Origin of the sequence: Stappia sp. MMSF_3263 (genome assembly GCF_030733745.1) — a bacterium.
Classification (GTDB): Bacteria; Pseudomonadota; Alphaproteobacteria; order Rhizobiales; family Stappiaceae; genus Stappia.
This window is the reverse complement of record NZ_JASHIK010000001.1, coordinates 338250-394043: the sequence shown is the minus strand read 5'-3', so window position 1 is coordinate 394043 and position 55794 is coordinate 338250. Positions and strand designations below refer to the sequence as shown.

General features: G+C 66.0%; 55 protein-coding genes and 1 riboswitch (2 of these 56 running past the window's edge). Of the genes, 19 read left to right on the top strand and 36 right to left on the bottom strand.

All coding sequences use genetic code 11. From position 1 onward, the window contains the following. From RBB46_RS01880 to RBB46_RS01870, 3 genes are all read right to left on the bottom strand, one after another. Positions 1-379 carry the 5' portion of a LemA family protein gene (locus tag RBB46_RS01880; protein WP_306027137.1) on the bottom strand. The gene continues 179 nt to the left of window position 1, outside the view, so 379 of the gene's 558 nt are visible here — the first part of the coding sequence; it begins with the start codon at positions 377-379; its stop codon lies off the left edge, out of view. A 129-nt stretch (positions 380-508) separates the two neighbouring features. After that, on the bottom strand, positions 509-994 hold the full coding sequence (locus tag RBB46_RS01875; RefSeq protein WP_306027136.1) for a hypothetical protein: 486 nt from the start codon (positions 992-994) through the stop codon (positions 509-511). A 331-nt stretch (positions 995-1325) separates the two neighbouring features. Beyond that, positions 1326-2282, bottom strand: a complete 957-nt coding sequence (locus RBB46_RS01870) for a glycine--tRNA ligase subunit alpha (protein ID WP_306027135.1) — start codon at positions 2280-2282, stop codon at positions 1326-1328. 276 nt (positions 2283-2558) lie between these two features. Here RBB46_RS01870 and RBB46_RS01865 point away from each other — a divergent pair, with 276 nt between their 5' ends. Further along, positions 2559-2975 carry a hypothetical protein gene (locus tag RBB46_RS01865; protein WP_306027134.1) on the top strand — a complete coding sequence of 139 codons (417 nt, stop codon included), beginning with the start codon at positions 2559-2561 and terminating at the stop codon, positions 2973-2975. A 225-nt stretch (positions 2976-3200) separates the two neighbouring features. Beyond that, the gene (locus RBB46_RS01860; protein ID WP_306027133.1) at positions 3201-3614 is read left to right on the top strand and encodes a helix-turn-helix domain-containing protein; all 414 of its coding nucleotides are present in this window, start codon (positions 3201-3203) and stop codon (positions 3612-3614) included. A 42-nt stretch (positions 3615-3656) separates the two neighbouring features. Here RBB46_RS01860 and RBB46_RS01855 read toward each other — a convergent pair whose 3' ends face one another. From RBB46_RS01855 to RBB46_RS01845, 3 genes are all read right to left on the bottom strand, one after another. After that, a complete protein-coding gene (locus RBB46_RS01855; RefSeq protein ID WP_306027132.1) occupies positions 3657-3842 on the bottom strand; it encodes a hypothetical protein in 186 nt (61 codons plus the stop codon). A gap of 31 nt (positions 3843-3873) precedes the next feature. Further along, a complete protein-coding gene (locus RBB46_RS01850; protein WP_306027131.1) occupies positions 3874-4740 on the bottom strand; it encodes a S49 family peptidase in 867 nt (288 codons plus the stop codon). Between the two features lie 113 nt (positions 4741-4853). Continuing rightward, on the bottom strand, positions 4854-5855 hold the full coding sequence (locus RBB46_RS01845) for a uracil-DNA glycosylase (protein ID WP_336623124.1): 1002 nt from the start codon (positions 5853-5855) through the stop codon (positions 4854-4856). A gap of 191 nt (positions 5856-6046) precedes the next feature. On the opposite strand from RBB46_RS01845, the gene RBB46_RS01840 reads away from it, so the two are divergent. Then, entirely contained in the window at positions 6047-7726 is a 1680-nt protein-coding gene (locus RBB46_RS01840; RefSeq protein ID WP_306027130.1) for an electron transfer flavoprotein-ubiquinone oxidoreductase, read from the top strand. 69 nt (positions 7727-7795) lie between these two features. On the opposite strand, the gene RBB46_RS01835 is transcribed toward RBB46_RS01840, so the two are convergent. From RBB46_RS01835 to RBB46_RS01825, 3 genes are all read right to left on the bottom strand, one after another. Further along, a complete protein-coding gene (locus tag RBB46_RS01835) occupies positions 7796-8353 on the bottom strand; it encodes a flavodoxin domain-containing protein (RefSeq protein ID WP_306027129.1) in 558 nt (185 codons plus the stop codon). Between the two features lie 109 nt (positions 8354-8462). Continuing rightward, positions 8463-10766 (bottom strand): NADP-dependent malic enzyme, encoded by a 2304-nt coding sequence (locus RBB46_RS01830; protein WP_306027128.1) that lies wholly within the window; start codon positions 10764-10766, stop codon positions 8463-8465. A 97-nt stretch (positions 10767-10863) separates the two neighbouring features. Continuing rightward, entirely contained in the window at positions 10864-11568 is a 705-nt protein-coding gene (locus RBB46_RS01825) for a hypothetical protein (RefSeq protein WP_336623123.1), read from the bottom strand. A 122-nt stretch (positions 11569-11690) separates the two neighbouring features. On the opposite strand from RBB46_RS01825, the gene moaB reads away from it, so the two are divergent. Then, entirely contained in the window at positions 11691-12248 is a 558-nt protein-coding gene (gene moaB, locus RBB46_RS01820) for a molybdenum cofactor biosynthesis protein B (RefSeq protein WP_306027127.1), read from the top strand. Here the strand turns inward: moaB and RBB46_RS01815 are convergent. Beyond that, positions 12245-13087 carry a helix-turn-helix domain-containing protein gene (locus tag RBB46_RS01815; RefSeq protein ID WP_306027126.1) on the bottom strand — a complete coding sequence of 281 codons (843 nt, stop codon included), beginning with the start codon at positions 13085-13087 and terminating at the stop codon, positions 12245-12247. The genes moaB and RBB46_RS01815 overlap by 4 nt on opposite strands. A gap of 153 nt (positions 13088-13240) precedes the next feature. Between RBB46_RS01815 and RBB46_RS01810 the strand changes: the two genes are divergently transcribed. Next, positions 13241-14134, top strand: a complete 894-nt coding sequence (locus RBB46_RS01810; protein WP_306027125.1) for a hypothetical protein — start codon at positions 13241-13243, stop codon at positions 14132-14134. 108 nt (positions 14135-14242) lie between these two features. Next, positions 14243-15211, top strand: a complete 969-nt coding sequence (locus tag RBB46_RS01805; protein WP_306027124.1) for an MBL fold metallo-hydrolase — start codon at positions 14243-14245, stop codon at positions 15209-15211. 70 nt (positions 15212-15281) lie between these two features. On the opposite strand, the gene RBB46_RS01800 is transcribed toward RBB46_RS01805, so the two are convergent. Together RBB46_RS01800 and RBB46_RS01795 are read right to left on the bottom strand one after the other, a co-directional pair. Beyond that, complete coding sequence (locus RBB46_RS01800) at positions 15282-16766, bottom strand: NAD(P)/FAD-dependent oxidoreductase (protein ID WP_306027123.1); 1485 nt, start codon at positions 16764-16766, stop codon at positions 15282-15284. 65 nt (positions 16767-16831) lie between these two features. Next, the gene (locus tag RBB46_RS01795; protein WP_306027122.1) at positions 16832-17332 is read right to left on the bottom strand and encodes a cupin domain-containing protein; all 501 of its coding nucleotides are present in this window, start codon (positions 17330-17332) and stop codon (positions 16832-16834) included. Between the two features lie 290 nt (positions 17333-17622). Here RBB46_RS01795 and RBB46_RS01790 point away from each other — a divergent pair, with 290 nt between their 5' ends. The 4 genes from RBB46_RS01790 to RBB46_RS01775 all read left to right on the top strand — a co-directional run bounded on the left by RBB46_RS01790 (position 17623) and on the right by RBB46_RS01775 (position 21279). Beyond that, on the top strand, positions 17623-18615 hold the full coding sequence (locus tag RBB46_RS01790) for an AraC family transcriptional regulator (protein ID WP_306027121.1): 993 nt from the start codon (positions 17623-17625) through the stop codon (positions 18613-18615). 324 nt (positions 18616-18939) lie between these two features. Continuing rightward, positions 18940-19170 (top strand): hypothetical protein, encoded by a 231-nt coding sequence (locus RBB46_RS01785; RefSeq protein WP_306027120.1) that lies wholly within the window; start codon positions 18940-18942, stop codon positions 19168-19170. A 200-nt stretch (positions 19171-19370) separates the two neighbouring features. Further along, positions 19371-20501, top strand: a complete 1131-nt coding sequence (locus tag RBB46_RS01780; protein ID WP_306027119.1) for a PA0069 family radical SAM protein — start codon at positions 19371-19373, stop codon at positions 20499-20501. A gap of 106 nt (positions 20502-20607) precedes the next feature. Continuing rightward, positions 20608-21279, top strand: coding sequence for a ribonuclease HII (locus tag RBB46_RS01775; RefSeq protein ID WP_306027118.1), 672 nt, complete (start codon positions 20608-20610; stop codon positions 21277-21279). A 75-nt stretch (positions 21280-21354) separates the two neighbouring features. Here RBB46_RS01775 and RBB46_RS01770 read toward each other — a convergent pair whose 3' ends face one another. From RBB46_RS01770 to RBB46_RS01735, 8 genes are all read right to left on the bottom strand, one after another. Beyond that, positions 21355-21834, bottom strand: coding sequence for an ATP F0F1 synthase subunit B (locus RBB46_RS01770; RefSeq protein ID WP_306027117.1), 480 nt, complete (start codon positions 21832-21834; stop codon positions 21355-21357). 10 nt (positions 21835-21844) lie between these two features. Continuing rightward, positions 21845-22396 carry a F0F1 ATP synthase subunit B gene (locus tag RBB46_RS01765; protein ID WP_306027116.1) on the bottom strand — a complete coding sequence of 184 codons (552 nt, stop codon included), beginning with the start codon at positions 22394-22396 and terminating at the stop codon, positions 21845-21847. Between the two features lie 117 nt (positions 22397-22513). Further along, complete coding sequence (locus RBB46_RS01760; protein ID WP_067220716.1) at positions 22514-22741, bottom strand: F0F1 ATP synthase subunit C; 228 nt, start codon at positions 22739-22741, stop codon at positions 22514-22516. Between the two features lie 78 nt (positions 22742-22819). After that, the gene (locus RBB46_RS01755) at positions 22820-23578 is read right to left on the bottom strand and encodes a F0F1 ATP synthase subunit A (protein ID WP_306027115.1); all 759 of its coding nucleotides are present in this window, start codon (positions 23576-23578) and stop codon (positions 22820-22822) included. Between the two features lie 85 nt (positions 23579-23663). After that, positions 23664-24023, bottom strand: a complete 360-nt coding sequence (locus RBB46_RS23260) for an AtpZ/AtpI family protein (protein ID WP_336623122.1) — start codon at positions 24021-24023, stop codon at positions 23664-23666. Positions 24024-24454: 431 nt separating this feature from the next. Then, positions 24455-27919, bottom strand: coding sequence for a chromosome segregation protein SMC (smc, locus tag RBB46_RS01745; RefSeq protein WP_306027114.1), 3465 nt, complete (start codon positions 27917-27919; stop codon positions 24455-24457). 84 nt (positions 27920-28003) lie between these two features. Then, entirely contained in the window at positions 28004-28642 is a 639-nt protein-coding gene (locus tag RBB46_RS01740; protein WP_306027113.1) for a DsbA family protein, read from the bottom strand. A 197-nt stretch (positions 28643-28839) separates the two neighbouring features. Further along, positions 28840-29412 (bottom strand): DUF721 domain-containing protein, encoded by a 573-nt coding sequence (locus tag RBB46_RS01735; RefSeq protein WP_306027112.1) that lies wholly within the window; start codon positions 29410-29412, stop codon positions 28840-28842. Positions 29413-29578: 166 nt separating this feature from the next. Here RBB46_RS01735 and mutY point away from each other — a divergent pair, with 166 nt between their 5' ends. Next, positions 29579-30673 carry an A/G-specific adenine glycosylase gene (gene mutY / locus RBB46_RS01730; protein WP_306027111.1) on the top strand — a complete coding sequence of 365 codons (1095 nt, stop codon included), beginning with the start codon at positions 29579-29581 and terminating at the stop codon, positions 30671-30673. A 184-nt stretch (positions 30674-30857) separates the two neighbouring features. Continuing rightward, complete coding sequence (locus RBB46_RS01725) at positions 30858-31406, top strand: 2OG-Fe(II) oxygenase (RefSeq protein WP_306027110.1); 549 nt, start codon at positions 30858-30860, stop codon at positions 31404-31406. Positions 31407-31425: 19 nt separating this feature from the next. Here RBB46_RS01725 and RBB46_RS01720 read toward each other — a convergent pair whose 3' ends face one another. Continuing rightward, positions 31426-32964 carry an AMP nucleosidase gene (locus RBB46_RS01720; protein ID WP_306027108.1) on the bottom strand — a complete coding sequence of 513 codons (1539 nt, stop codon included), beginning with the start codon at positions 32962-32964 and terminating at the stop codon, positions 31426-31428. Between the two features lie 381 nt (positions 32965-33345). Between RBB46_RS01720 and RBB46_RS01715 the strand changes: the two genes are divergently transcribed. Beyond that, on the top strand, positions 33346-34506 hold the full coding sequence (locus tag RBB46_RS01715) for a site-specific DNA-methyltransferase (RefSeq protein WP_306027107.1): 1161 nt from the start codon (positions 33346-33348) through the stop codon (positions 34504-34506). 104 nt (positions 34507-34610) lie between these two features. Here RBB46_RS01715 and RBB46_RS01710 read toward each other — a convergent pair whose 3' ends face one another. The 9 genes from RBB46_RS01710 to RBB46_RS01670 form a co-directional block, all read right to left on the bottom strand. Further along, positions 34611-35195, bottom strand: coding sequence for a hemerythrin domain-containing protein (locus RBB46_RS01710; RefSeq protein ID WP_306027106.1), 585 nt, complete (start codon positions 35193-35195; stop codon positions 34611-34613). Further along, a complete protein-coding gene (locus RBB46_RS01705; protein ID WP_306027105.1) occupies positions 35192-35905 on the bottom strand; it encodes a cysteine hydrolase in 714 nt (237 codons plus the stop codon). Before RBB46_RS01705 ends, RBB46_RS01710 begins: the two co-directional genes overlap by 4 nt. A gap of 15 nt (positions 35906-35920) precedes the next feature. Continuing rightward, positions 35921-36391, bottom strand: a complete 471-nt coding sequence (locus tag RBB46_RS01700; protein WP_306027104.1) for a MarR family winged helix-turn-helix transcriptional regulator — start codon at positions 36389-36391, stop codon at positions 35921-35923. Between the two features lie 145 nt (positions 36392-36536). Beyond that, positions 36537-38129, bottom strand: coding sequence for an aminomethyl-transferring glycine dehydrogenase subunit GcvPB (gene gcvPB, locus RBB46_RS01695; RefSeq protein ID WP_306027103.1), 1593 nt, complete (start codon positions 38127-38129; stop codon positions 36537-36539). Then, a complete protein-coding gene (gene gcvPA, locus RBB46_RS01690) occupies positions 38126-39472 on the bottom strand; it encodes an aminomethyl-transferring glycine dehydrogenase subunit GcvPA (protein ID WP_306027102.1) in 1347 nt (448 codons plus the stop codon). The genes gcvPB and gcvPA overlap by 4 nt, the downstream gene beginning before the upstream one ends. A gap of 1 nt (position 39473) precedes the next feature. After that, positions 39474-39971: an OsmC family protein gene (locus tag RBB46_RS01685; protein WP_306027101.1), complete on the bottom strand. Its 498-nt coding sequence runs from the start codon at positions 39969-39971 to the stop codon at positions 39474-39476. A gap of 5 nt (positions 39972-39976) precedes the next feature. Then, positions 39977-40348, bottom strand: a complete 372-nt coding sequence (gcvH, locus tag RBB46_RS01680) for a glycine cleavage system protein GcvH (RefSeq protein ID WP_306027100.1) — start codon at positions 40346-40348, stop codon at positions 39977-39979. Positions 40349-40418: 70 nt separating this feature from the next. Beyond that, positions 40419-41561, bottom strand: coding sequence for a glycine cleavage system aminomethyltransferase GcvT (gene gcvT / locus RBB46_RS01675; protein ID WP_306027099.1), 1143 nt, complete (start codon positions 41559-41561; stop codon positions 40419-40421). 194 nt (positions 41562-41755) lie between these two features. Next, positions 41756-41848, bottom strand: a riboswitch (glycine riboswitch). A gap of 125 nt (positions 41849-41973) precedes the next feature. Next, entirely contained in the window at positions 41974-42582 is a 609-nt protein-coding gene (locus RBB46_RS01670) for a hypothetical protein (RefSeq protein WP_306027098.1), read from the bottom strand. Positions 42583-42829: 247 nt separating this feature from the next. On the opposite strand from RBB46_RS01670, the gene ispH reads away from it, so the two are divergent. From ispH to rnhA, 4 genes are read left to right on the top strand one after another with little or no spacing between them, the layout of a single operon-like run. Next, the gene (gene ispH / locus RBB46_RS01665; RefSeq protein ID WP_306027097.1) at positions 42830-43852 is read left to right on the top strand and encodes a 4-hydroxy-3-methylbut-2-enyl diphosphate reductase; all 1023 of its coding nucleotides are present in this window, start codon (positions 42830-42832) and stop codon (positions 43850-43852) included. A 21-nt stretch (positions 43853-43873) separates the two neighbouring features. Further along, a complete protein-coding gene (locus tag RBB46_RS01660) occupies positions 43874-44506 on the top strand; it encodes a LysE family translocator (protein WP_306027096.1) in 633 nt (210 codons plus the stop codon). A gap of 51 nt (positions 44507-44557) precedes the next feature. Then, positions 44558-45523: a homoserine kinase gene (gene thrB, locus RBB46_RS01655; RefSeq protein ID WP_306027095.1), complete on the top strand. Its 966-nt coding sequence runs from the start codon at positions 44558-44560 to the stop codon at positions 45521-45523. 20 nt (positions 45524-45543) lie between these two features. Further along, the gene (gene rnhA / locus RBB46_RS01650; protein WP_306027341.1) at positions 45544-45975 is read left to right on the top strand and encodes a ribonuclease HI; all 432 of its coding nucleotides are present in this window, start codon (positions 45544-45546) and stop codon (positions 45973-45975) included. Positions 45976-46051: 76 nt separating this feature from the next. On the opposite strand, the gene RBB46_RS01645 is transcribed toward rnhA, so the two are convergent. The 5 genes from RBB46_RS01645 to RBB46_RS01625 form a co-directional block, all read right to left on the bottom strand. Then, positions 46052-48925, bottom strand: a complete 2874-nt coding sequence (locus RBB46_RS01645; RefSeq protein ID WP_306027340.1) for an EAL domain-containing protein — start codon at positions 48923-48925, stop codon at positions 46052-46054. Positions 48926-48989: 64 nt separating this feature from the next. Continuing rightward, entirely contained in the window at positions 48990-49676 is a 687-nt protein-coding gene (locus tag RBB46_RS01640) for a GNAT family N-acetyltransferase (protein WP_306027094.1), read from the bottom strand. 18 nt (positions 49677-49694) lie between these two features. Further along, the gene (locus RBB46_RS01635; protein WP_306027093.1) at positions 49695-50990 is read right to left on the bottom strand and encodes a pitrilysin family protein; all 1296 of its coding nucleotides are present in this window, start codon (positions 50988-50990) and stop codon (positions 49695-49697) included. Next, positions 50990-52399 (bottom strand): threonine synthase, encoded by a 1410-nt coding sequence (gene thrC / locus RBB46_RS01630; protein WP_306027092.1) that lies wholly within the window; start codon positions 52397-52399, stop codon positions 50990-50992. Before thrC ends, RBB46_RS01635 begins: the two co-directional genes overlap by 1 nt. Before the next feature lie 274 nt (positions 52400-52673). After that, positions 52674-53273 carry a YqgE/AlgH family protein gene (locus RBB46_RS01625; RefSeq protein WP_306027091.1) on the bottom strand — a complete coding sequence of 200 codons (600 nt, stop codon included), beginning with the start codon at positions 53271-53273 and terminating at the stop codon, positions 52674-52676. A gap of 292 nt (positions 53274-53565) precedes the next feature. Between RBB46_RS01625 and RBB46_RS01620 the strand changes: the two genes are divergently transcribed. Further along, positions 53566-54447 (top strand): protein-disulfide reductase DsbD domain-containing protein, encoded by an 882-nt coding sequence (locus RBB46_RS01620; RefSeq protein WP_306027090.1) that lies wholly within the window; start codon positions 53566-53568, stop codon positions 54445-54447. A 164-nt stretch (positions 54448-54611) separates the two neighbouring features. Then, positions 54612-55097: a peroxiredoxin gene (locus RBB46_RS01615; protein WP_306027089.1), complete on the top strand. Its 486-nt coding sequence runs from the start codon at positions 54612-54614 to the stop codon at positions 55095-55097. Between the two features lie 73 nt (positions 55098-55170). Here the strand turns inward: RBB46_RS01615 and RBB46_RS01610 are convergent, their stop codons facing one another. Further along, positions 55171-55794 carry the 3' portion of an SURF1 family protein gene (locus RBB46_RS01610; RefSeq protein WP_306027088.1) on the bottom strand. 144 nt of this gene lie beyond the right edge of the window, so only the last 624 of its 768 coding nucleotides appear in the window; its start codon lies off the right edge, out of view — the gene reads right to left on this strand; the stop codon is at positions 55171-55173.

Genomic DNA, 55794 nt, shown 5'->3' with positions numbered 1-55794 from the left:
TTTCGATGGAAGCCTGCAGGTCACGGAAGTTCTCGTTTGCCTTCAGATCGGGATAGGCTTCGGCAACGGCGAAGAGGCGGCCCAGCGCCTGGGACAGCATGCCTTCCGCCTGGGCCCGTCCGGCAACGTCGTCGCGCGGCATGCCGGCCGCCCTCGCCCGCATCTCGGTCACGGCTTCCAGCGCCTCGCGCTCATGCGTCGCGTAGCCCTTCACCGTCTCGACCAGATTGGGAATGAGATCGGAGCGGCGCTTCAGCTGCACGTCGATGCCGCTCCAGCCCTCGCGCACCATCTGCCGTTTCCGGACGAGATCATTGTAGAGATAGACGAGATAGAGGCCGATCAGAACGATCAGCCCGAGCACGATCCAGGTAGCCATGTGGCAAAGGTCCCCTTGCGTCCGCGATTGGCGCTTACGCTACTGCAAGCACGGGACACTTGAAACCGTCGTCGCGGCGCGGACTGTGACACAGGTCACCGACCGGGCGAAATCGGCTGAGACCGTCTCTCATCGATAGAGAAAGAGAAGTTCCTGCTGCGGGTTGCGGCGCCAGACCTTCGGGTCGGAAGTGGCGCCGAAGTAGTCGGTGAAATAGCGCTTGTGGATCCAGCCGCAGGATTTCCACTTCGGCGCGCGAACACACATGTAGCCGGAAAAGCCGCCGGCATCGTCGACGTGAACCGTGCCGCCCGGCAGCGGACGGCAGTTCACGTCGACCGACTGGCCCTTCTTCGTGCCCGCAAGGGCGCTGCGGGCAGCCGCGTTCTTGTCCTGCCGGTTCGGGTTGCTCTTGTCGATGCGCCCCAGGAACTCCGTGTGGTAGGCGTGGGCGCGGGTCTGGAGCGTTCTGTTGAGCTTGTCCCACTCGCCCTTGCTGGAGCAGACGGACAGTGGCGTGATCCCCGCCTTGGTCCTCGCCAGGGCGGGCGAGGCGGAAGCTGCGACACCTGCCGCAAAAATCGCGGAAAAGACCAAAACGACGAAACGCTGCATCGCAATGCCTCCCAGTGGAAACATCGCGGTAACTAGGGTCAGGACCCGTTAAATTGACGAAGATGGCGTTTGATATGACAAGAGATGCTAGGAAAGGCTCGAAGAGCGGGGTCGGGCCCCGGTCGAGAGTTTTGACGCGGCAGATCGCCGTCAGATCGAACGTCCTTCGGATCGGGCGAATTTGCACGGGCGTCAGTGTCGCAAACCCTTGAAAGGCTTCAGCCTTCCTTCGGCCTTGCTCCTTGCCTCCGCACAAATTCGCTCCGACCATATCCGCCAATTTAATGGGTCCTGACCCTAGCATGCCAGGCGTGTACCGGCGAGCGAAAACCTACCCGGAGTAGCCGACGCCGCCGGCTTCGGTCTCCAGGAAGGCCGCGCCGCAGGCCTTGGCCAGTTCCCGCACGCGCAGGATGTAGCTCTGGCGCTCGGTCACCGAGATGACGCCGCGCGCATCGAGCAGGTTGAAGGCATGACTTGCCTTGATGCACTGGTCGTAGGCCGGCAGCACCACCTGGTGGACGGCGGCACCGGCCGCATCGCGCGCCTTCGCCCCGGCATCAAGCAGGCGGCGGCATTCCTCTTCCGCATCCTTGAAATGGCGGAACAGCATGTCCGTGTCGGCGTGCTCGAAATTGTGCCGCGAGTATTCCTGCTCGGCCTGCAGGAAGACATCGCCATAGGTGACCTTTTCCGCACCCTCGCGGCCGTTGTAGTTGAGGTCGTAGACGTTATCGACGCCCTGGATATACATGGCCAGGCGCTCCAGCCCGTAGGTGAGTTCGCCGGAGACCGGCGAGCACTCGAACCCGGCCACCTGCTGAAAATACGTGAACTGCGACACTTCCATCCCGTCGCACCAGCACTCCCAGCCGAGTCCCCAGGCGCCGAGCGTCGGGCTCTCCCAGTCGTCCTCGACGAAGCGGATGTCGTGCAGGGCCGGATCGAGGCCGATCGCGTAGAGGCTCTGCAGGTAGAGCTCCTGCAGGTTTTCCGGCGACGGCTTGAGGATCGCCTGAAACTGGTAATAGTGCTGCAGCCGGTTCGGGTTCTCGCCATAGCGCCCGTCAGTCGGGCGGCGCGAGGGCTGCACATAGGCCGCCTTCCACGGACGCGGCCCGAGCGAGCGCAGCGTCGTCGCCGGGTGAAACGTGCCGGCACCGACCTCCATGTCGTAGGGCTGCAGGACGACGCAACCCTGGTCCGCCCAGAAGCGCTGCAGCGTCAGGATCAACCCCTGGAAGGAGTTCTCGGGCCGCATATGCGCAGGCACGGCTTCGCTCGTCATGTCTCTCGTCCTTGAATTCGGCGGGAACGCAGCCACGGACGTGCCCCGGCTGGCGCCGGGCGAGAGGTGCCATCAACGCCCGCCTGCGTCAAGGCGGAGCCGGCGCCGGGGCGAACCGAACCGCCTTCGCCGCGACTGTGCTGCACATCACAGCGTTAAATCTTCCGCTACGGCATCATGAAAATGCGATGACGATACAGGAGGAGAAAAGCCCCGCGCCATCCAGAGCCGGACCAGCGGAATGGCTCCGCGGCCGGAGACATGGAGGACGAAGACATGTTTGAACTCAAGACCCTGACCCTGGCGGGCGTGACCGCCCTTTCCATGGCGCTTGCAAGCACCGGTGCCCTGGCACAGGCCAGCACCAACGGCAATGGCGGTGGTGCGACCACCAGCGCGACCGACAGTTCCCCGCCAACAGGCGGCGGCGGCAGCAAGGTCTGGGGTCACCGCGGGCCGGCCAGCGGCGTCATTCTTTGCGCCTCGCGCGAATGCATGGGCTCGGAGACCGCGGCCGCGGTGGTGACCCACTCGCCGAACTACCCCCGCAGGCGCTATGGCCGCGAGCGCATCGTGCAGAGCCCGCCGGCGGACAATTGCAGCAAGGTCCGGTATGTCTATCCGAACGGCACGGTGATCGTGCAGTCGACCTGCCCGCGCGCCGTCCGCGGATACACCGCCACCTACCGCTGAGGGCTCGCCCTCCCGGGGACGGGCCCAAGGCCTCTACCCGGAACCCAGGCCGGGAGCTGCGACAGCGCAGCCCCGGTCCGGCGGCATGTCCGGCCCGGCCGAACTGCCCTCCCACCGTCATGTATGCGCCCCTCTTTCCCGCTCATGTCCCTGTTGTCACCTTGCCGACGCGGCCGGACATCCCTAATTTCTCTAGAGACTAGAGATTTGAGAGGGTGATCAGCGATGTACTCGATCGGCGAACTGTCCCGGCAATGCGGCGTGAAGGTGCCGACAATCCGCTATTACGAGCAGCAGGGACTGATCGATGAGCCGGTTCGCTCGGCCGGCAACCAGCGGCGCTATTCGCAGGCAGCCCGCGACCGGCTGACCTTCATCCGCCATGCCCGCGATCTCGGACTGTCGCTGGAGGCGATCCGAGAATTGCTGCATCTCAGCGAGAACCCGCAAATGCCCTGCACGGAGGCCCATCTGATCGCGGCCGGCCACCTTGCCGGAATTCGCGAGAAGATCGCACGGTTGCGGAGACTTGAAGGGGAATTGTCGCGGGTGCTGGCGAGTTGCCACGGAGAGACCGTCGGCGAGTGCAACGTGATCCACACGCTTGCCGATCACGCCCTGTGCGAAACCGAGCACTGACCAGCGCAGTGCCGGGCACCATCGGCGCCCGGGAACACGAGCTCAGTCCTTCGGCCGGTAGCGGCCCGTCTCGGGATCCCGTTCGAGCGTCTTGATCGGCTGTCCGTCGGGCGTCTTGCGGGCGACCCTGGAGACTTTCTTCTCGACCCGGCCCATTTCCCGGCGAACGGCACGGACAAGCAGGTAGCCGCCGATCGCCAGTCCCGCTGCTGCAAATACATTGACCATTCCATCCTCCCGGACTGAGGGTCGCTTCAGCCTAAAGTCCGTAGCGTGCCCATAATGCGCGCTGCTCCAGCGTCGCGACAGCGTCCTCGGCCCAGCCTTCGCTCAAGGACCCGCCTGAAAGCAGGCTTGCCCCGGAGACGCCGACGCCCTGCTTGCGCGAGAAGATCGACCGCTGGCCGCCCACGAGCCGCATCCTCACCTTGTCCCCGAACCTTGCGCGCAGGACCGAGCGGATATTGCCGATGCCATCGACAAGCCCCAGGTCGCGGGACGTGCTGCCCGTCCAGAACAGGCCGGAGAAAAGGTCCGGCGCCTCGGACAGGACATCTCCCCGCCGCGCCTTGACCAAGGCGATAAAGCTCTCGTGCATCTCCTGCTGAATCGTCTTCAAGTGGCGCACATCCTCGTCCCGCTCGGGACGGAAGGGGTCGAGGATCGCCTTGCTTTCGCCGGCCGTGTGCACCCGCCGCTCGATGCCAAGCCTCGCGATCGCCTCGGTGAAGCCGAAGCCGGCGGAGACCACGCCGATGGAGCCGACGATCGAGCTGGCATCGGCGAAGATCTCGTCGCCGGCGACCGCGAGCATGTAGCCGCCCGAGGCCGCGACGTCCTCGACGAAGACGAGCACCTCGCGCTTCTTTTCCCCTGCAAGCTCCCGTATCCGGTCATGGATCAGGCGCGACTGCACCGGCGACCCGCCGGGCGAGTTGATGACCAGCGCCACTGCGGGAGCCTCAAAACCGAAGGCCTTGTCGAGCACGGGAGCGAGCGTGGCGAGCGACAGGCCGGGGCGAAGCGGCGAGGCCATGCCGATGGCGCCCTGCAGGCGGACGACCGGAACTGTCGTCGGCACATTGCCCCATTTGCCCGGAAGCCGTCGGCGGATACTGTCGAACAAGAGAAATCCCTTCAATCAAACAGGCGGAAACACGCGAGCCGCAAGACCGGCCTCTGCCCATATAGGTGGCGGCGGCGAGAAGAAAAAGATGGTGCACGCCATCGACGCGGCGATCAGCCGGCCTGCGGGGACCCAAGCGCCTCGCGCACGGCCAGGAAATCGCGCCAGGCGAGCCGCTTCTGCACCGGGTTGCGCAGCAAGTAGGCCGGGTGCAGCGTCGCCACCGCCTTGATCGCACCGTCGTCGCCGAGCGGCATTTGCGTCCAGCGTCCGCGCAGGCGCAGGATTCCCTCCTGGGCGCCGGTCAGCGCCTTGGCGGACGCACCTCCCAGGAAGACCAGCACGCGCGGGCGCACAAGCTCGATCTGGCGCAACACGAACGGCTTGCAGATCTCCGTTTCCTGCGGGCTCGGGGTCCGGTTGCCCGGAGGGCGCCAGGGCACGACATTGGTGATGTAGACGTCGCCGCGCGTCAGGCCGATCGCCTCGATCATCCGGTCGAGCAACTGCCCGGAGCGGCCCACGAACGGCACCCCGCGCAGGTCCTCGTCGCGGCCCGGCGCCTCGCCGACAAACATCAGCGGCGCGTTGGCCGGCCCGTCGGCAAAGACAAGCGACTTGGCCGTCAGGCGCAGGTTGCATCCCTCGAAACGGGCGAGCGTCTCACGCAGTTCCTCCAGCGTTGCCGCCGTGCGGGCCGCATCGCGCGCGGCGACAACGGCCTCGTCACCCGGCAGGACCGCGCCCGAGGCTGTGGTCAGGGCGGCTGGCGGCTGGGCCACCGGACGGGCGTGCTCCTGCGCAGGCCCGCCCCCCGGCCCTGTCTGCGCGGCGCGCAAGGACGCGGGCACCGCATCGTGCCGGGCGGCATGGTTCTGTGCGCCCTGGTCCTGCGCACCCTGATTCTGCCCGCTCTGGGGATGGCGCGCGACCGGTGGCCGCGCCGTGAGCGCGAAGGCATCGACCGGCCCGCTCTCCAGCCAGGCATCGGCACCCGCGGAGACATAGAAATCGAGCAGCGCCTCAAGACCGGCGGCAACCGACATCTCACGCGACGGGCCGGCAAGCTGCGCGTCCCCGGCGGGATGGTCGTCGATCGGTTCTCCTGGTTCCATGTCCCTGTTGTGCCGCATCGACCGGCGAAGCGCAATTGCCTGGGCTTGACCGCACAGGCACCAATGCATATGCCCTTTACGTAAACGTAATATCCCTGTCATTGGCTTATCGACATTGCAGCGACTTTCGCGCTGCACTAAACAGAAAGCGCGAAAAGGCGAGGCACAGGGCACATGAGAGGGAGAGTGCTATGAGCGAAACGGAGACGCTGGGCGAACGCGAGAGCATGGATTTCGACGTCGTGATTGTCGGCGCCGGTCCGGCCGGCCTGTCCGCCGCGATCCGGCTCAAGCAGATCGCCGCGGAAAAGGGCGAGGAGCTCTCCGTCGTCGTGCTGGAAAAAGGCTCGGAAGTCGGCGCCCACATCCTTTCCGGCGCCGTGGTCGACCCGGTCGGTGTCGACAAGCTGCTGCCGGGCTGGCGCGAGGAAGCCGACACCCCGTTCAAGACGGAGGTGACGGCCGATCATTTCCTCGTGCTCGGGCCGGCGGGCTCCATGCGCCTGCCGAACCTGATGATGCCGCCGCTGATGAACAATCACGGCAACTACATCGTTTCCCTTGGCAATGTCTGCCGCTGGCTAGCCGAAAAGGCGGAAGGGCTTGGCGTCGAGATCTATCCCGGCTTCGCCGCCGCCGAGGTGCTCTACGACGACGAGGGCCGTGTCGTGGGCGTCGCCACCGGCGACATGGGCGTCGGCCGCGACGGCAAGCCGAACGCCGGTTTCACCCGCGGCATGGAGCTGCGCGGCAAATACGTGCTGATCGCGGAAGGCGTGCGCGGCTCGCTGGCCAAGGAGCTGATCGCCCGCTTCGACCTCGACAAGGACAGCGATTTCCCGAAATTCGGCATCGGCATCAAGGAGCTGTGGCAGGTCGCGCCGGAGCAGCACCGTCCGGGCCTCGTCCAGCATTCCTTCGGCTGGCCGCTCGACAACAGGACCGGTGGCGGCTCGTTCCTCTATCACCTTGAGGACAATCAGGTCGCCGTCGGCTTCGTCGTCCACCTCAACTACAAGAACCCGTATCTGTCGCCCTTCGACGAGTTCCAGCGGTTCAAGACCCACCCGGCCATCCGCGACACGTTCGAGGGCGGCAAGCGCATCTCCTACGGCGCGCGCGCCATCACCGAGGGTGGCTACCAGTCGGTTCCGAAACTCTCCTTCCCCGGCGGGTTGCTCATCGGCTGTTCGGCCGGCTTCGTCAACGTGCCACGCATCAAGGGTTCGCACAATGCCATGCTGTCGGGCATGCTGGCGGCCGAGGAAGTCGCGGCGGCGATCGCGCGCGGCGAGGCGAACAGCGAGCTCGGTCACTACGACACTGCCTGGCGCGAGAGCGAGATCGGCCGCGACCTGAAGAAGGTGCGCAACGTCAAGCCGCTGCTGTCGCGTTTCGGCACGCTGCTGGGCACCATGCTCGGCGGCCTCGACATGTGGACCAACGAGCTTTTCGGTGTCTCCTTCTTCGGTACGCTCTCGCACGGCAAGCGCGATTCCGAAGGCCTTGAGCCGGCTTCCAGGCACAGCCCCATCGCCTATCCGAAGCCGGACGGCGAGGTCTCCTTCGACAAGCTCTCCTCCGTGTTCCTGTCGAACACAAATCACGAGGAAGACCAGCCGATCCATCTGAAGGTGAAGGACGAGGCACTGCAGAAGGCGTCGGAACATGACGTCTTCGCCGGCCCCTCGAACCGCTACTGCCCGGCCGGCGTCTATGAATGGATCGAGGAAGGCGAGGACGCCCCGCGCTTCCAGATCAACGCGCAGAACTGCGTCCACTGCAAGACCTGCGACATCAAGGATCCGAACGGCAATATCACCTGGACCGTGCCGGAAGGGGCCGGGGGACCGAACTACCCGAACATGTGAGACACCGCCCCTTTTCGGGCGGTTTCATCCTCGAGCAAGTCAAGTCAGGAGGCCGCGCATCGCGCGGCCTCACGCGTATTCGCGTCCCGCTGTCCTCGCCCGTTCCATGAAGGTCTGCAGGAAAACATCGAGGGCGGCCCAGTCCGTGAACTCCATGTCGCCGGACGGATCCATCGAAACGCCCTTCTCGCGCAGGATCCGGTGGATGACCCAGCGCTTGAGAAAGCTCATGCGCCGGTCGTGCACGGCCCCGGCGGCGAGATGCACGCTCGTTGCCTCCCAGTCGAGTTCGTCGAACATGTCCTCCACCGCGGCCCGGGCCCCGGCAAGATCCTCCTCCAGCCTGGAGGTCGCCGACAGGCTGACCGAGATGAAGGCGGTGGGCACACGGTCGAGCCGGGCGCGCTGCTTGCGAATGAAATCGACCATCTCGGCCTGGTGACGCCCGACATGAAGCGAGGCGGCCAGGATCGCCGCATCGAAGGTGCCGAGCTCAAGCGCCGCGGCGGCGCGGGCATCGACCAGCGTCGCCTGGTCGCCGGCGGCCCGCAGCCAGTCGGCGACGCGGCCCGCGATCTTTTGCGTCTGGCCTTCCGTCGTCGCGTAGACCACCAGAACATGTGCCATCGTTTCCACCCTGCAGCGCCTCTCCGGCCCAGTCAGGATGCATCAGCCGGACGACGCTTTCATGACGCGAGTCAACACGATCATGACAAAGCCGGCAAATGAATTCTGGTCAGGCGCGGCTGCGGGTCTGAGCTTCCACGGCAGCGAAGGCCGACATGTTCACCACGCCGCGCGAGGTTACCGACGGGGTGAGAATGTGCATGGGCTTGGCCGTGCCGAGCAGGATCGGGCCGACATGCAGGCTGTCGGTCATCACCTTGACGAGGTTGAGAGCGATGTTGGCCGCATCGAGCGAGGGGAAGACCAGCAGGTTCGCCTCGCCGGTCAGGCGTGAGTCCGGCATCACCCGTCCGCGCATCGCCACCGACAGCGCGCTGTCGCCGTGCATTTCGCCATCGACCTCCAGATCGGGGGCAAGTTCCTGCAACATGGCGAGGGCCTCGCGCATCCTTTCCGCCGACTCCATGTCCCGTGAACCGAAGTTGGAGGCCGAAAGGAGAGCCGCGCGCGGGGTGATGCCGAAGCGGCGGATTTCCTCGGCGGCGAGCATCGTCGTTTCGGCAATCTCGCGGGCGCAAGGGTCGATGGTGACATAGGTGTCGGTGAAGAAGGTCGCACCGCCCGAATTGATCAGCAGCGACAGGGCGGAGAAATCCTGAACGCCGGGCGCCGTGCCGATAATGCCCCGCACGTCGGCCAGATGCTTGGAGTAGCGGCCCTCGAGCCCGCAGATCAGCGCATCCGCCTCGCCGCGATGCAAGGCCAGCGCGCCGATCACCGTGGTGTTGGAGCGCACCATGGTGCGCGCCGCCTCGGGCGTCACGCCGCGCCGGCCGATCAGCGACAGCAGGCTGTCGACATAGTCGCGGTAGCGCGGATCGTCCTCCGGATTGATGCATTCGAATTCGCGGCCCGGCCTGACCCTGAGGCCGAAACGCTCGCAGCGTGCCTCGATCACCGACGGACGTCCGATCAGGATCGGTCGTGCCAGCCGGTCCTCGATCAGCACCTGTGCTGCACGCAGCACACGCTCGTCCTCGCCGTTGGAGTAGATGATGCGCGTGTCGCTGTCACGGGCGGCCGCGATGATCGGCTTCATGATCAGGCCGGAGCGGAAAACGAACCGGTTGAGCCTGTCGTGATAGGCGTCGAAATCCTCGATCGGCCGGGCGGCGACACCGGTCTCCATCGCTGCGCGCGCCACCGCCGGCGCGATGCGCAGGATGAGACGCTGGTCGAAGGGCGAGGGGATCAGGTATTTTGGCCCGAAGGTCTCGCTGACGCCGCCATAGGCCCGCGCCGCAATCTCGGACGGCTCCTCCCGGGCCAGTTCGGCAATCGCCGCGACGGCCGCGAGCTTCATCTCCTCATTGATCGAGGTCGCGCCGACATCGAGCGCACCGCGGAAGATGTAGGGGAAGCAGAGGACGTTGTTGACCTGGTTGGGATAGTCCGAGCGGCCCGTGCACATCATCACGTCGTCGCGCACGGCGAGCGCCGCCTCCGGCATGATCTCCGGCCGCGGGTTGGCGAGCGCCAGGATCAGCGGCTTTTCCGCCATGCTCGCGACCATCTCCGGCTTCAGCACGCCGGCGGCGGACAGGCCCAGAAAGACGTCCGCTCCCGGGATGACGTCGGCCAGGGTGCGGGCATCCGTCTCCTGGGCGAAGACCGATTTCCACTCGTCCATCAGGGTCTCGCGGCCCTTGTAGACCACACCCTCGATGTCGGTGACGAAGATGTTCTCGTGGCGCGCGCCCAGCGACACCAGCAGGTTGAGGCAGGCGAGTGCCGCGGCCCCGGCGCCCGAGGCGACGATTTTCACCTCGGAGATGTCCTTGCCGGCCAGCTCCAGCGCGTTCTTGACGGCGGCCGCAACAATGATCGCCGTGCCGTGCTGATCGTCGTGGAAGACGGGAATGTTCATCCGCTCGCGCAATGCGCGCTCGATCATGAAGCACTCGGGGGCCTTGATGTCTTCCAGGTTGATGCCGCCGAAGGTCGGCTCCAGCACCGCCACCGCGTCGACGAAGCGGTCGACATCGAGCTCGTCGACCTCGATGTCGAAGACGTCGATGCCGGCGAACTTCTTGAACAGGACCGCCTTGCCTTCCATGACCGGCTTGGAAGCAAGCGGCCCGATGGCGCCGAGGCCGAGAACGGCGGTCCCGTTGGAGATGACCGCAACGAGGTTGCCGCGCGCGGTATAGTCCGCCGCGAGCGAGGGATCGCGGGCGATCTCCATGCAAGGCGCGGCGACGCCAGGTGAATAGGCAAGGGCAAGGTCGCGCTGGTTGCCGAGCGGCTTGGTCGCCTGGATCTCCAGTTTCCCCGGATGCGGGTAGCGGTGGTAGAAGAGAGCTGCCTCGTCGAGATCGTTGGCGGGCGTTTCCGGTGTCTTCTTGTCGGTCATGACGATCCACTTGAGGCTGGCTGACGAAACTTGCGACGGCTTACCATCGACCCGCTCCCCTCCCCTTCGAACTCGCCCCCAACCGGTGCCTCGTCTCTCACGAGCGCAGGCTCGTCCGGATGAGGGTGCGAATCAACAGGTACAGGACCACGGCATTCAGGCAATGCCATACGAAATGCGTTCCCAAAGGGAAAGACGGGCAAAATGGGATATCGGCCGTCCTGAAGGCAAGGGAAATCATGAAGATCGCCCCGACGAGCGCAAGCGGGCCTGCCGCCGCGCGGTTGAGCCGGCGGGCCACCGCGGCCACAGCCAGGATGGCGACAGCCGCCGGCACGTAGCTGGCGGAGGAGCCGATCGCCCCGGAAAGCAGCGGCGCCACCCCGTAGCCTGCGAACAGGAAGACAAGGGTCAGCGCCACCGAGAGGACAAGTCCAAGACAAAGAATGCGCCGCATCGCCAGGAAGAAATAGAAATGGATGAAGACGGCAATCGGCACCACATCGGCTAGCGCCGACCAGCGCGTGGCGATGGTGTGAAACAGAAACGATCCGATGCCGATCACGAAAAGGATGAATATGAGCGCGGGCACTGCCCAGTCGCCGGCAGGCGTGCGTGGCACATCGCGCTGCTGTTCCGCGCGCCAGAAAATCCAGACAGCAACGGCGGCAACGAGAAAGCCAGCATTGGTCAACGCATTGACCGGCTCGGCCCAGAACCCGGGATCGAGCCGTTCGCAATAGGCATCGATGGACCTCGTCCAATCCATCCCCTCGCCTCCCTGCCTGCTGGCGCGGCACAACCGCCGCGCCTTGCGCCTGCGACCGCTCGCCGTCTGGCGCGCGGGTGCCGACCGCCCTATCCTGCACCGCAATCGCGTGCTTGTCTTGCCCGCCCGCAGTCCCTCAGAGGATCACCACGCTCATGCATCGCATTGATGACAGCCGTCCCTTCGTCCCTCTCAACATCGCGGTACTGACCGTGTCTGACACTCGGTCGCTGGAGGAGGACCGCTCGGGCACGACGCTCGCCACCCGGATCACCGAGGCGGGTCACGTTCTCGCCGGCCGGGACATCGTCACCGACGATGTGGAGAAGATCCGCACCGTCGTGAAGGGCTGGACCCAGTCGGACGGCGTCGACGTGGTGATCACCACCGGCGGCACCGGCTTCACCGGCCGCGACGTGACGCCGGAGGCGATCGAGCCGCTGTTCGACAAGCGCATGGACGGCTTCTCCGAAGTCTTCCATCGCATCTCCTACGACAAGATCGGCACCTCGACGATCCAGTCCCGCGCGACCGGCGGCGTCATCGACGCGACCTATGTGTTCGTGCTGCCAGGCTCGCCCGGCGCCTGCAAGGATGCCTGGGACGGAATTCTGAAGTGGCAGCTCGACTACCGCCACATGCCCTGCAACTTCGTCGAAATAATGCCGAGACTGGACGAGCACCTGAAGCGCGGCAAGCTGCGCGAGGCCTAGGACAGGGACGTCACCTCGGCCGGATTGACCCCAAAGGTGGCGCGGAAGGCCCGGGCGAAATGCGCCCTTGACGCATAACCGACGGCCAGCCCGGCCGCTCCGCTTGCCGCGCCTTGCGCGATCAGCCGGCGTGCAACACCCATTCTCTCGCGTCGCAGGATCACCGACAGCGCCTGCCCTTCGCCCGCGAGGCGGCGCCGCAGCGTCGATTCCGACAAGGCCAGACGCGTGGCGATGTCGGCTGCCGTCCATCTCCTGTCCAGTTCGGCGCGCACGAGACGGGCGACACGCTCGGCGAGCGTCACGTCGAAGAGCGGCCTTGCGGCCGGTGCGTCGTGCAGCAGGGCAAGCAGTTCGTGAAGCCGCGCCGTGCGCAGGACGGCCTCCGCCGGTCCTGCATCAATGGCGTCGGCCGCATGCAGCAGGGCCTGGACCCGCCCGGGTGTCAGGGGAACGACAAAGGTGTCTTGCGACGGCACCCTTGCCGTTTCGCCCGGGCCGACCTGGGGCAGCATGTCCGGCTCGACCGGCAGGATCAGCGACTGGTAAAGATGCGTCCGTCCATCGGGCTCGTTGACGATCTCCAGGTCGACCGCCGCAGGCAGGACGAACGCCGTTCCGGCGGAAAACCGTTCCGACACGTCTCCGAGCCACACCTCCTTCGCCCCGGACAGCACGATGCCGATCAGCGGCTGGTCAAGCCGTACACAGGCCAGCCTCTCCCGTTCGAGCGCGCAGTAGGAGAACAGTCCGGGCGCGTGCTCCGACATTCCGGTCACGCCCTCGAGGCGGAAGCGCGACAATCCCTCGCGCAGCCGGCTTGCCAGTTCGTTTCTCAAAAAACCGTTGTCCATCATGGCGCGAGACTAGGCCATCGGCTGACGCCCGGCAAAGCCGGTGTGACCGGATCGGGTTCAAACCTGGTCGGAACGGAACCGCAAGTGACATTCCGGGCCTCTAGTCTGCGCTCATCTGATCACCGGAGAGAACCGATGCGTTGCACACTTGCTCCCATTTTTGCCGGCATCCTTGTCGCCCTCGCCTGCTCGGGCGTTCGGGCAGACACACCTGCCAAGACCCTCGAAGGCTTCAGCAACCCCGAAAGCGTGCTGATCGACGGACCGCGCAGGTTCGTCTCCAATCTCGGCGCGAAACTCGATCCGACCGGGCATGACGGCGACGGCTTCATCAGCGAATTGGACGCGGGAGGACGTGTCGTCGCCCTGCGCGCCTTCCCGGCGGACGGCGAGACGCTCGACGCGCCCAAGGGCATGGCGCTTGCGGACGGCCGTCTCTATGTCGCCGACATCGACCGCATTGTCGGCTTCGATATTTCCTCCCGCCGGAAGGTCTTCGAGGCACGCGTTCCGGCGGGCGGTCCCAGCCTGCTCAATGACCTGGCGAGCGTGCCGGAAGGGCTTGCCGTCACCGACACCCTGCGCGGCGCCGTCTACCGGGTCGATCTCGGGACAGGCGCCTTTACGAGCGTCGCCTCCGGCATTCCCGGCGCCAACGGCATTGCCTGGGACGCACGCGGGAACAGGCTCCTCGTCGTCGGTCTCGGCGCCCGGTTCGAAGGCGGTGACCTGTTCGAGGTGACGGTGGATGGCCAAGTGCGCAAGCTCGACAGAGGGCCGCATGGCATTCTCGACGGTCTCGTGCTGCTGCGGGACGAAAGGATGCTGCTCTCCGACTGGCGGTCGTTCGACCCGCCGGCGCCGGGCGTCCTCTCGCTGCACGCCGGAGACGGAACAGAACTGGCAAGGCTGTCGCTGCCGCGCGATGTCCACGGGCCGGCCGACTTTGCCGTGGACGCCGCCGCCGGAGCGGTCTGGGTGCCGGTGATGCGGGAGGGGACGGTGCTGGTGGCTCCCCTTGTGCAATGAAACGGAGGGAGGCCGTTCACGGATGCGTGATCACGGCTTCCCCAGCGTCTTCCAGGGCCTAAGTTCGGCTTCGACCGTTACAGGCATCCCGACGGGAGGATATGGGACATGAGTGTAGTGAACCTGAACCGCCGCGCATTGATCGCCGGCGCCGCGACCGCTGCCATCGCCGCGCCTGCCATCATCTCCGCAAGCGGACGCGCGAGCGCCGCCGCTCCGATGCTCGGCGTCGCCACCCCCACCTTCAACCGCGTCAAGGTGGGCGACTTCGAAGTCACCATGATGCTTGATGCGGCCCGCACCATGGACGGTCCGCATCCGATCTTCGGCGAGAACCAGGATGCGGCAGCCGTATCGGAGCTGCTGGCAGCAAACCACCTGCCTTCCGACAAGATGGTCAACGGCTTCACACCGGTGATCGTGAATACAGGCTCCGAACTGGTGCTGTTCGATACAGGCCTTGGCGGCGACAACGGATCTTTGACGGCGCAACTCGCCTCCGCCGGATATTCCCCGGAGCAGGTCGATATCGTCGTCCTCACCCACATGCATCCCGACCACATCGGCGGACTGATGACCAATGGCGTGCCGACCTATCCGAACGCGCGCTACGTGACAGGTCAGACCGAGTTCGACTTCTGGACCCATGAGGACCGTCTCAGCGGTCCCACCGAGCGGGTCGCGCGGCTGGTGCAGACAAACGTCAAGCCGCTCGCCGAAAAGATGACCTTCGTCGGCGGCCACAAGGAAGTCGTGCCCGGCATCCTGGGCCTCGACACCCCGGGACATACACCGGGGCACATGTCCTTCCACCTTTCGAGTGGCGGCAAGCAGCTCCTGATCTGGGGCGATATCGCCAACCATTTCGTCGTGTCGATCCAACGCCCGGACTGGCACGTGCGCTACGACATGGACAAGGAAAAGGCGGCTGCGACGCGCAAGACGATGTTCGACCTGATCATCGCGGAGAAGATTCCCGTGACCGGCTATCACATGCCGTTCCCCGCGCTCGGCTATCTGGAAACCGCCGGGGAAAGCTACCGCTGGGTACCCGCCGCTTATCAGTTCGCCCTCTGAGCGAACCCGGCTGCGCCCGGAGATCGACGGGGCCGGAGCAATCCGGCCCCGTTTTCGTATCCCCCACCCATCAACTGACGGAGTAGGCCGGGGCGCTTTCGAGAAAACGGCCATAGGCTTCCGCATCCGGCGGCAGGAAGGTCTCGGCAAGCGGGTTCCGCCGGCGCTGGCTGGCGCCGATATCGGAGAGAAGTTCGTCGAGGTGACGGAAGTGGTAAGGCGCCGAACACAGGCCGCCATAGATCCGGGCGGCCGGGCGTACCGACTGGCGCCACGCCATGTGTTCCTCGATCCAGCGGGTCATTTCCCTCTCATCCGGCTGGTTCTCGAGCTTCCCGTCGGCGTAGCGCACCAGCCACTGGGCGGCGATGTCGCTGGTCAGCACGGTGGCAAAGCTCGAGTTGAACCCGACGAAGCCGAGATCCGGCACATCCGGATTGACGATCAACCGGTAGAGCCGGTACTGGCCGTCGGGCGCAACGAGCGCCTCCCGCGTTGCCTCGTCGAGATAGGGCACGCCGAGTTTCCAGCCGACCGCCTGAATCGCCAGATCGAGGGGGATTCGCTCGCCGCCGGAGAGCACGACCTCGCCGTTCTCGTAGCGCTCGAACGTGCCCTGGACGGCACGGATCCTGCCCTTGCGCACCAGGTCGAAGAACCCTTCGGTGGCGATCGGCAGTCCGCAGGCGATGGTGCTTTCGATCGGCTGGCCGGGGCGCAAGCCGAGCCGCTTCAGTCCGAACTGGGCCGTCAAGAGTGTCTCAAGGCCCCGCCAGTTGGCCCAGACAAGCGGCTTGGTCAGCGCCCGGACCGTGCGGGCCACCCGTCCCTCGCTCCAGGGCGGGAACATGCACTCGGAGGCGCGGCAGTAGAGGATATGCTTGAAATTCACCAGGCCACCGAACCGATAAGGCACGCGCCAGACCGGTTCCAGATAGACGATGCTAACCTCCTCGGCACCTTCCTTCACCGCGTTGACGGCAACATCCGTCGCCGACTTGGAAAAGCCGAGGACGACGACCTTCCTGCCCCTGACCAGCGCCGGATCGGTGTATTCGCTGGAATGGAGGATGCGCCCGCCGCCGTCGAGAAACGCCTCCTCGCCCGGATGATGCAGGCGGTTGGGGTCGGTGAAGGTGCCGCTCGCGACCACGACGAAGTCGAAGCCCTCGCGAGCGCGGGTGCCGTCCCGGCTCTCGACCTCCAGGTCCCAGCCACCGCCGTCGCGTCGCTGCATGGCCGTGACGCTTTCGCCGAAGCGGATCAGCGGCAGCAGGTCGAAGCGTTCGGCGAACGCCGTGAGATAGGCATGCACCTGAGCCCCGCTCGGCCATTCCGGATAATCCTTCGGCATGGAAAGACCGGTATAGCGGTAGAGGTCCTTCGGGCTCTGGGTGCGGATGCCCGGATAGGAGCGCGACGGGGCCCACACCCCGCCAAGCTCCTGGCTGCGTTCGAGCACGGTAACCTCGTGCCCCTTGTCCCGAAAGGCGCGTGCGGACGCAAGTCCGCTGACGCCGGCGCCGATGACGCAAACGCGCTTGCGATTGACCATGGTTCCTGTCCCTGCTTGCCTGGAAACGGCGCCCGCCCTGGCGGGCACACCGCGAGACGCCCGGCTCAGACCTTCAGTTCGAGCGGATCGAAGACCATGTCCTCGGGCTTGAGGAAGAAGACTTCGCGCAGGGCCGACTGACGCACGACTTCCGCCGGATCGCCAAGATTGTGCAGGTTGTCGAAGAGCTCGCGCAGGCGGCGCGCGGGACTGACCCAGAAGATCGCCCGGGCCGGCTTGTCGGTGAGATTGTAGTAGCCGTGGGGAATGCCCATCGGCATGCGCACGACATCGCCCGGATGCGCCTGATGGTGCTGTCCGTCGAGATAGAGGTCGAAGCGACCCTCAAGCACATAGATGAACTCGTCCTGGGTCGGATGGACGTGCGGCGGCACGAACGTGCCCGGCGGGTCGAGCGTCTCGAAGGAGAAGCAGGCCTCGCCTTCCGTCTTCATCCAGTAGGTGTGGCCAAGAATGCTCCACTCCACCCCGTCATGGCCGGTTCCGGCCCGGGTGATGCCCGGATCGGTGTTGACCTTCACCATGTTGGCGATTGCCTTGCTCATTCGAAGTCTCCCCTCTGGCGCGCATCGCGCGCATCCGTCCTCTGGTGCGGGCCGTGCATGCACATCTGATCGCGGTGCCGGCTCTTGTTCGCATCTCCAATGAAAGCGCGTGTCCGCGCACGGCGTCTATCCGCAAAACGCTGCCCCTGTCCGTTAAGCGCAGCTTGCCACGCATTTTGCCGGCTCGCCGACGCGGATGACGGGCCCCGGTCCCCGTGCTAGGCTTTTTGACAACAAGGACCGAAAACGGTCCGGCCTCCAGAGGACGGATTTGCCATGACGGGTGCGCCATGACGGCGGCGCGCGTGCCGCTTGCCGACTACGGGAAGGTGGCCACGCGGGACGTCCACCAGGCGGCCGAACAGGTCGGCCGCATTTTCTGCGCGCACCGGCTTGCGCCCCTCGACCGCGCTCCGGGTTTCAACGCGCTCCATAACCACTGCCGTTTTCCCGGCGGATCCATCAACTACGTCGCCTATGGCGGGGATGTCGAGATTGATCCCGGTTGCCTGGAACGCTTCTTTCTCCTGCAGATCCCGCTGAAGGGGGCGGCCGAGATCCGTTGCGGCGGCAGGACGACCGAGACGAGCCCCGGGCAGGCGGCCTCGCTCCTGTCCCCGACGCAGCCGTCCGTCATGCGCTGGCGCGCCTCCTGCGGCCAGTTGATCCTCATGCTCGACCGGGCGCCGATCGAGGCCGCGGTCTCGGAACTCCTGCAGGAGGATGTCGGCGAACTGGTGTTCTCCCCCCGGGTACGGCTCGATAGCGACTTCGGCCGCACGCTCTTCGCCCAGGTCTCCCGACTGGCCGCACGGGCGGAAGCGGGCGGCCTCGAAAACCGGCGCGTGCTGGAGAGGATCAGCGACACGATTGCCCAGGCCCTGATCTGGAACCAGGACAGCAACCGCCGCCTGCTGCTGCTGAAGAGCGAAGATCGCACGCCCCTGCCCCCGGCGCGCATCGCCCGGGCGCTCGACTATCTCGACGCCCATCTGGAGGATCCGCTCGACGTGGCGGATCTTGCCCGTCATTGCGGCTGTTCCATCCGGGCCTTGCAGGCCGCCTTCCGCCGGCATTGCGGGGAAACCATCACCGCAACCCTGGAGACGCGCCGTCTTGCCCTGCTTCGCGAACGCCTGCTTTCCTGCGACAGGGATTACAGCGTGACCGAGCTCATCCACGCCTGCGGCTTTTCACATCTGGGACGTGCAGCGCTCGCCTATCGTCAGGCCTATGGCGAACGCCCGAGCGACACGCTGCGCGCATCAAAAGCCTACATGTGAACGGCTCTCCGCAGGGAAACGACAAGGAATCCGCGTATTATTTTGAATCATTGAAAACAACACCTGATAATAATTACAATAAATCATGAATATCCCCCTATATTCAACTTGATACCATCTGTCGAATAATTCAGAATATTGAAAATAAAACCCTATTTCTCCTCAACTACCCGAGAATGGACATTTTATTTTCTCCAATTCTCCTTTTCACGATCATGTTTTAGACCGACTTAGATTTCACCTTTCTTCCCGTGAACGGCCCACGCCGCTCACAGGTTGGCCGGCTCAGGGCCGTGCCACGCCAGAACCGGAAGGACTCTGACCATGAAGAGACTGCTCATCGCCCTCGCCGCCGTTACCTTTTCCGGCGCGGCCGTCGCTCAGGGAGCCAGCTTCGCGGACATCGATGCCGACCAGAGCGGTGACCTGACCTATGCCGAGGTGACCGCGGTCGCCCCCGAAGTCACGATGGAGGCTTTCTCCGCAGCCGACGCCGACCGCAACGGGTCGCTCTCGGAGGCCGAGTTTGCCGTTCTTGCCGGCAGTGGCGGGTAACCCCCTCCCAGATCGCCACTGCTGATGCCGCCGCCCCGCCTGACCAATGCCAGGCGGGGCGGTCGCGCTTTCCGGCAAGAGAACCCGGGGCATCTGCTCGCGAAAGGCGGGAACGATGCCGAATCCGGTTCTCAGTCGCCTTTGTTCCTGATATGTTCCTGATCAACCCATTCGGGACGACAGTGGAGCAGGCGACAGGCATGCGTGCCAAAAAGGTGAAGCCCGACCTTTCCCCAAGCAGCGAGGTCAAGAGCGATATCGCCGATATCGATGCGCATCGCGGGCGTGGTCGCGGGGCCGGTCTCAACATGGCCGGCCGCTACGAGCGCGAGAGCATCGAGGCCTTCGATGACGGCTGGGGGACACTTGAAACGCTGCCGCCGTTCAAGACCCATCTCCAGGAAGAGCGCGCCCGGACGATCATCACACGCAACGAATCGCCCGACATTTCCTTCGACCGCTCCATCAATCCCTATCGCGGGTGCGAGCATGGCTGCGTCTACTGCTTCGCCCGGCCCAGCCATGCCTATATCGGCCTGTCGCCGGGCCTGGATTTCGAGACCCGCCTGACGGTCAAGCCGAATGCCGCCGAACTTCTGGAGCGCGAGCTGTCGCGTCCCGGATACACACCGCGCACGATCGCGATCGGCACCAACACCGATCCCTACCAGCCGGTCGAGCGGGAGCAGAAGCTGATGCGCGACATCCTGTCCGTTCTCGACAAGTGCAATCACCCGGTCGGGATCGTGACGAAATCGGCGCTTGTGCTGCGCGATGCCGACATCCTTGCATCGATGGCAGAGCGCGGTCTGGCGCGCGTCGCCATCTCGATCACCACGCTCGACCGCAAACTGGCGCGGACGATGGAACCGCGCGCGGCAACGCCCCAGAAACGCCTGGACGCTGTTCGCGGCCTCTCCGAGGCGGGCATACCGACCTCGGTGATGGTGGCGCCGGTCATCCCGGCCCTGACCGATTCGGAGATGGAGCGGATACTGGAGGCGGCCTCGCAAAACGGCGCGGCGGGCGCCGGATACATCCTGCTTCGGTTGCCGATCGAGGTCAGCCCCCTGTTTCGCGACTGGTTGCTGCGCCACCGGCCCGACAGCTACCGCCATGTCATGAACCTGATCCGCTCGATGCGCGGCGGCAAGGACTATGACGCGGAATGGGGCAAGCGCATGCGCGGCGAAGGCCCTTATGCGAAACAGCTCGCCAACCGCTTCGCACTTGCCTGCAAGCGGCTCGGGCTGAACCGGACGCGCAAACCGCTTGCAACAGACGCCTTCATCCGGCCCACCGCCGGCGGCGTCCAGCTGCAGCTCTTCTGAGCGCGCGCTGTCAAACCGGCCAAGCCAGGTCGCGTCGACGGCAAGTTCCCGTGGATGACAGGGCAAGGCGGCTTGCGGCACGCCGGTCCGCCGCCGACGATGCGACATGGACTTTTCACTCCAGACCGCCCTGCATCTCGATCTCCCCTCCCGTCTCTCGCCGAGAAAGGAGGCCCGCCTGGCTGCGGGTTTCGAGGGTCGCCTTGCCGGGATCGACGAAGCCGGTCGAGGCCCGTGGGCGGGCCCGGTCAGCGTTGCCGCCGTCATTCTCGACCACAAGGCACTGCCCCGGGGGCTGGACGATTCAAAGGCGCTTGCCGAGCGCGACCGCGAGCGGCTCTACGACGAGATCCTCGCCAGCGCGACCGTCGCCATTGCCTTTGCCTCGCCGAAGCGGATCGATGCGCTGAACATTCGCGCAGCGACACTGGAGGCCATGACACGGGCGGTACGGGGGTTTTCGACGCGCCCCGCCGCCTGTCTGATCGACGGGCGCGACGTACCGCCGGGCCTGCCTTGTCCCGGTCAGGCTGTCGTGAAGGGCGATGCGCGTATCCTGTGCATCGCCGCCGCCTCGATTGTCGCCAAGGTTGCCCGCGACCGGCTGATGCGGCGGATGGAGGCGGTTCATCCCGGCTATGGTTTCGCCGCCCACAAGGGCTACGGCACAGCCGCTCATGCAGACGCACTGGACCGGCTCGGCCCCTGCCCGCTGCATCGCCGGAGCTTCCGCCCGGTGCGCGCCTGGATCGAGGCGGCGACCGGGGACAGCACCTGAGTCGAGAATGCCGGCCTCAAACGAAAACGGCCCCTTGCGGGGCCGTCTCAATCCAACGAGAGAGAACAAGACGCGTCAGTTGAGGCGCGACTTCACTTCCTCAATGCTCTTGGCCAGAAGATCGTCACCGACGGCGCCCGAAACCTTCTTGGAAAGGATCGTCTCTGCGGCGGCAATCGCGATGTCTGCCGCGCGGCCACGCACCTCGGCAATCGCCTGGCTCTCGGCCTGGGCGATCTTGCGCTCGGCCGCGCTCGTGCGGCGCGAGATCATTTCCTCAAGGGCGGTGTTCGCCTCGAGCGTCAGGCGATCCGCCTCGCGCTTGGCTTCCGCGACAATCCCTTCCGCCTCGGAAACGGCTTCCTGGCGGCGGCGCTGGTAGTCAGCAAGCAGGGCCTGGGCTTCCTCGCGCAGACGGCGGGCATCCTCAAGCTCCTTGCGGATGGTGTCCGCACGCTTGTCGAGCGACGCACCGATTGTCGCCGGGATCTTGAAATAGGCAATCAGGCCGAGAAAGATGACGAGGCCGACCAGAGCCCATGCTGAAGCGTCCATCAGGCTGTCCTCACTTCATCGCCGTTTCGACGGCCTTGGTAAGTTCGGTCTTGGTCGGCGCCTTGCCGATCAGGGCCTCGACCAGTTCCGACGTCGTGCCGGTGGCGATCTCGCCGACATTCTCAAGCGCGGCGCGCTTGACGTCCCCTATCCGGGCCTCGGCTTCCGCCAGCTTCGCGGCAAGCTCGCCCTCGGTCGCGGCGCGGCGGGCCTCGACGTCGCTCTTCAGCTTGTCGCGGGTTTCCTGGGCGATCTTGTGGGCGTTGGCACGCGCCTCCGCCAGGGCCTGCTCATAGGCGGCTATCGCGGCGTTGCTCTCTTCGTTCAGGCGGTTCGCTTCCGCGATGTCGCCCGCGATGCGGTCGCGGCGATCCTCGAGGATGCCACTGATACGCGGGAGGGCAACCTTGCTCATGATCCAGTAGAGCAGCCCGAAGGTAATCGCCAGCCACAGGATCTGCGACGCGTAGGTGGTTCCGTCGAACGGCGGAAACGTTCCGGGGGAATGCGCGTCGGCGGGCACCTGGGTGCCGGACGTGGTATCGGCGCTAGTCGTGGCCATCTGTCTCTCCAATGCCGCAGCTTACGCTGCATCGCGGCGGCCGCGATGCGATGACCGGGCACGACAGGCGCGCCCGGTCAAAAAGCTCGCGTCGCTGACGCAATTCGACGTCCTAGATCAGACGGCGAAGAGCAGGAGAAGAGCGACGAGAAGCGAGAAGATGCCGAGCGCCTCGGTCACGGCAAAGCCGAAGATGAGGCGGCCGAACTGGCCATCGGCGGCAGACGGGTTGCGCAGGGCGCCCGACAGATAGCTGCCGAAGATGTTGCCGAGGCCGAGAGCGGTACCGGCCATGCCGAGACAGGCGAGACCCGCACCGATGTACTTTGCTGCTTCAGCTTCCATGACACTTGCTCCTTGAGATGAGTTTGCAGCGACGAAACGACGGCTCCGCCTTATTGCGGAGCCGAACCATACTGACTTCTAGTGGCTCGGATGCAGCGCATCGTTGAGGTACATGCAAGTCAGAACCGTGAACACGTAGGCCTGAAGGAAGGCCACGAGGAACTCCAGGCCGGTCAGCGCGACCGTCATCGCCAGCGGCAGGATCGACACCATCGGGCCGAAGATGCCCAGGCCTTCCGCCGCGATCAGCGAGGTGACGAAGCCGGCGAACACCTTCAGGGTGATGTGTCCCGCCAGCATGTTGGCGAAGAGACGAACCGAGAGGCTGACCGGGCGCGACAGGAACGAGATGATCTCGATCGGCGTCACCAGGAAGAACAGTGCCGGGGGCACGCCATCCGGGGTGAACAGCTTGAGGAACTTCAGACCGTGCTTGGCGAAGCCGTAGATCATCACGGTGCCGATGACCAGCATGGCCAGCGCGAAGGTGACGATCAGGTGGCTGGTGACGGTGAAGAAATAGGGGAACATGCCGATCAGGTTGGCGATCAGCACGAACATGAACAGCGAAAACACCAGCGGGAAGAACCGCATACCCTCGTTGCCGGCCGAACTTCGCAAAGTGTTGGCGACGAACTCGTAGGACATTTCCGCCAGGGACTGCCAGCGCCCCGGGACGAGGCCGCGACCACCGGTCGACAGCATCAGGAACGTCGCGACGACGGCCGTGGTGGCGACCATGAACAGGGCGGAATTGGTGAAGGACAGATCGAGGCCACCAACCTCAATCGGGACGAGATTGATGATCTTGAACTGGGAGATCGGATCGTTCGCCACCGGGTCGGCCCCTCTTTAGCGGTCGCATTTCGCGCGCACGCGCCGTGTTCTGTTCGCGCAAAAGCGCCATGATTCTGGTTTCAAACTATCCGTCGTTCATCCTGTCCTTCTGCTCCGCCATCAAACCGGCGGAACGCAGGACATTCAGAACGCCCGCGACGAAGCCCAACAGCAGGAAGACGATCAAGCCCCAGGGGCTTGTACCGAACCCTTTGTCGATCATCCAGCCGATGGCCGCCCCGACCAGAATGCCGGCGACAAACTCCGTCGACAGCTTCATGGCCTGCGCGTAACCGTGACCCGCACCGGAGGAACCTTCCTTGTCCGCCGCGGCGGATTTGGTGGTTCTTTCCTCAAGCGAGCGCACCAGCCGGTTCTTTCGCTCGGACAGTTCAGCTTCCGTCGGCCGTTGAGCGTCGCCTGGTCCGTTCTCGTCCGGAGACATCACCTACCGTCCCCTTTCCTCGATACGCACCGGCCAGCGCCGCCTGCCCCTGGAAGCCGGGCGCACCATAGTCGGCACCCCTGCACCTGTCAAGAACGCTTGCATGACGCGTAACATGTTGAATTCAATACCTAATCACTGTCCAAACATAGCGTGATCGGGCTTTTCCGGCAGAGGGCGCGCGGCGATGCCGCAGTGCGACGCAAGAGCCGCGCATCGCGTCCTGGCGCGAGAAACCGCAGGATGAGGACCCGGCGGGCCGGCAAGCGCCGAAACCGGAGCCCGCGCAAGCCTCATATCCCAGGGCTTTCCTCGCCTTCCACGGTTTCACGGGCGTGCCGCATCCCGGAGCCCCCCCTTGCACGGGTCGGTCGGAATACCGCGAATCGAACCGCTTCCGCCGCCGCCTTTGGCAAGTCCTGCCGGTGCCCCTAGCCGGCTTCGCGAAAGCGCTCCGCGGTTTCCAGGTCGACGGAGACGAGCTGCGAAACCCCGCGTTCGGCCATGGTGACGCCGAACAGGCGGTTCATCCGCGCCATGGTGATCGGGTTGTGGGTGATGACGACGAAGCGGGTCGCTGTCGAGCGGGTCATCTCGTCGAGCAGGTCGCAGTACCGCTCGACATTGGCATCGTCCAGCGGCGCATCGACCTCGTCGAGCACGCATATCGGCGCCGGATTGGTCAGGAACACGGCGAAGATCAGCGCCATGGCGGTCAGCGCCTGCTCGCCGCCCGACAGCAAGGTCATTGTCTGCGGCTTCTTGCCCGGCGGTCGGGCAATGATCTCGAGGCCCGCATCCAGCGGGTCCTCCGCGTCGACGAGCTGCAACTCGGCCGTGCCTCCGCCGAACAGGTGGGTGAACAGGCGCTGGAACTGCGCGTTGACCGTCTCGAAGGCCGCGAGCAGGCGTTCGCGCGCTTCCCGGTTGATGTTGGAAATCGCGCCGCGCAGCCGCTTGATCGCCTCGATCAGGTCATCCCGTTCGCCGACCAGGGTGCCGCGCTGCGTCTCGATCTCGGAAAGTTCGTCCTCGGCGCGCAGGTTGACGCCGCCAAGCCGTTCGCGCTCGGCCTTCAGTCTCTCGACGCGCCGCTCGATGCCGTCCGGCTCGGGCAGCGGCGCCCCGTCCTTCAGGCCGGCCAGCCGGGGCAGTTCCGAAACCGCCGCTTCCAGCGCCTCGTCGATCCGTGCCTCGACTTCCGCCTTGCGCCCGCGCGCCGCCGTCAGCCGTTCTTCCGCGCGAATGCGGCGCTCGCGCGCCTCTCCCAATTGCGAAAGCGCGGTCTGCGCCTCCGTGTCGGCGGCACGCTGCGCAGCCTCGGCGCCGAGCAGAAGATCGTCCGCGGCCCGGCGAGCTTCCTCGGCAGCCGAGATCTCGGACAGCAGGGCCCGGCGTTTCAACTCGATATCCTCTGGCGCCTCGATGAGCGCGGCGCGCTCCTCTTCCGCCGTCTCGATGCGCTCGCCCAGCACCTCGATCTGCTGGCGCGCGCCGGAGGCACGTTGCACCCAACTCGCCCGCTCGCGGCCGATCGCTTCCATCCGTCGGCGGCGCATGTCCGCCTCCCGGGCAAGGCCGTCGGCAGCGGCGCGCTCGCGCGACAGGGTGGCGCGCGCCTCGGCCGCCTCCGCCCGGGCCGTATCGATCACCCGCGACAGGTCACCATCGCCCGTCATATCTGCAAGTGCCGCCTCGGCGCTCGTCACCGCCTCGCGTGCCTCGCCAAGATCGGCCTCCAGCCGCGCAACGCTCTCGCGCAGGCCCGCCAGCCTGGCCTCCGCCTCCGCATGGGCCCGCTCCAGGCGCAGCACGTCCTGGCGCGCGGCATCCGCCGCCCCGCGCGCGGCCTTGACCTCCTGGCGTGCGGCCTCCTCGGCCTCGCCGGCGCGGGCGAGCCTTGCCCCGGCATCCTCGAACGCCGCGCGCAATGCCGTCAAACGCTCGGCGCCTGTGGCAATCTCCGTCTCCAGCGCGACCAGACGGTTCTTGCGCGCCAGGCGCTGTGCGGCCGCGGTCGGTGCATCGGCCGCGACGGTGAACCCGTCCCAGCGCCAGACCGCCCCGTCCCGGTTGACCAGCCTCTGTCCGGGTTGCAGGAGGGACATAAGGCGAGCTCCCTCCTCGCCTTCGACGACACCGATCTGGGCCAGCCGTCGCGCCAGCGCCTGCGGCGCCTCGACAAAGCGGGCCAGTGCCTCGGCGCCCTCGGGCAGCGCCGGATCGGAAACTCGACCTGCCTCGCCCCGGTCCGTCCAGCGCATCGGCGCGTCGCCGCCAAGAGGCGCATCCAGATCCTCGCCAAGCGCGGCTCCGAGCGCCGTCTCGTACCCGGGCACCGCCGACATCGCATCGACGACCGGCGGCCAGTCGCCAACCTGTCCGGCAGCGAGCACATCGGCCAGCGTGCGCGCCTCGGTCTCCAGCCGGGAGAGCCCTGCTTCCGCCTCGGCGAGCGGCATGCGCGCCGCTTCCAGCTCGGTGCGCCCGGCCCTTGTGCGTTCCTCGGCGGTCAGCGCCAGCTCCTCCGCGGCATCCAGCCGTTCTTCGGCGACGATCAGCGCCTCCCGGCCAAGTTCGAGGTCCGGAGCGCCTTCCAGTTCGCTCTGCAGGCCGGAAAGCTGCGCCGCCGCCTCGCCATGCTGTCGGGCCAGCCGGTCGGACCTCTGGCACGCTGCCTGATGTGCCTCGGCCAGTTGCTGGCGCCTTGCATGAAGCGCGGCCTGTTCCCCCGTCAGCGTGGAAAGGCGCTCCTCCGCCGCCTGCACGGCCTCGCCGGCGGCCTCGACGAGAAGCGCTGCCTCGGCCGCGCTTTCCTCCTCGGCGAGGGCCTCGCCGCGCAGGTCCTCCTCTTCCTCGGCAAGCCGGGCGAGATGCTCGTCATTCTCGGAGATCAGCGCCTGCTCGCGGGCGATGTCCTGGTGGAGCTGCTGCAGGCGCCCGGCAAGATCGGAAAGCCGTTCGCGCACCCGGCGCTCTTCCCCGTCAAGCTCGTTGCGCGCCAGGACAAGACGCTGCACGGCAGCTCCGGCGCGGGCGGCGGCGTCACGCGCCTCCGGCACCTTGTAGGAGGCGATCGCCTGGGCCTTTGCCGCCTCGGCCTGACGGGCCGCCACGTCGCGCACGCCGTTCTCCGCCTCGGCGAATTCCGCATCCGCTGCAGCCAGCCTGTCCCGGCAATCAATCCAGCGCAGGTAATAGAGCGCAGCCTCGGCCGAACGGATTTCGGCGGACAGGTTGCGGAACCGGCTTGCCTGGCGCGCCTGCCGGCGCAGGCTGTCGAGCTGGCCGTCGATCTGGACGAGCACATCCTCCAGCCGATCGAGATTCTGTTCCGCCGCGCGCAGGCGCAGCTCCGCCTCGTGCCGGCGCGAATGCAGGCCGGAAATGCCGGCCGCCTCCTCCAGGATCTGCCGCCGGGACGTCGGCTTGGCGGCGATCAGCTCGCCAATCTGTCCTTGCCGGACGAGGGCCGGAGAGCGTGCGCCCGTCGAGGCATCGGCAAACAGAAGCTGCACATCGCGGGCACGCACGTCACGAGCGTTGATCTTGTAGTTGGAGCCGGATTCGCGTTCGATGCGCCGCGTCACTTCCAGCATGTCGGCATCGTTGAAGCCGCTCGGCGCCGTGCGGTCGGCATTCTCGAGGAAGAGCGTGACTTCCGCCGTGTTGCGGGCCGGGCGGTTGAGGCTGCCGGAAAAGATCACGTCGTCCATGCCGGACGCGCGCATGTTCTTGTAGGAATTCTCGCCCATGACCCAGCGAAGGGCCTCGACAAGGTTGGACTTGCCGCAGCCGTTGGGACCGACGACGCCCGTCAGGCCGTCGCCGATGATGAACTCCATGGGCTCTACGAAGGACTTGAAGCCCAGGACGCGCAGCTTGTTGAACTTCATGGATGCGGCGTCGCTGGGATCTGGCGGGAAGCGCACGCGAAACGGCGCAGGCCCGCGCCTGTCGCGTTTCGCGCCGAAAGCCCCCTAGAGGTACTTCGCGGCTTCCTTGTCGAGTTGCTCAACACTGATCGCACCGCTTACCTTGTTTCCGTTGAAGAAGAAGGTCGGCGTGGAGTTGACGCCGAAGTCCGATGAGGCACGGTCGCGCGTCGCGTTGATCCCGTCAAGCAGAGCCTGATCCGTCAGGGTCTTTTCGAAGCTTTCCTGTGTAAACCCGATCTGCTTGGCGAAATTCAGCAGCGAATTGTAGGGATCGTTGCTGAAGGCCCAATTGCGCTGCTCGGCGAACATGACGTCGATCACGTCGAAATATTTTTCTTCCGGAACCGACCTGGCGAGCATGAAGGCGGCCGCTGCCACCGGGTCGAGCGGAAACTCGCGGAAGATGAAGCGCGCCTTTCCGGTCTCGATATATTCCTTCTTGAGGTGCGGATAGGTGGCCTTGTGGAAATTGGCGCAATGCCCGCAGGTCATCGAGGCATATTCGACGATGGTCAGCGGCGCGCCTTCCTCGCCAAGAACCTTCTCGGGCAACGTGCCAGGCTCCAGCAACTTGTCCATGTCCACCGACTGGGCCAGTGCCGGAAGCGCTGAAAGCGCGGTGCCCGCAGCCAGAAGTCCGGCGGAGGAACGGAGGATCAACTGTCGGCGGTTCAAGGTCACGAGCGCTATCCCATCTCAGTGCGTTTGTCGCGAATATGCACAAATCCTTGCGCGAAACGGCGCATGGCCGCAGCAGGCTGTTTATCGCCTTTCACGCATGCGTCAACCGACACGCAGAATATGGCGTCTTTGGGAGTGCCGGAAGAGCGATCGCCATCCGTCGATCACAACCTCGAGAGCAGAAGAAAGAGACGCCCTCAGCGGGACTTGGCAAGGACGGCGCGGCCGAGCTTTTCAAGGGCGGCTCCCAACGCGGTGCCCTCGACCGGACGCAGCACATCGGACAGTTCCGCCTCCTCCGCACTCGTCAGTGCCCTGAGCCTTGGCGGAACCTTGCGGCGCGGCGGGGTCAGCGGCCGCTGCAGGATGCGGATCCGCCCGACCGCGGCCCAGCCGAAGAAGCCGTTGATCCGCTCGATCACCTGCGGCATGTCGTGGGTCAGCATCAGCGCCGTGGCGCCGTCGGTCTGGACGGTGAGTGTCGCCGGACGCGCCTGCCCGTCCGCATCGTCCCTGTCGCCGCGCTCGCGCGGCCAGTCGAGCCGCGTCGGCTGGACCCGTCCGGCATAGCGCTCGCCGACAATGTCGGGCCAGTCGGCAACAAGATCGGAGGCGGCAAAGCCGCGTCGCCGGCACGCCTTGTCGAGGCTGGACCCGATCAGATCGGCCAGCGGACGCGCACGTGTCACCCGCCGCATGTAGGCGCGGGTCTGCGTACCCTGCCCCCGCGCGGCCGGACGTCCGGCCCCTTTTGCCTGCGAATCGCTCATCAATCGAGTGTCGCCCGTCAATTGCGACCCTTTTGCGACAAAACCGGTCAAACTTCCCGTTGTTTCGGCCGGCTGCCCCTTTGCGCAAGCCCCAATCCACAGGCCCGCATGCCCGGGATGCGAAAGACACTTGAAATCGCGGCCCGCCACCCGATCCTGTGTGCCGATGACCATGCCGGACCATGCTCCCTCCCCCGACCTCGCGGCCGACCTGCTTGCCTGGTACGACGCCCACGCCCGCGCCCTGCCCTGGCGGGTGCCGCCAGGGTCGCGGCAGGCCGGCGCGCGCGCCGACCCCTATCGGGTATGGCTGTCGGAAATCATGTTGCAACAGACGACCGTGCAGGCGGTCAAACCCTACTTCCTCGACTTCACCGCACGCTGGCCGACGGTCGACGATCTTGCCCGCGCCGACGAAGCCGATGTGATGAAGGCATGGGCGGGGCTTGGTTATTACTCCCGGGCCCGCAACCTGAAGGCCTGTGCCGAAACCGTGGCGCGCGAACATGGCAGCCGGTTCCCGGACACGGAGGAGGCGTTGCGCGCGCTGCCGGGCATTGGCCCCTATACGGCCGCTGCGATCGCAGCGATTGCCTTCGACCTGCCGGCGACCGTGGTCGACGGCAATGTCGAGCGGGTGATGTCGCGGCTCAGGGCGATCGAAACGCCGCTTCCCGCCGCCAAGGCCGACATTCGCGCCTTTACCGCCGAACTCGTGCCACGAGAGCGGCCGGGCGATTTCGCCCAGGCGATGATGGATCTCGGCGCCAGCCTGTGCAGCCCGCGCCGGCCCGCCTGTGCGCTGTGTCCCTGGTCGGCCCCTTGCGCGGGGCGCGCGGCCGGCATCGCCGAGACGCTGCCGCGCAAGGCGCCCAAAGCACCCAAGCCGACGCGGCGCGGGATGGCGTTTGTGGTGACCCGCGCCGACGGGGCCGTACTGCTGCGCAGACGCCCCCCGAAAGGCCTCCTTGGCGGCATGAGCGAGCCGCCCGTCAGCGCCTGGAGCGAGGACGCGGGCACTGATGACCTTGCCCTCGTGCCTGCGGAACTTGGCGGGATGAAACTGCGCTGGACGCGTATTGCCGGCGACGTGCGTCACACCTTCACCCACTTCCATCTCGAACTCGGGATATGGCGGGCGGAGGCTCCGGCATCGCCGGCCATACCGCCCGGGCACTGGTGGTCGAGCCCCTTGGACCTTGCCGGTGAAGCGCTGCCCACGGTGATGCGCAAGGCCGTGGAGGCGGGCCTGAGGCGCTGAGGACGGCGCGGCTTTCACCGTCCGCCAGCGGCCACATGCAAGGGCCTGCGGACCCGTTCGCGCAACCGGCGCCATCCGACCGCATCAAAGCCGTTGCGCTTTGCCGCAAACTGCCGCATAGACGCGCGCCCCGGGTCGCAAGATTTCAAAGGCATGCCCTCAAGCCGTTGCGGAGACTTCGGCCATGTTCACGCATTCCATTCCAGCTCTTTTCTCGACCCGCGAGGCGGCGGAGATCATTCGTCTGGCCGAGGACGCCCAGTCGACCGCAGGCGGCCTTGTCGGCGGGTTGCATCACCACAACATCCGCCGCGCCGAGATCACCTGGCTCGACGACACGGGAAGCGCCGCCTGGGTGATGGAGCGCGTCGTCGAGGCGGTGGCAAAGGCCAATCGCGAGCATTTCGACTTCGCCATCACCGACTTCAGCGAAAGGCTGCAGGTCGCCTCCTATGACGAGAGCATCGCCGGTCACTATGACTGGCACTCCGACATCGGCGACGGCCCGATCGCGCAAAGGCGCAAGCTGACGATCGTCGCGCAGTTGAGTGATCCGGGCGGCTATGCCGGGGGCGAGTTGCAGATCAACCTGGGGGGCGCGGTGCAGACGGCAGAGCGCGGCAAGGGCGATGCCACGCTGTTTGCCTCCTTCATGCTGCACCGCGTCGCGCCGGTCACGCACGGACGGCGCCATTCCCTGACCTGCTGGTGCCACGGTCCGGCCTTCCGCTGAAGCCGGCGTGCGACCGTGCCTACTGGAACGCGGTCTCGGCGAAGGAGCGAAGCTTGCGCGAATGGAGCCTCTCGCGCGGCATCGCCCGCAGCTTCTCCATGCTGAGGATGCCGATCTTCAGGTGCTGGGAGACCTGGCGCTTGTAGAAATCCGTCGCCATGCCGGGCAGCTTCAGTTCGCCATGCAGCGGCTTGTCGGAAACGCAGAGCAGGGTTCCGTAAGGCACGCGGAAGCGAAATCCGTTGGCGGCAATGGTCGCGGATTCCATGTCGAGCGCGATTGCCCGCGACTGCGAGAAGCGCTGCACCGGCTCGCGGTGGTCGCGCAGTTCCCAGTTGCGGTTGTCGATGGAGGCGACAGTGCCGGTGCGCATCACCCGTTTCAGCTCGTAGCCGGCATAGCCGGTCACTTCCTCCACCGCCTTTTCCAACGCCACCTGGACCTCGGCGAGCGGCGGTATCGGCACCCAGGCGGGAAGGTCCGCGTCGAGCACATGGTCCTCGCGCACATAGCCGTGGGCAAGCACGTAGTCGCCAAGTTTCTGACTGTTGCGAAGGCCGGCGCAGTGCCCCAGCATCAGCCAGGCATGCGGGCGAAGCACCGCCACATGATCGGTGATCGTCTTGGCGTTGGAAGGGCCCACGCCAATGTTGATCATGGAGATCCCCGACTGGCCCGCGCGGGCCAGATGGTAGGCCGGCATCTGCGGGAGGCGCATCAAACGGTCGCCATCGGCGGGTTCGGGTTCTCCCGCCCGCGTCACCACATTGCCCGGCTCGACGAAATGGGTGTAGCCGCTCTGCGGATCGGCGAGCAGTTCCTTCGCCAGACGGCAGAACTCGTCCATGTAGAACTGATAGTTGGTCAGGATCACGTAGTTCTGGAAATGCTCGGCCGCCGTCGCGGTGTAGTGCTGCAGGCGGTGCAGCGAATAGTCGACGCGCGGCGCGGTGAAAGGCGCCAGCGGGCGCGGCTGCCCCGGCGCGGCTTCGAACGTGCCGTTGACGATGGCATCGTCGAGAACCGAAAGATCCGGCAGATCGAAGACGTCGGCAAGCGGTCGCTGCAGCACGTCGGCCGCGCCCTCCACATGCGTCCCGTCATAGAAGGCGAAATGCAGCGGGATCGGCCGGTCGCTCGTGCCGATCTCGACCGGCACATCGTGATTGCGGATGAGCAGCTCGATCTGTTCCTTCAGATAGTCCGTGAACAGATCGGGCCGGGTCACGGACGTCGAATGCACACCCGGCCCAGAAACGAAGCCATAGGCGAGCCTGCTGTCGACGCGTGAATGGGTCGCGGTGACGATGCGGATCTCAGGATAGCAGGCGCGCACCCGCCCCTCCGGTATGTCCCCGGCAAGGAAGGCCTGGAACGCGTCGCGCAGAAAAGCCGCGTTGTCCTCGAATATCTCCTGAAGGCGGGCAACGGCGGCTTTGGCGTCGGTAAAGGGTTCGAACGGCGCCCGGGGCGGTTGGTGCAACACCCCTTCGGCCCCCGTCGCCTCCGATCCCGTGCCTTCCGGTCCCGTGCCGGTCTGAGCGGATTCGATACCCATTCAATTGCCTTTCTTTTCTCGTTCTTGTTCTGGCGACCCAGTATGAAATTTTTTTCGTTCTCCGAAAAGTTTTTTCCCTCCGCCTGTCGTCAGGGCATCACCATGCCCGGAAATTAACACTCTCAAGTGACGAAAGATGGCATTTTGCAAGGCGCGGCCCGCGTGCCCAGGAATTCGGCAACGCCGTCAGGCCGTTAGGCAAAATCTGCCGGCAACCCTCCTGCGCCCCCTTGTTAACGAAGCGAAGCAGGCATCGGCGGACGCTCCGAAATGGTAAACATAGTATTGATTCAAATAAGCTTTTTTGTTTCGTCCCTTAACCGCTGATTTACCAAGCCCGGTAACCATGATGCTCGTAATTGCGTGAGGTTCTGCGTCGCAATGAGTGTACAGCGTATCGGGGTGCCCGCCGTGGCACCCCACCCTTCCCGAGCCCTTCCTGCCACGCCCGGCACCGCCCCGAGCGCCGCCTGGCTTGACACCATCCTCAAGGGGGATTGTGTCGCCGCGCTGGAGAGGTTGCCCAAGGACTCCGTGGACCTTGTCTTCGCGGATCCCCCCTACAATCTCCAGCTTGGCGGCGACCTGCACCGGCCCGACCAGTCGAAGGTCGATGCCTGCGACGACCACTGGGACCAGTTCGCCAGCTTCGAGGCCTATGACGCCTTTACCCGTGCCTGGCTGATGGCCGTGCGCCGGGTGTTGAAGCCGAATGGCGGGTTGTGGGTGATCGGCTCCTATCACAACATCTTCCGCGTCGGCAGCATTCTCCAGGATCTCGGCTTCTGGATCCTGAACGACGTCGTCTGGCTGAAGTCCAACCCGATGCCGAACTTTCGCGGCAAGCGTTTCACCAATGCGCATGAAACGATGATCTGGGCCTCTCCGTCGAAGGACGCAAAATACACGTTCAACTACGAAGCCCTGAAGACCTTCAACGACGACCTCCAGATGCGCTCGGACTGGCACCTGCCGATCTGCACCGGCGCGGAGCGGCTGAAGGACGGCGAGGGACAGAAGGTTCACCCGACGCAGAAGCCGGAAAGCCTGCTCTACCGGGTGCTTCTCGCCTCGTCCAATCCCGGCGACGTGGTTCTGGACCCCTTCTTCGGCACCGGCACGACGGGTGCCGTCGCCAAGCGCCTTGGCCGCCATTTCGTCGGCGTCGAACGCGAGCAGGACTATATCGATGCCGCGCGTGCGCGTATCGACGCGGTGGTCCCGACGGAAGAGGCGGCCCTAGGGGTCAGCCAGAGCAAGCGCTCGGCGCCGCGCGTGCCCTTCGGCAACCTGCTGGAGGTCGGCCTGCTCGACCCCGGCGCGCGGCTCACCTGCCCGAAGGGCCGGCATGTGGCCACAGTCCGGGCCGACGGGTCGCTTGCCTGTGGCCCGCACAACGGCTCCATTCACAAGGTCGGTGCCCTGGTCCAGGGGCTCGACGCCTGCAACGGCTGGACGTTCTGGCATGTCGAGGCGAACGGAAACCGGCGCCCGATCGACACGCTGCGAGACGCCTTCCGCAAGGCCCAGGCTGCGGCCTAAGCCGTTTACCGACTTTCCAGAGCGCTTCCCCGCGCAAGATTGCCGCCCCCGCCCGGACAGACCGGCCGGGGGCGGTTTCGTTTCGGCCGCTGCGCGCGAACCGGTCAGCCGACCCCGAGTTCCGCCTCGCCGCGCTCCAGAACGAGCGGCACGATCAGGTCCTCCTCATCCTCCAGGTGTCGCATGAGGCCGGAAATCAGCCGGTCACTGTCCGCAGCGTAGTGATCCGCCGCCCGTCGAATGCGATCCCGGTCGCCGTCGCCAAGCAGGCCGAGCAACTCGTTGGCCCGCGTGACAACCGTCCCGATACGTTCGTGGATCAGTTCGTGATCACCTTCCAGGATCTCGAAACCGCGCACGAGCCGCGTTTCCGCCGCCATGAAGACCGGGAAATAGTGGCGATCCTCGATCATGTGATGGTGATGCAACTCGCCCAGGAAATGCTGCAAGCGCGGCGCCAGGAAGCCGCCGAAGCGCTCCGCCGCGATCTCGCCCTCGCGGAAGCTCTCGAGCGCCTGTGAGAGCGTTTCCCCAAGCGTTCGAAACCCGTCGTGGCGCGACAGCCAGAACTGCATCAGGCCGCCAAGATTGTCGTGGGTTTCCCAGGTATCGCGGGGATGCTGCTCAAGGAGGAAACGCAATTCGCCGGGCAGGCCGGCACGGCTGTCGAGATCGGCACTGTCCGTCATCGGTATCCGCTGCTTTCAAGGGACATGTTTCGCCCAAGATGGGGCATCCGGCGCTCCATGCAAGGCGCAAACCGCACTTCGCGCGCGGCAAGCACCGCCTTCTCACGCAGCCAGCGTCGAGGGTCCGCGGTCAGCGATCCGGCCTCGTCGATCTCGACAGCATAGCCGCGATTGCGCGCTCCATGAGCGGTCTGGGCAACACAGTGGGCAAGGTCGAGCCCGGCGAGGCGGAGCCGCCCGACGCCCGCCTCGTCCAGCAGCCACTCCAGCTCCCGGTTCGAAAAGCCGTCGCCGACATGCTTGACAAGCACATGGGCACCCTGGGTGTCGAGTGCCCGATCGATGCGCTGGCCCGCACGCCCCGGATTGCCGGCGCCGCCAAGCAGCAGACTGGCGACGAGCCGCACCGGCCAATCGCGGAACTGCTGCCGCAGGAAGATCACCGGCGAGCCTTCCTCGTGCGCGGCATGGATCAGATCGTTCACACGGGAAAGCGCGTCATCACGCGCGCCCGTGTCGAAGGCGCGCTTTCCCAGCGCTCGGGTGAAGTCTTCCTGCATGTCGATGACAAGAAGAGCCCGACCCGGCCGCGCCGCGATATCGATCAAAGACCCGGTCGTGGGCCGCGCCAACCGCCGCGCCGTGGCGCTGAAGATCAGAAAAAGCCCGATGAGAACGGCGACAAGCAGTCCGGCCAAGGCAAACCACATGAACCTTCTCCTTCGTCAACCGAAAGGCCCGGGCCGATCGGGATCGTCCTCGTATGCTGCGAAATGGGCGAGACAGGCGGAGAGCACCCGTGCGGCCGCCTCGACATCGCCGGCGTCAATATCCAAGGCCAACGGCGCGAGGAATGCCTGCTCGCGCGCCCGGATCCGTTCGAAGAACGCCGTGCCCTTGTCCGTCAGAGCAGCGACGGGCGAGCGGCGATGGGCCGGATTGGGGTGCTTGGCGACAAGGCCGGCAGCCAGCAATTCGTCCATCCATTTCTGCACGTTCTGGCGCGGCAGGAAGAGCGCGCGACCCGCTTGAGGAACGGTGGCCGGCCCGCCTTCGGCCAGACAGGCCAGAACCGCACGCGCGCCAACGCCGATCCCCGCCCCCTCCAGATGCGATGCAACCGACCGCGCCACGCGCCGATGCAGCGGCCGGATTGTCTGGAGCAGATCATAGAGCGCGATGTCGGAGGCTGGCATGGCTGTTCCGGAACGACATTTCACATGTCGAAATGACATATAGAATGTCATTGCATCCGGCAAGTCCCGGAATCGGGCATCCACAACGCAAAACGCCCGGCACGGGGCCGGGCGTTCGCATCTTCTGTACGTGCTGGCACGTCGGCTATTCGGCCGCCTGCGGCTGCACGTCGCGCGATGTCGGACGCTCCCACTTGAGCACCGGGCTGCGCGCCGCGCGGGTCTCGTCGAGGCGGCCACGCGGGGCATGGAACGGCGCGCCCTTGAAGCGGCCCGTCTCGCCCTTCTGCGCGCTCATCACGAGGTCACGCATGGTGGCGATGAACAGGTCGAGCGAAGAACGGCTTTCCGATTCCGTCGGCTCGATCAGCATCGCGCCATGGACGACCAGCGGGAAATACATGGTCATCGGGTGATAGCCCTCGTCGATCATCGCCTTGGCAAAGTCGAGCGTGGTGACGCCGGTGTCCTTGAGGAAGCTGTCGTCGAACAGCACCTCGTGCATGCACCAGCGCTGGCCGAAGGGCAGGCTCATCAGGTCCTGCAGGCCGACGCGCACGTAGTTGGCGTTGAGCACCGCGTCTTCCGACGCCTGCTTCAGCCCGTCGGCGCCGTGGCTCTTCATGTAGGCGAGCGCGCGCACATACATGCCCATCTGGCCGTGGAAGGCGGTCATCCGGCCGAACGGCCGCTCACCGTCCTTCAACTCGCTCTCGCTTTCCACCCAGGTGATCCCATCGCCTTCCTTGCGCAGGAAGGGCAAGGGCGCGAAGGGAGCAAGACGTTCGGAGAGCACCACGGGACCGGCACCCGGGCCGCCACCGCCATGCGGTGTGGAGAAGGTCTTGTGCAGGTTGATATGCATGGCGTCGACGCCGAGATCGCCCGGACGGGCCTTGCCGACGATGGCGTTGAAGTTCGCCCCGTCGCAGTAGAAATAGCCGTCGGCGGCGTGGATCGCCTCGGCCATCGCGATGATGTCGCGTTCGAACAACCCGCAGGTGTTGGGGTTGGTCAGCATGATGCCGGCAATGTCGCCTTCATGCTCGGCGATCCGCGCCTTCACCGCCGCCGGATCGACCGTGCCGTCCTCGCGCGCCGCGATGGCGACGACCTTGTAACCGAGGAGCGCCGCCGTTGCCGGATTGGTGCCATGGGCCGATTCCGGGACCAGCACGATCTTCGGGTCACGGCCGGCGGCCGTATGCGCCGCCTTGATCGCCATCATGCCGCAAAGCTCGCCATGGGCGCCGGCCTTCGGGCTCATCGCAACCGCCGACATGCCGGTCATGGTGACCAGCCAATGGGCGAGTTCGGCGATCAGCTCGACCGCGCCGGGCACGGTGGACAGCGGCTGCATCGGATGGATGTCGCCGAAGCCCGGCAGCCGCGCCATCTTCTCGTTGAGGCGCGGGTTGTGCTTCATCGTGCAGGAGCCGAGCGGATAGAGGCCCGCATCGATGGCGTAATTCTTCGACGACAGGCGCACATAATGGCGCATCGCCTCCGGCTCGGTCAGCGCCGGCAGGTCCGGCACCGCCTTGCGGGCATGATTGCCCAGCGCGGGCGCGAAATCCTCCGGCTCGTCGAGATCGACGCCGCACACGTCCATGCGGCCGGTCTCGAACAGCAACGGCTCTTCCATGGCCAGCGCCTTGTTGCCGGTGAAGGTCGGATGCTCGGCCACGCCGCCGGTGTCGACCGGGGCGGAGGGGCGGCCCTGATTGTTCATGCTCATGCCAGCACCTCCTTCAGTGCCGTGACGAAGGCCGCGCGGTCCTCGTGCGAATTGACCTCGCTTGCGGCAACGAGGAGCAGGTTCTCAAGCGCACTCTTGCCCGGCTCGAGACGAGAAACCGGCACGCCGCCCAGAACGCCCTTGTCGGCCAGCGCCTCGACGACGCCATGCGCCGGCTTCGGCAGCTTCACGGTGAACTCGTTGAAGAACGTGTCGTTGACGACGGAGACGCCCGGCACGATCTCGAGCATTCCCTTCAGCTTCACCGCGTTGGCGTGATTGATGCGGGCGAGCTTGGCCAGACCGTTGCCGCCCAGCAGCGTCATGTGGATGGTGAAGGCGAGACAGCAGAGGCCTGAATTGGTGCAGATGTTCGAGGTCGCCTTGTCGCGGCGGATGTGCTGCTCGCGGGTCGACAGCGTCAGCACGAAGCCGCGCTTGCCGTTGGAATCGACCGTCTCGCCGCAAAGCCTGCCCGGCATCTGGCGGATGAACTTCTGCCGGGTGGCGAAGAGACCGACGTAAGGCCCGCCGAAATTGAGGCCGTTGCCGATCGACTGGCCCTCGCCGACGACAATGTCCGCCCCTTGCGCGCCTGGCGATTCGACCAGGCCGAGCGAAACCACCTCGGTGAAGACGGCGATGAGCAGCGCACCGTGGGCATGCGCCTTCTCGGCGATCGGCTTGAGGTCGATCAGGTGGCCGTAGACCGAAGGCGACTGGACGACGACGCAGGAGGTCTCCTCGTCGATGGCCGCGAGAATGTCCTCGGTGCCGGACGGATCGGCGCCAAGCGCCTCGACCCGGTCGCCGGCCATGGAGCTCAGCCCCTCGACCACCTGCCGGTAGTGCGGATGCAGGCCGCCGGAGAGCACCGCCTTGTTGCGGCGGGTCACCCGGTGCGCCATCAGCACTGCCTCGGCCGTGCCGGTGGAGCCGTCATACATGGAGGCGTTGGCGACCTCCATGCCGGTCAGCGCCGCGACCTGGGTCTGGAACTCGAAGAGATACTGCAGAGTGCCCTGCGTCACCTCCGGCTGATAGGGCGTGTAGGAGGTGAGGAACTCCGAGCGCTGGATCAGGTGGTCGACGCTTGCCGGCACATGATGCTTGTAGGCGCCCGCGCCGACGAAGAACGGCACCGAGGAGGCAGCAACGTTCTTGCCGGCCATGCGGCTCATGTCGCGTTCTACGGCGAATTCGCCCTGGCGGCGCGGCAGGTCGAGCAACCCGTCGATGCGGGCGGATTTCGGGATGTCGACGAAGATCTCGTCGATGTCGGAGATCCCGACCCGCGCCAGCATGTCGGTGCGGTCGGTCTCGGACAGCGGCAGATAGCGCATGTCACGCTCCTTGGGAGTTGTCGGCAAGAGTGGCGGGAGAGGCCTCGACCACGATCTCGCTCTTGACGGAATTGGCGATGAAACAGGCCTCGTGCGCCTTTTCGTGCAAGGCGTCGAGCCGGCCGGCATCCGGGAGGCTTGCGCCGGCGAGCACGATCTGCGGGCGCAGCACGACGCGGGTCACGGCCATCTTGCCGGGGGCGACCCGCTCCATGACGCCTTCGGCCTGGTCGCGGTAGCTGTCCACGACCAGGCCGTCGCGGCGGGCCAGATCGAGGAACCACAGCATGTGGCAGGAGGAGATGGCAGCGACGAAAGCCTCTTCCGGGTCGACGGCCGCCTCGACGGAGTGCGGCAACGGGACGACGCTCGGCGAGGCCGAAGCCGGCACGGTGAGCCCGCCGTCGAAGGACCAGTCATGGCCGCGGCTGTACGCATTGGCGGCGAAATCGCCGTCACATCGCCAGATCACGTCGGCCCGGTAGAGATGCTTCGCCATGGCGTTCAAAGCCCTTCGAGATGAGCCTTGTAGGCGGCTTCGTCCATCAGGCCCTCGAGCTGTCCGGCATCGGCGAGGCGGATCTTGACGAACCAGGCTGCCCCTTCCGGGTCCTCATTGACCTTGCCCGGCGCATCGGCCAGCGCGTCATTGGCCTCGACGATCTCGCCATCGAGCGGCGCATAGACTTCCGATGCCGCCTTGACGCTCTCCACGACCGCCGCCTCGTCTCCCTTGGAAACCTTGCGGCCGACCTCGGGCAGTTCCACGAAAACGACGTCGCCAAGCTGTTCCTGGGCATAGGTGGTGATGCCGACGGTGGCGATATCGCCGTCGACGGTGATCCACTCGTGATCTTCGGTGTAACGGGTGCTCATGTCTTTCTGGTCCTCCGGAAGGGCCCTTGTTCTGGCCGGTTCAGGTCAATGCAAATCTTGAAGGCCGCTGTCAGGCGGCCGGTTTGCGGTAATAGCGCTGCTGGACAAAGGGCATGGCCGCCACTTCGGCGTCGAGTTCGCGGCCGCGCACGACAAGCTTCACCTGCGTGCCGGTGGCCGCATGGGCGGCATCGACATAGCCCATTGCAATCGGCGCCCCGAGCGTGGGGGCAAAACCGCCGGATGTGAGCACGCCGATCACCGGGCCATCGGTCGAGCGGATTTCAGCGCCCTCGCGCGCCGGAGCGCGCCCGGCAAGCGTCAGGCCGACGCGCACGCGCCTGGCCCCCTTGGCGAGTTCGGAGAGAATGCGCGTTGCTCCGGGGAAGTCGCCGGCTTCCTTGCGCCGCTTCTGCAGCACGAAGGTGATGCCGCCCTCGACCGGCGAGGTCGTCTCGTCGAGATCGTGACCGTAAAGGCAAAGCCCGGCCTCGAGACGGAGCGAATCGCGGGCGCCCAGACCGACCGGGCCGACGCGCTCATCGGCGAGCAGTGCCCGGGCGAGCGGCTCGGCCGCGCCCGCGGGTACCGAAATCTCGTAGCCGTCCTCGCCCGTATAGCCGGAGCGCGAGACATGCACCTTGATGCCGTCGAATTCCATCTCGGCCGCGCCCATGAAGGCAAGATCTGCTGCGGCCGGCGCGTGCGAGGCCATCACCTCGGCGGCCATCGGCCCCTGCAGCGCCACCAGCGCGCGGTCCTCGATCGGCTCCAGGCGGACATTGCCCGGCAGGCCGGCGGCGATCATGGCGTAGTCGACATCCTTGCGCGAGGCATTGACGACCAGGTAGAGGCGGCCGTCGTTTTCCGCACCCAGCGGGCGGGTCACCATCAGATCGTCGACAATTCCCCCATCGGCATTGAGGAGCACCGTGTAGCGCTGGCGGCCCGGCTTGAGGCCCGCCACGTCGGAAGGAACCATCGTCTCCAGTGCCCGTGCCGTCGTCTCGTGATCCGGACCGACGAGAAAGGCCTGGCCCATGTGCGAGACGTCGAACAGGCCCGCCTTCTCGCGGGTCTGGGCGTGCTCCGCGATGATGCCGGCAGGATATTGCACCGGCATCTCGTAGCCGGCGAACGGCACGAGGCGGGCGCCCAACTCGCGATGCAGGTCTGTCAGCGGTGTTGAAAGAAGCGTCTCGGCATCGGCCATTGCGGTCGTCCTGGCTCTAGAGGGTCTGGTGACGCGAACACGTTTCGTATCCACGCACCCCCTCTGTCCTGACGACCTGAGAGATTTCCCGCCCGGCGCACGGCCCGTGGCCGGCGCCCCCAAAAGAAAGGCGGTTACTCCTTCGGTGAGGACGCGCGCATCTTGCGATGCGTCATCCTGCTTTCCAGAGCGTTGCTCGACCTGCGGTCCTTTTGCCTGAGAGTTTCCGGGGCGGTTGCTCCTTCGGCGCCGACGCCCGTGGCATCGACCTCTCCCGCAGTTCGTCTGGACAGGGCGGGAACGACAATCTGTCGATCCGACCCTGCCGGAGGCGCACAACGTCTACGCCACCAGAAATTCTAACCTTGCGTCGCATTGTCGACAGGCCATGCCGGACTGTCAACACACCTCCCTATTGCCGCCGTTTCGCGCTCGCGTCCAGCGCAATCTGAACCTTGATCGAACGCCCCTGGGGAACAACGAAGTTTTCCTCCACCAGGGCCCACTGTTCGGCGGGCGCTCCGGCCCCGAGCGTGACGGGCACGGTGAGGACGCGCGTCTCGGGCTTGGCCCTGGCGTTGTCCGCGTCGAGATTCTGGTAGGTGACGCGGATCGGCAGAAAAATCTCGCCACCCTGGAAGGCGGGTCCCGGCGTGACGCGCCCAGAAACACCGAGCGTCATCTTCACCTCTCCGCCCTCGCGACGGCACTTGCGTGCCCATTTCTCAAGACTTGCCTGATAAAGAAGCGCGCGCGGATCGTCATCCTTGCCGCGCTGGTAATGCATGACGAAATAGCGGCCGGCCTCGACCTCGAGCGGCGGACAGGGAACGTCCTTGGCGAAGATCGACGGATCGATGTCATCGACAACGGACTTGTCCGCCATATTGCCGGAGATCACCGTCTTGGCGATGCCGTTGCCGACATCCGAAACGTCGCCGCCGCCGCAGCCTGCAAGGGCCAGTCCGAGCGCCAGAGTGGCGACCTTGCCGGAGAGGCGGATCCATTCGGCCTGCTGCATGCCAGTCTTTCCCAGTTCTGATTGTCTCGATGCGCATATCCAGCGCCCGTCTATATCAGGGCCATCGCAGCTTGGCGAGACAAAGGCCGGAAAGCGGACAGCACTACCCGCGCGAAGGTACCCTGCCGCCCTTCCCGCGCCCCTTGACACGCCCTGCCCCCATACCTCTATTGCCGGTAAGGGGCACGATCCCGCTTGCCGGCAATCACTTCACCGGCGCAACGCGGACAGGCAAGGAGGCCCGGGCTTGGCTTCGACATCCCAGGCGAACACCAGATCCCAGGCGAACACCGGCAAGGCGACGCACGCGCGGCCGCCGCTCATCGTGATGCTGTGCGCGCCGCGCGGTTTTTGCGCCGGCGTCGACCGGGCCGTGCAGATCGTCGAGCTGTCGCTCGAGCGCTTCGGCGCACCGGTCTATGTGCGGCACGAGATCGTCCACAACAAGTTCGTGGTGGAAAGCCTGAAGGCCAAGGGCGCCATCTTCGTCGAGGAGCTCGACGAGATCCCCTCGGATCATGTCGACCGGCCGGTGGTGTTTTCCGCGCACGGGGTGCCGAAATCCGTGCCGGCGGACGCGCAGGCGCGCAACATGTTCTACCTCGACGCCACCTGCCCGCTGGTCTCCAAGGTCCACAAGGAAGCGGAGATCCATCACCGGCGCGACAGGGAGATCGTCCTGATCGGCCACGCCGGCCACCCGGAAGTGATCGGCACGATGGGGCAACTGCCGGAAGGCTCGGTCCAGCTGGTGGAGACAGTGGAGGATGCACGCCGTTTTCAGCCGGCCGGCAACCGCGCGCTTGCCTGGATCACCCAGACGACGCTGTCCGTAGACGACACGGCCGAGATCGTCGCCGTGCTGACGGAGCGCTTCCCCGACATCGTGGCGCCGCACAAGGACGACATCTGCTACGCCACCACCAACCGCCAGGAAGCGGTCAAGGCGGTGGCTCCGCAGGTCGACGCGCTGATTGTCGTCGGGGCGCCCAACTCGTCCAACTCGCAGCGCCTGCGCGAGGTGGCGGAGCGCGCCGGCTGCCCCAGGGCAGTTCTCGTCCAGCGGGCGACGGACATCCCCTGGACGGAGCTGGGCCCGCTGGCGCGCCTCGGCATCACCGCCGGCGCCTCCGCACCGGAAGTGCTCGTGGAGGAAATCATCGAGGCCTTCGCCACGCGCTATGACGTGCGCGTCGAAAGCGTCCGCACGGCCGAGGAAACCATCTCCTTCAACCTGCCGCGCGCGCTGCGCGAGGCTGCGGCCGAGTAGGCCGGCGGAAAGGATCACAGGATGGAATGGCTGGGCGTTCTGGGCGCGGTGTTCGCGATCTTCATTCCCGCGCTGATCTTGCCGGGCCCCGATTTCATCGCCGTGGTGCGCTCGTCCATGGCCCATGGCACGCGGCACGGATTGCTGACCACGCTCGGGGTTTCGGCAGGTCTGGGTCTTTATGCAAGCCTGTCACTGCTCGGGCTTTCCGCGGTCCTCATCGAATACCAGTGGCTGGCCTTCGCCCTGCGCGTTCTCGGCGGCCTCTATCTCGCCTATCTCGGGGTCCGTCTCCTGTTCACCCGGCCGGCGCCCATCGAGATCGGCACGGTGGACGGCGCCCAGGGCAAGGCACCTCTCCTCTTCGGGTTTCTCGTGACGCTGACCAATCCCAAGGCCATCGTGCTGTTCACCAGCGTTTTCGCGACGTCGGTCACCGGCGACATGCCCTACTGGGTCATGGGCGCGATGGTCGCGCTTGTGGTGCTGTCGGCAGGCACCTGGTACACGCTCGTCAGCCTGTTCATGTCATCGGCACCCGTCATCCGCCGCTTTTCCCGTGCGAAGCACTGGATAGAGCGGGCCGCGGGCGTCTGCTTCATCGGCATTGGCGGCCGCATCCTCGCCGACAGCCGCACGCCTCTCGCCCCCTGAGGTCCCTCCCGCCCCAGGGCAGTTCGACGTTTCAAGGACACTGACGCAGACATGGCTGTTTACACCGATGTATCCGACGAGGATCTCGCCGAGTTTGTCGCCGGATACGAGATCGGCGGCGTGCTCGCACTGAAGGGCATCGCCGAAGGCGTCGAGAACTCCAACTACCTGCTGCACACCCAGTCGGGCTACTACATCCTGACGCTCTACGAGAAACGGGTGGAACGGGACGACCTGCCGTTCTTCCTCGAGCTGATGCGCCATCTGGCGGCGCGCGGCATCTCCTGCCCGCAGCCGGTCGAGGACCGCTCCGGCTCCATGCTTGGCGAACTCGCCGGCCGGCCGGCCGCGATCATCTCGTTCCTGGACGGCATGTGGGTGCGCCGGCCCAAGCGCGAGCACTGCACCGCCCTTGGCGAGGCGCTCGCCCGCTTTCACCTGGCCGGCGCCGATTTCCCGATGGCGCGGCCGAACACGCTTTCGGTCGAGAACTGGCGGCCGCTGCTCGAAGGCTCTCTCGACCAGGCCGACACGATCGTCGAGGGGTTGGGAACGGAGCTGTCCGCCGAGCTGGACCATCTGGAAAACCGCTGGCCGGAAGGCCTGCCCTCCGGCGTCATCCATGCCGATCTGTTTCCCGACAACGTGTTCTTCCTTGGCGAGGACCTGTCGGGCCTGATCGACTTCTACTTCGCCTGCAACGATGCCTTCGCCTACGACGTTGCGATCTGCCTCAACGCCTGGTGCTTCGAGCCGGACCTTTCCTTCAACGTCACCAAGGCCCGGGCGCTGCTCAACGGCTACCGCTCCGTGCGCGGCTTCACCGACGAGGAGTTCGCCTCGCTGCCGCTGCTGGCGCGCGGCGCGGCCCTGCGCTTCCTGCTGACCCGGCTGCATGACTGGCTGCGCGTGCCGGAAGGCGCGCTGGTGACGCCAAAGGATCCGCGCGAATACCTGAGAAAGCTGCGGTTCCACCAGGGCGTGACAACGGCTTCCGACTACGGGTTGGTCTCGTGACCGCAGAGAAGTCGCAGCGCATTTCCATCCATACCGACGGTGCCTGTTCAGGCAATCCGGGCCCTGGCGGCTGGGGCGCGCTGCTGCGCTTCGGCGCGCATGAACGGGAGCTTTGCGGTGGAGCGGCGGACACGACCAACAACCGGATGGAACTGACCGCCGCGATCGAGGCACTGAACGCCTTGAAGCGCTCCTGCGTGGTCGATCTGCATACCGACAGCACCTATGTGCGCGACGGCATCACCAAGTGGCTTTTCAACTGGAAGCGCAACGACTGGCGCACCGCCGACAAGAAGCCGGTGAAGAACGCCGATCTGTGGCAGGCGCTCGACACGGCGCGCAAGCGGCACGAGGTTGTCTGGCACTGGGTCAAGGGCCATGCCGGCCATGACGACAACGAACGCGCCGACGAACTGGCGCGCAAGGGCATGGCACCTTTCAAGAAGAAATAGGCCCGGCAAGGCACACGGTTCCGCCCTCCGCCAGACAACCGCGTCAGACGGCCAACGGAGTGGAGTTTCCTGCAGGTTATGCCCGCAGGGCGTCCATTTCCGCCTGCAGCAGCCTCGTCGCCTGCACCGCTTCCATCGGTTGGCCGAAAAGGAAGCCCTGCGCGTATTCGCAGCCGAGTTGGTGCAGTTCCAGCGAATCGGACTCCGTCTCCGCCCCTTCCGCCACCACCTGCATGCCCAGGTCATGCCCGAGCGCGACGATGGAACGCAGGATGACCGGCCGCGCGCTGCGCCCGTTCGAACGCACGAAGGACTGGTCGACCTTGATCGTGTCGAAGCGGAAGCGCTGCAGGTAGCTGAGGCTTGAATAGCCGGTGCCGAAATCGTCCAGCGACAGGCCGGCGCCAAGCGCCCTGAGCCGCTCCAGCATGCGGGCGGAATACTCCGGATTGGCCATGACGACCGATTCCGTCAGCTCCAGCTTCAGCGTGCCCGGGGCCAGCGACGAGCGCGACAGCACCGACTTGACGTCGTTGATCAGGTCGTGGCGCAGCAGTTGCAGGGACGAGATATTGACGCTGGCGAAGAGCGGCACCGGCAGACGGAACGATTGCTGCCACTCGGACAGCTGCCGCGCGCCGCGATCGAGCACGAACAGGCCCAGCTCGTTGATCAGGCCGGACTGCTCGGCCACGGGAATGAATTCCACCGGCGAGATCGCGCCCCGGCGCGGATGGTTCCAGCGCGCCAGCACCTCGAAACCGGCGATCGAGCGATCCGCCAGCCGCACGATCGGCTGGTAATAGACCGTGATGCCGTCGCTCTTCAGCGCCTTGCGCAGGTCCGCTTCCAGCTCGATGCGGTTGACGCCGCTGGTCTGCAGGGTCGGGCGGAACACCTCGACCCGGTCGCCGCCCAGGCGCTTGGCGTGGTTCATGGCCATGTCGGCTTCCCGCACCAGGTCCGCAGCGCCCGTGTTGTCGGCTTCGTAGATGGCAATGCCGACTGAAGCGGTCAGGAAAACCTCGCGTTCGCCGAAGGTGATCGGCGAGCGAACTGCCCGGCGTACCGCATCGGCAAAAGCCGCGACGCGGTCCGCCGACTGTTCGGACAGGAGCAGGAGGCCATAGGTGTCGCCGTTCAGCCGGGCCAGGGAATCCTGCGGCTTGAGCTGGCGCGATACACGCCTGGCAATGGTCAGGAGAATGCTGTCGCCGGCGGACAGGCCGATGGAATCGTTGACCTGCTTGAACCTGTCGAGATCGATGATCAGCACCGACGGGCGGCCGAGCCCCTCCGCCCGCGCCCGGGCGATGGCAGCATGCATCCGGTCCATGAACAGTTCGCGGTTCGGCAGGCCGGTCAGGTTGTCATGCACCGCATCGTGCAGGAGCCGTTCCTCGGTCACCTTCTGGTCGGTGATGTCGAGCAGCGTTCCCACGCAGCGGATCACCTCGCCGTCGGAGCCGACGATGGGCCGGGCGCGCAGGCGGAACCAGCGGAAATGGCCGTCGTCGGCGCGCAGGCGGAACGCCTGCGATATGCGGCCCCGGCGCTGGTCGATGACCGCGTCGAGCGTGCCGCGAAACGTGTCGCGGTCCTGCGGGTGGAGGATGTCCAGCCAGTCGCGCGCGGGCCCTTCCAGCAGGCCCTGCTTGAGACCGAGAAGATCCTCCACCTCGTTGCCGGTGGAGATCCGGTCGCGGTCGATGTCCCAGTCCCAGATGATGTCGCCGGAACCGGTGAGCGCGAGGGCGCGGCGCTCTACGTCGGAGATCAATCCTTGCGCGATGGCGCCGCCGGCAAAGGCGTGCTGCATCACCGTGAAGCCAATCAGCAGCACCACCAGGACCAGCCCGCCGGCAAGCGCCGGCTGGACGATGTCGTTGGCAAGCGAGCCGGTCACGGTCATGCCCGCGCCGATCAGCCAGGACAGCAGCAGCACCCAGGTCGGCACCAGCATGATCGCCCGGTCGTAGCCCTGCCAGGCGAGCGTCGCGATGACGGCAAAGCCGAGCACGCCGATGATGCCGAGCGAAATGCGCGCGATGCCGGCGGCGACCGAGGGGTCCCAGACCGCGACCCCGAGCAGGCCGAGCACCAGGATCAGCGTCGCCAGGGCCAGGTGGCTGTAGCGGATGTGCCAGCGGTTCAGGTTCAGATAGGCATAGAGAAAGATGATCAGGCTCGCCGCCAACGCCACTTCCGCACAGGCCCGGTACAGCTGCTCCTCGCCCGGCGTGATCTGCAGAACCTTGTTCCAGAAACCGAAATCGATGGTCAGATAGGCCAGCACCGACCATGCCAGAACGGCGGTGGCGGGAAACATGATCGTTCCCTTGACCACGAACAGGATGGTCAGGAACAGGGCCAGAAGACCGGAAATACCCAGGATGATGCCGCGGTAGAGCGTGTAGGCGTTGACCGTGTCCTTGTAGACGTCGGGCTCCCACAGCCGCAATTGTGGCAGGCCGGGCGTGCGCATCTCGACCACATAGGTGACGACGGCGCCGGGATCGAGCGTGATCAGGAAGACGTCCGCCTCCTGGCTCGACTGGCGCTCGGGGGCGATGCCCTGGCTCGGCGTGATCGAGGCGATCCGCGAGGCGCCGAGATCCGGCCAGATCAGCTGCGATCCGACAAGCTGGAAAAAGGGCGCCACGATCAGCCGGTCGATCTGTTCATCGCCAGGGTTTGACAGCGCGAAGACGGCCCAGCTCGTGTTGGCATCGTCGCGCGAGTTCACCTCGATGCGCCGGACGATCCCGTCGGCCCCCGGTGCGGTCGAGACCTGTAGGCTCGGCCCCTCGAAGGGATACAGATCGACCGCGCCGGTCAGGTCCATGGCGTCGCTGCGCACCGGCACCTCGACGGCTTCGATGGCGCCCGCCGGAGCAAGCGCGTAAAGCCACGCCGTCAGCGCGAGCACTAGGATGTTGAGAAAACGCAACCGGTTTACCCGCTCAGATTCGGCTTTCACGAGGTGTCGGACACATATCGGCATCCGCCCCATCTCACAAGATTTCTTTCTCGCCGGCCAGCACACCAGCCTGTACCCGCCAGACCGGAGAGTGTCGTGGCTGAATATCGGCGAGGGTATCGCCTGTGGCCACATCGCTGGAAAGCCTGGCGAAAAGAAGATGATCTTGCCACTTGCCGGCGATCCGCAGGTAGTGGCGGGCGTAGCCTTCGCGGGAGAAACCGGCTTTTTCAAGGAGACGCTGCGATGCGGCATTGTGCGGCAGGCACGCCGCCTCGACGCGGTGCAGCGCGAGCTCGCCAAAGGCGAAGGCAAGCAGAACCCGCACCGCCTCGCTCATATAGCCCTTGCCGGCATGGGCGGCCCCCATCCAGTAGCCGAGCGAACAGGCCTGTGCGACGCCACGGCGGATGTTGGACAGTGTCGCCCCGCCCACCAGCGCCCCGTCCTCCTCGCGAAACAGGAAAAACGGATAGGCGCGGCCGTCGCGGATCTCGCGGGCATAACGGCGCAGGCGACGGCGATAGGCGGAGCGCGTCAATTCGTCCTCGGCCCATTGCGGCTCCCAGGGCTGCAGGAAGGCGCGGCTTTCCTCGCGCAGCGCCGCCCAGTCGACAAAGTCATGCTGCTGCGGGGCCCGCAGGTGCACGGCGCTCGCCCCCTCGCCGCCGCGCAGGACCCTGGCCGTTTCCGTCGTGGCGAAAGCCCTGAGCAACGACATCGCCACCTCCTTGCGCGATCAGGCGCCGACCGCGCGCGCGGGCTGGGTGCCGAGCCTGGCGCCGACCGCGTCCGCGTCGAGGGCAAGCGGCAGCTCGCCTCCCTTCGGACCGACGACCGAAAGCGTCGGCGCGCCGGCGAATGTCTCGGCCGCGACCCTTCGCACCGTCGCCAGCGTCACCGCGTCGACGCGCGTCTGGATCTCTTCCGGCGAGAGCACCTCACCGTGGATCATCAGCTGCCGGGCGATCTGGCCGGCACGCGCCGCCGGGCTTTCCAGCGACATCATCAGGCCGGCGCGGATCTGCGCCTTGGCGCGGTCGATGTCGGGCTGGGTGATATCCTGCGCGGCCCGGCCGATCTCGTCGACCAGAACCGGAAAGAGTTCCGCAATGTCCTCCTCGCCGGTCGCGGCGTGAATGCCGAACAGGCCGGTGTCCTGAAACGCCCAGTGAAACGCATAGATCGCGTAGCAAAGGCCACGCCGCTCGCGGATTTCCTGGAAGAGCCGCGACGACATGCCCCCACCCATCACCGAGGCAAGCACCTGGATCGAATAGTAGTCCGGCGCACGGTAGGGCTTGCCCTCGAAGCCCAGCACCAACTGGACCTCCATCAGGTCTCGTTCGATCGTGGCGCTGCCACCGACATAGCTGGACGGATGCGGGATCGCCGCCGATTTTCCCGACAGTCCGCCGAGATGGTTCCGCGCCAGCTCGACGACGGCGTCGTGGTCGACGGCACCGGCCGCCGAAAGCACCATGTTCTCGGCCCGGTAATGTTCGGCCAGATAGGCCCGCAGGTCGTCCGGAGTGAACGACATCACCGTCTCGCGCGTTCCAAGGATCGGCCGTCCGATCGGCTGCCGCGGCCATGCCGTTTCCTGGAACTGGTCGAAGACCTTGTCGTCCGGCGTGTCGTGGGCGGCGCCGATCTCCTGCAGGATGACGTGTTTCTCGCGCACCAGCTCGGCCGGGTCGAAGCTCGAGTTCTGCAGGATGTCGGCGATCAGCTCCACCGCCAGCGGCACATCCTCGGCCAGCACCCGGGCGTAGTAGTTGGTGTGCTCGACGCTGGTCGAGGCGTTGAGCTCGCCGCCGACCGCCTCGATCTCCTCGGCGATCTGCTGGGCGCTGCGGGTCGCGGTGCCCTTGAACGCCATATGCTCGAGCAGATGACTGATGCCGTTCTGTTCCGGTGTCTCGGAACGCGAGCCGGCGCTGATCCACACGCCGAGCGCGGCGGTCCGCAAATGCGGCATGGTGTCCGTCACCACGGTCAGTCCGTTTTCAAGCCTCGTCACCCTTACCTGCATCAGGACACCTCCAGGCCAACGGCGCGCGCTTGACGCAGGACGTGGTCTTCAACGGACTGACGGTCGCCGGCCACACGCTCGAAGCGCTCGGGCGCCGTCATCATGGATTGCAGTTCAGGCGGCAGGGCGGGGCGCGCCCCGCAGGCAGCCTCGACCGCATCGGGAAACTTCGCCGGATGGGCGGTCGCCAGCACCACCATCGGCGTGCTGCTGTCCCCCTGCCGGGCCGCCACCTCGACACCGATCGCCGTATGTGGATCGAGCAGGTAGCCGGTTTCCTCCAGCGTGCGGGCGATGGTTGCGGACGTCGCCGCCTCGTCGCAGCGCCCGGCATCGAAGCCGGCCCGGATTGCCTTGAGCGGAGCGGCCGCGAGCTCGAAGCGGCCCGACTGGGCAAGCCGCGCCATCAGCGACCGGATTTCACCGGCGTCGCGGTCATGCACCTCGAACAGGAGCCTCTCGAAATTCGAGGAGATCTGGATGTCCATCGACGGCGAGATGGTCGGCACCACGCCGCGCGTCTCGTAGGCACCGCTTTCCAGTGTGCGCGCCAGGATGTCGTTGGAATTGGTGGCGATCACCAGCCGCTCGATCGGCAGGCCCATGCGGGCGGCCACATGGCCGGCGAAGATATCGCCGAAATTGCCGGTCGGCACCGTGAAGGAGACCGGGCGGTGCGGCGCCCCGAGCGCTGCTCCGGCAACGAAATAATAGACCACCTGGGCAACGATCCGGGCCCAGTTGATGGAATTCACCCCGGCCAGTTGCACCCGGTCGCGAAAGGCCGCGTGGGTGAACATGCCCTTCACGATCGCCTGGCAATCGTCAAAGGTGCCGGCGAGTGCCAGCGCATGGACGTTGGTTTCCGCCGGGGTGGTCATCTGCCGGCGCTGCACGTCGGAGACGCGCCCGTCCGGGAAGAGGATGAAGACATCGGTGCGCTCGCGACCCCGGAACGCGTCGATGGCCGCCCCGCCCGTGTCGCCGGAGGTGGCGCCGACGATGGTGGCCCGCTGGCCGCGCTGTTCAAGCACATGATCCATCAGCCGCCCGAGCAGCTGCATGGCGACGTCCTTGAAGGCAAGCGTGGGGCCGTGAAACAGTTCCAGCACGAAACGGCCGGGCGCGATCTGGACAAGAGGCGTGACCGCCGGATGGCGAAACCCGGCATAGGCCTCGCCGATCATCCGCGAGAGGTCGTCGGCCGCGATGTCGTCGCCGACGAAAGGCTCGATCACCGCCTGCGCGACCTCGGCATAGGGCCGGCCGGCAAAACCCGCGATCGTCTCGGGCGAAAGCTGCGGCCAGGTCTGCGGGACATAGAGCCCGCCATCGGCGGCAAGGCCGGTCAGAAGCACGTCGGCAAAACCGAGGACCGGCGCCTCGCCCCTTGTACTCACATATTTCACGACGGCGACATCCTCCAGGGGTCGTTGGCCGGATGGCCGGCCTTGATCTTCTTCTGTCCGGCTTCGGCCGGCCCCGGCAAGGGCGAACTGCCAGAACGAGTGAACCGGAGACAGATGCGCGGGTCGCCCGGTGCGGAAAGACCGCCCGTGGCGGCGCTGTCCCGCAGTCCAGAACCACCTGCTGCATCCATGCGCACCCTAGCCCCGCGCTCAGGCACGGGCAAGACGCGATGCTAAGCCACCAGACGGCGTGGCAACAGGCGCGGAACGGACCTCACGCGTGGCCGGCCTCGCTCGACAGCATTCCCGGATTGATCCCGATCTTGGCGAAGGCACGGTCCCACCTGCTGTCGAGCGGCGCATCGAAAATGATCGCCGCGTCGGCCGGTCCCGTGATCCACCCGTTTTCCTGAATTTCCGTCTCGAGCTGCCCCGCTCCCCAACCGGCATAGCCAAGGGCCAGCATCGCCTGGTTCGGACCGCGCCCTTCCGCGATGGCCCGCAGGATGTCGAGCGTCGCGGTGAGGCAGATGCCGTCCTGGATCGGCATGGTCGAATTGGCGATGACGAAGTCGCCGGAATGCAGGACGAAGCCCCGTCCGGTCTCGACCGGCCCGCCGCGATGCACCTGCATCCGGTTCGCAGGGTCGGGCAGGCGGATGTCGCTCTCCTCGGCGATGATGTCGAGCTGGCGCAACAGGTCGGGAAAGGTGAGGCTCGGCGCCCGCTGGTTGAGCACGATGCCCATGGCCCCTTCCGCGGAATGGGCGCAAAGATAGATCACCGAATGGGCAAAGCGCTCGTCCGCCATCTGCGGCATGGCAATGAGAAGCTGGCCGGCCAGCGAAACATCGAACGCGTCATCATCCTGCATGCCAGTCGTCTCCATGAAACGTCCCGAAAACGAAACGTGTCGATGCCGCCCCCCGGCTCTCCGCCCCTCCCAATCGCTCCCCGCACGGTCGCATCGGCTTGCGGCAACGCGTGAATTCGTTCAGCCAGTCTACGACGGCGGCGACCTCATGTTAACTGCTGCCGGTGTTTCGATCACGCAGTTGTGCCGCGCCGGCTGTGGACCGGCGCGTTTCTTTGCGTCATCACTGGCAACCGCCGATCAACCCGACGAGGATCACATGGTGCTGCATTCAAGGTCCAGGCGCGCGCCGTTGGCGTCCGCCCGGCGCCCTGCCCTGCCTGCCGTTCTCATCGCCTTTCTCCTCTGCCCGACCGTTGCCCCGGCGGCCGAGACGGAATGGCAGACTGTCGCGGGAGCGCATGTGCGGGTGATCGCGTCCGGCTCGCAGGACACCTCCCCGGTCGGCGATGCGGCCATCCAGATACGCCTGGATCCGGGCTGGCACACCTATTGGCGCTTCCCCGGCGAGGCCGGCATCCCGACGACGGCGGATTTTGCCGGCTCGACCGGGATCGACGGCGCGCGCCTGCGCTTTCCCCCGCCGCAAACCTATTCCGATCCCTATTCGACCTCGATCGTCTACCGGGACGAGGTCGTGCTGCCGATCGACCTGGAGGCCGGAAAGACAGACGGGAGCGCAACCCTGCGGGTACATCTCGTTTTCGGGGTCTGCCGCGAGATCTGCGTGCCGGGCGAGGCCCGGTTCGAGCTTCCGCTGAATGCGACCGGGTCGGATTTCGCGGCGCGCATGGCGATTTCCTCGGCACGGCTGACCCTGCCCCGACCCCAGGGAGAGGCGCCGCCGCGCATCGCCTCGATCGGCCTGTCAGCCAACGAACGGGCTGCCGGAACCACCGACGGAACCACCAACGGAACCGGCGGCAAGCTCGCGATCTCCGTCGAGCTGCCGGCCGGGGCCGGCGATCTCGCCCTTTACGCAGAGGGGGCGACGGGCTCCTATAACGGTGTACCCAAGCTCGTCTCCCGAAAGGGCGACGTTGCCGTCTTCTCGCTGCCGATGCAGGGCCTGCAGAAGGCACAGGACGGCAGCCAACCGCTTTCGCTCGTGCTCGTCGTCGACGGCAATGCGGTCGAGCACCAGGTCGATCTCGCCGACCTGCCGCCTGGCTAGGCTCGGCTGGCACCGGCGACGGCAAGTCCGCCTTTCGCAAGATTGCCGCTCGACGCGCGCCGCATGAGACCCTATGTCAGTCGCGCGGGCTTTCGTGTCCGCGCACCTTGCGGTTCTCGCAATATCCTGATTTCAAAAGACCCATATCCGGGAGACCTTCCACGATGACCATCCAGGTGGGCGACAAGCTGCCCGACACCAAGTTCAAGACGATGACCGCAGACGGCCCGGCGGAACGCTCCAGCGCCGACCTGTTCGGCGGACGGACGGTGGTTCTCTTCGCCGTTCCCGGTGCCTTCACGCCGACCTGCCACAACAATCACCTGCCCGGCTTCGTCGAGCACGCCGACACGATCCTCGGCAAGGGTGTCGACGAGATCGCCGTCGTCTCCGTCAACGACGTCTTCGTCATGGATGCCTGGGCCAAGGCCAGCGGCGCGGGTGGCAAGGTCACGTTTCTCGCCGACGGCAGCGCCGAGTTCACCAAGGCGATCGGCATGGAGCTCGACGCCTCCGGCTTCGGCATGGGAATCCGATCGAAGCGCTACGCGATGATCGTGAAGGACGGCAAGGTCGCGGCGCTGAATGTCGAGGACATGCCCGGCAAGGCCGAGGTCTCCGGCGCGGCGGCGATCCTGTCGGCGCTCTGAAGCCAGCCGGCTGACAGCTTGCGAATGCGGCCGCCCGGCAACGGCGCGGCCGCTTCCGCATCCAGGGTCTGGATCAGCTTCGGCCCTTGCGTCTTTCGCCGCGCGCAAAGACGATGAACACAGCGATCAGCGCCGCCCCGAGCCCGTACCAGGTCACCACGTATTGCAGGTGGTTGTTGGTGAAGGTCATGATCGTCTCGCCCGCCTGCGGCAATCCTCCGGGCGGCGTGTGGCGAGCGACGAGGTCGATGGTGAACGGGGCGACCGCGACACCCGTGACGCCGAGCGAGGCCGCCATCTCCGGAGCCTCGCGGACGAACCAGATGTTTTTCGCCCTGTCCGGCTCGACGGTGAGCATGTTGCCGCGCTCGTCACGGCGCCACAGGCCCGTCAACGTGACCTCACCTTGCGGCACGGCGCTTTGCGGACGGCTTTCCGGCTGTCGCATGGGCTCGGGCACGAAACCCCGATTGACCATGACGACGCCCTCGCCTTCAATCTCGAACGGCGCATAGACGAAGTATCCCGGTCCCGCGTGCAGGCCATTCGGCTTGCCGAGCGAGAGATAGTAATAGGCCTCGGCGGGCAGGAAACGACCCGTCACCGTCACCGGCCGGTAGTCCCATTCCGCCTCCCGCATCAGCGGCCATTCACCGGCCGGCGGCAGGTCGACCGGCGCCAGGCCCGGACGCTGCTC

What these genes read in the sequence shown, in the direction of transcription:
- RBB46_RS01875 (WP_306027136.1), bottom strand. Translation starts at nt 994, where the DNA reads ATGCAGCGTTTCGTCGTTTTGGTCTTTTCCGCGATTTTTGCGGCAGGT.
- RBB46_RS01870 (WP_306027135.1), bottom strand. Translation starts at nt 2,282, where the DNA reads ATGACGAGCGAAGCCGTGCCTGCGCATATGCGGCCCGAGAACTCCTTC.
- RBB46_RS01865 (WP_306027134.1), top strand. Translation starts at nt 2,559, where the DNA reads ATGTTTGAACTCAAGACCCTGACCCTGGCGGGCGTGACCGCCCTTTCC.
- RBB46_RS01860 (WP_306027133.1), top strand. Translation starts at nt 3,201, where the DNA reads ATGTACTCGATCGGCGAACTGTCCCGGCAATGCGGCGTGAAGGTGCCG.
- RBB46_RS01855 (WP_306027132.1), bottom strand. Translation starts at nt 3,842, where the DNA reads ATGGTCAATGTATTTGCAGCAGCGGGACTGGCGATCGGCGGCTACCTG.
- RBB46_RS01845 (WP_336623124.1), bottom strand. Translation starts at nt 5,855, where the DNA reads ATGGAACCAGGAGAACCGATCGACGACCATCCCGCCGGGGACGCGCAG.
- RBB46_RS01840 (WP_306027130.1), top strand. Translation starts at nt 6,047, where the DNA reads ATGAGCGAAACGGAGACGCTGGGCGAACGCGAGAGCATGGATTTCGAC.
- RBB46_RS01835 (WP_306027129.1), bottom strand. Translation starts at nt 8,353, where the DNA reads ATGGCACATGTTCTGGTGGTCTACGCGACGACGGAAGGCCAGACGCAA.
- RBB46_RS01830 (WP_306027128.1), bottom strand. Translation starts at nt 10,766, where the DNA reads ATGACCGACAAGAAGACACCGGAAACGCCCGCCAACGATCTCGACGAG.
- moaB (WP_306027127.1), top strand. Translation starts at nt 11,691, where the DNA reads ATGCATCGCATTGATGACAGCCGTCCCTTCGTCCCTCTCAACATCGCG.
- RBB46_RS01810 (WP_306027125.1), top strand. Translation starts at nt 13,241, where the DNA reads ATGCGTTGCACACTTGCTCCCATTTTTGCCGGCATCCTTGTCGCCCTC.
- RBB46_RS01805 (WP_306027124.1), top strand. Translation starts at nt 14,243, where the DNA reads ATGAGTGTAGTGAACCTGAACCGCCGCGCATTGATCGCCGGCGCCGCG.
- RBB46_RS01800 (WP_306027123.1), bottom strand. Translation starts at nt 16,766, where the DNA reads ATGGTCAATCGCAAGCGCGTTTGCGTCATCGGCGCCGGCGTCAGCGGA.
- RBB46_RS01795 (WP_306027122.1), bottom strand. Translation starts at nt 17,332, where the DNA reads ATGAGCAAGGCAATCGCCAACATGGTGAAGGTCAACACCGATCCGGGC.
- RBB46_RS01790 (WP_306027121.1), top strand. Translation starts at nt 17,623, where the DNA reads ATGACGGCGGCGCGCGTGCCGCTTGCCGACTACGGGAAGGTGGCCACG.
- RBB46_RS01785 (WP_306027120.1), top strand. Translation starts at nt 18,940, where the DNA reads ATGAAGAGACTGCTCATCGCCCTCGCCGCCGTTACCTTTTCCGGCGCG.
- RBB46_RS01780 (WP_306027119.1), top strand. Translation starts at nt 19,371, where the DNA reads ATGCGTGCCAAAAAGGTGAAGCCCGACCTTTCCCCAAGCAGCGAGGTC.
- RBB46_RS01775 (WP_306027118.1), top strand. Translation starts at nt 20,608, where the DNA reads ATGGACTTTTCACTCCAGACCGCCCTGCATCTCGATCTCCCCTCCCGT.
- RBB46_RS01770 (WP_306027117.1), bottom strand. Translation starts at nt 21,834, where the DNA reads ATGGACGCTTCAGCATGGGCTCTGGTCGGCCTCGTCATCTTTCTCGGC.
- RBB46_RS01765 (WP_306027116.1), bottom strand. Translation starts at nt 22,396, where the DNA reads ATGGCCACGACTAGCGCCGATACCACGTCCGGCACCCAGGTGCCCGCC.
- RBB46_RS01760 (WP_067220716.1), bottom strand. Translation starts at nt 22,741, where the DNA reads ATGGAAGCTGAAGCAGCAAAGTACATCGGTGCGGGTCTCGCCTGTCTC.
- RBB46_RS23260 (WP_336623122.1), bottom strand. Translation starts at nt 24,023, where the DNA reads ATGTCTCCGGACGAGAACGGACCAGGCGACGCTCAACGGCCGACGGAA.
- smc (WP_306027114.1), bottom strand. Translation starts at nt 27,919, where the DNA reads ATGAAGTTCAACAAGCTGCGCGTCCTGGGCTTCAAGTCCTTCGTAGAG.
- RBB46_RS01735 (WP_306027112.1), bottom strand. Translation starts at nt 29,412, where the DNA reads ATGAGCGATTCGCAGGCAAAAGGGGCCGGACGTCCGGCCGCGCGGGGG.
- mutY (WP_306027111.1), top strand. Translation starts at nt 29,579, where the DNA reads ATGACCATGCCGGACCATGCTCCCTCCCCCGACCTCGCGGCCGACCTG.
- RBB46_RS01725 (WP_306027110.1), top strand. Translation starts at nt 30,858, where the DNA reads ATGTTCACGCATTCCATTCCAGCTCTTTTCTCGACCCGCGAGGCGGCG.
- RBB46_RS01720 (WP_306027108.1), bottom strand. Translation starts at nt 32,964, where the DNA reads ATGGGTATCGAATCCGCTCAGACCGGCACGGGACCGGAAGGCACGGGA.
- RBB46_RS01715 (WP_306027107.1), top strand. Translation starts at nt 33,346, where the DNA reads ATGAGTGTACAGCGTATCGGGGTGCCCGCCGTGGCACCCCACCCTTCC.
- RBB46_RS01710 (WP_306027106.1), bottom strand. Translation starts at nt 35,195, where the DNA reads ATGACGGACAGTGCCGATCTCGACAGCCGTGCCGGCCTGCCCGGCGAA.
- RBB46_RS01705 (WP_306027105.1), bottom strand. Translation starts at nt 35,905, where the DNA reads ATGTGGTTTGCCTTGGCCGGACTGCTTGTCGCCGTTCTCATCGGGCTT.
- RBB46_RS01700 (WP_306027104.1), bottom strand. Translation starts at nt 36,391, where the DNA reads ATGCCAGCCTCCGACATCGCGCTCTATGATCTGCTCCAGACAATCCGG.
- gcvPB (WP_306027103.1), bottom strand. Translation starts at nt 38,129, where the DNA reads ATGAGCATGAACAATCAGGGCCGCCCCTCCGCCCCGGTCGACACCGGC.
- gcvPA (WP_306027102.1), bottom strand. Translation starts at nt 39,472, where the DNA reads ATGCGCTATCTGCCGCTGTCCGAGACCGACCGCACCGACATGCTGGCG.
- RBB46_RS01685 (WP_306027101.1), bottom strand. Translation starts at nt 39,971, where the DNA reads ATGGCGAAGCATCTCTACCGGGCCGACGTGATCTGGCGATGTGACGGC.
- gcvH (WP_306027100.1), bottom strand. Translation starts at nt 40,348, where the DNA reads ATGAGCACCCGTTACACCGAAGATCACGAGTGGATCACCGTCGACGGC.
- gcvT (WP_306027099.1), bottom strand. Translation starts at nt 41,561, where the DNA reads ATGGCCGATGCCGAGACGCTTCTTTCAACACCGCTGACAGACCTGCAT.
- RBB46_RS01670 (WP_306027098.1), bottom strand. Translation starts at nt 42,582, where the DNA reads ATGCAGCAGGCCGAATGGATCCGCCTCTCCGGCAAGGTCGCCACTCTG.
- RBB46_RS01660 (WP_306027096.1), top strand. Translation starts at nt 43,874, where the DNA reads ATGGAATGGCTGGGCGTTCTGGGCGCGGTGTTCGCGATCTTCATTCCC.
- thrB (WP_306027095.1), top strand. Translation starts at nt 44,558, where the DNA reads ATGGCTGTTTACACCGATGTATCCGACGAGGATCTCGCCGAGTTTGTC.
- RBB46_RS01640 (WP_306027094.1), bottom strand. Translation starts at nt 49,676, where the DNA reads ATGTCGTTGCTCAGGGCTTTCGCCACGACGGAAACGGCCAGGGTCCTG.
- RBB46_RS01635 (WP_306027093.1), bottom strand. Translation starts at nt 50,990, where the DNA reads ATGCAGGTAAGGGTGACGAGGCTTGAAAACGGACTGACCGTGGTGACG.
- RBB46_RS01625 (WP_306027091.1), bottom strand. Translation starts at nt 53,273, where the DNA reads ATGCAGGATGATGACGCGTTCGATGTTTCGCTGGCCGGCCAGCTTCTC.
- RBB46_RS01615 (WP_306027089.1), top strand. Translation starts at nt 54,612, where the DNA reads ATGACCATCCAGGTGGGCGACAAGCTGCCCGACACCAAGTTCAAGACG.